The sequence below is a fragment of the Micromonospora sp. DSM 43699 genome (assembly GCF_055517075.1).
Genome location: NZ_JBTMMT010000015.1, coordinates 57,672 through 115,342, shown reverse-complemented (window position 1 = coordinate 115,342; position 57,671 = coordinate 57,672). Strand labels below are relative to the sequence as shown.

At 70.4% G+C, this 57,671-nt stretch carries 46 protein-coding genes and 1 pseudogene (2 of these 47 cut by a window edge); 23 read left to right on the top strand and 24 right to left on the bottom strand.

From position 1 onward, the window contains the following. From AC0AIB_RS11015 to AC0AIB_RS10975, 9 genes are all read right to left on the bottom strand, one after another. Positions 1-140: the beginning of a dipeptidase gene (locus tag AC0AIB_RS11015; protein ID WP_328345384.1), read on the bottom strand. Its footprint begins 1,063 nt before the window's first position; the window shows 140 of its 1,203 coding nt (coding positions 1-140); it begins with the start codon at positions 138-140; its stop codon lies off the left edge, out of view. 40 nt (positions 141-180) lie between these two features. Beyond that, entirely contained in the window at positions 181-1,221 is a 1,041-nt protein-coding gene (locus AC0AIB_RS11010; protein ID WP_328345382.1) for an ABC transporter ATP-binding protein, read from the bottom strand. Continuing rightward, a complete protein-coding gene (locus tag AC0AIB_RS11005; protein ID WP_328345380.1) occupies positions 1,205-2,191 on the bottom strand; it encodes an ABC transporter ATP-binding protein in 987 nt (328 codons plus the stop codon). The genes AC0AIB_RS11010 and AC0AIB_RS11005 overlap by 17 nt, the downstream gene beginning before the upstream one ends. Further along, entirely contained in the window at positions 2,191-3,024 is an 834-nt protein-coding gene (locus tag AC0AIB_RS11000) for an alpha/beta fold hydrolase (RefSeq protein ID WP_328345378.1), read from the bottom strand. Before AC0AIB_RS11000 ends, AC0AIB_RS11005 begins: the two co-directional genes overlap by 1 nt. Continuing rightward, positions 3,021-4,196 (bottom strand): M24 family metallopeptidase, encoded by a 1,176-nt coding sequence (locus tag AC0AIB_RS10995; RefSeq protein WP_328345376.1) that lies wholly within the window; start codon positions 4,194-4,196, stop codon positions 3,021-3,023. The genes AC0AIB_RS11000 and AC0AIB_RS10995 overlap by 4 nt, the downstream gene beginning before the upstream one ends. Before the next feature lie 5 nt (positions 4,197-4,201). After that, positions 4,202-5,080 carry an ABC transporter permease gene (locus AC0AIB_RS10990; protein ID WP_328345374.1) on the bottom strand — a complete coding sequence of 293 codons (879 nt, stop codon included), beginning with the start codon at positions 5,078-5,080 and terminating at the stop codon, positions 4,202-4,204. Between the two features lie 174 nt (positions 5,081-5,254). Then, the gene (locus tag AC0AIB_RS10985; RefSeq protein ID WP_328345372.1) at positions 5,255-6,208 is read right to left on the bottom strand and encodes an ABC transporter permease; all 954 of its coding nucleotides are present in this window, start codon (positions 6,206-6,208) and stop codon (positions 5,255-5,257) included. 32 nt (positions 6,209-6,240) lie between these two features. Further along, positions 6,241-7,878 (bottom strand): ABC transporter substrate-binding protein, encoded by a 1,638-nt coding sequence (locus tag AC0AIB_RS10980; protein WP_328345370.1) that lies wholly within the window; start codon positions 7,876-7,878, stop codon positions 6,241-6,243. After that, positions 7,875-9,089: a dipeptidase gene (locus AC0AIB_RS10975; RefSeq protein ID WP_465096529.1), complete on the bottom strand. Its 1,215-nt coding sequence runs from the start codon at positions 9,087-9,089 to the stop codon at positions 7,875-7,877. The genes AC0AIB_RS10980 and AC0AIB_RS10975 overlap by 4 nt, the downstream gene beginning before the upstream one ends. Before the next feature lie 1,527 nt (positions 9,090-10,616). Here AC0AIB_RS10975 and AC0AIB_RS10970 point away from each other — a divergent pair. The 13 genes and pseudogenes from AC0AIB_RS10970 (at position 10,617) to AC0AIB_RS10910 (ending at position 22,861) form a co-directional block, all read left to right on the top strand. Beyond that, positions 10,617-11,822 (top strand): MFS transporter, encoded by a 1,206-nt coding sequence (locus AC0AIB_RS10970; RefSeq protein ID WP_328345366.1) that lies wholly within the window; start codon positions 10,617-10,619, stop codon positions 11,820-11,822. A gap of 26 nt (positions 11,823-11,848) precedes the next feature. Beyond that, positions 11,849-13,018 carry a sedoheptulose 7-phosphate cyclase gene (locus AC0AIB_RS10965; RefSeq protein ID WP_328345364.1) on the top strand — a complete coding sequence of 390 codons (1,170 nt, stop codon included), beginning with the start codon at positions 11,849-11,851 and terminating at the stop codon, positions 13,016-13,018. Beyond that, the gene (locus AC0AIB_RS10960) at positions 13,015-13,791 is read left to right on the top strand and encodes an SDR family NAD(P)-dependent oxidoreductase (protein WP_328345362.1); all 777 of its coding nucleotides are present in this window, start codon (positions 13,015-13,017) and stop codon (positions 13,789-13,791) included. Before AC0AIB_RS10965 ends, AC0AIB_RS10960 begins: the two co-directional genes overlap by 4 nt. An 11-nt stretch (positions 13,792-13,802) precedes the next feature. Next, positions 13,803-15,293, top strand: a complete 1,491-nt coding sequence (locus tag AC0AIB_RS10955; protein WP_465096528.1) for a GMC family oxidoreductase — start codon at positions 13,803-13,805, stop codon at positions 15,291-15,293. Further along, positions 15,290-15,859 carry an HAD family hydrolase gene (locus AC0AIB_RS10950; RefSeq protein ID WP_328345358.1) on the top strand — a complete coding sequence of 190 codons (570 nt, stop codon included), beginning with the start codon at positions 15,290-15,292 and terminating at the stop codon, positions 15,857-15,859. The genes AC0AIB_RS10955 and AC0AIB_RS10950 overlap by 4 nt, the downstream gene beginning before the upstream one ends. Before the next feature lie 12 nt (positions 15,860-15,871). Continuing rightward, on the top strand, positions 15,872-17,101 hold the full coding sequence (locus AC0AIB_RS10945) for a DegT/DnrJ/EryC1/StrS family aminotransferase (RefSeq protein WP_465096527.1): 1,230 nt from the start codon (positions 15,872-15,874) through the stop codon (positions 17,099-17,101). 91 nt (positions 17,102-17,192) lie between these two features. Beyond that, a complete protein-coding gene (locus tag AC0AIB_RS10940) occupies positions 17,193-18,356 on the top strand; it encodes a GNAT family N-acetyltransferase (RefSeq protein WP_465096526.1) in 1,164 nt (387 codons plus the stop codon). 273 nt (positions 18,357-18,629) lie between these two features. Continuing rightward, positions 18,630-18,980 (top strand): hypothetical protein, encoded by a 351-nt coding sequence (locus AC0AIB_RS10935; protein WP_465096525.1) that lies wholly within the window; start codon positions 18,630-18,632, stop codon positions 18,978-18,980. Positions 18,981-19,354: 374 nt separating this feature from the next. Next, positions 19,355-19,705, top strand: a pseudogene (locus AC0AIB_RS10930) (RNA polymerase sigma factor); the annotation flags it as partial. A gap of 2 nt (positions 19,706-19,707) precedes the next feature. Next, entirely contained in the window at positions 19,708-20,049 is a 342-nt protein-coding gene (locus tag AC0AIB_RS10925; RefSeq protein ID WP_328345350.1) for a hypothetical protein, read from the top strand. Positions 20,050-20,115: 66 nt separating this feature from the next. Continuing rightward, a complete protein-coding gene (locus tag AC0AIB_RS10920) occupies positions 20,116-20,922 on the top strand; it encodes an ABC transporter ATP-binding protein (RefSeq protein WP_465096534.1) in 807 nt (268 codons plus the stop codon). Beyond that, entirely contained in the window at positions 20,919-22,250 is a 1,332-nt protein-coding gene (locus AC0AIB_RS10915) for an ABC transporter permease (RefSeq protein ID WP_465096524.1), read from the top strand. The genes AC0AIB_RS10920 and AC0AIB_RS10915 overlap by 4 nt, the downstream gene beginning before the upstream one ends. 44 nt (positions 22,251-22,294) lie before the next feature. Beyond that, positions 22,295-22,861, top strand: a complete 567-nt coding sequence (locus AC0AIB_RS10910) for a hypothetical protein (protein ID WP_328345346.1) — start codon at positions 22,295-22,297, stop codon at positions 22,859-22,861. Here AC0AIB_RS10910 and AC0AIB_RS10905 read toward each other — a convergent pair. Continuing rightward, complete coding sequence (locus AC0AIB_RS10905) at positions 22,858-23,019, bottom strand: transposase (protein ID WP_442930681.1); 162 nt, start codon at positions 23,017-23,019, stop codon at positions 22,858-22,860. The genes AC0AIB_RS10910 and AC0AIB_RS10905 overlap by 4 nt on opposite strands. 422 nt (positions 23,020-23,441) lie before the next feature. Between AC0AIB_RS10905 and AC0AIB_RS10900 the strand changes: the two genes are divergently transcribed. Beyond that, positions 23,442-23,882, top strand: a complete 441-nt coding sequence (locus AC0AIB_RS10900; protein WP_465096523.1) for a VanZ family protein — start codon at positions 23,442-23,444, stop codon at positions 23,880-23,882. Here AC0AIB_RS10900 and AC0AIB_RS10895 read toward each other — a convergent pair. Then, a complete protein-coding gene (locus AC0AIB_RS10895) occupies positions 23,770-24,066 on the bottom strand; it encodes a hypothetical protein (RefSeq protein ID WP_465096533.1) in 297 nt (98 codons plus the stop codon). The genes AC0AIB_RS10900 and AC0AIB_RS10895 overlap by 113 nt on opposite strands. Here AC0AIB_RS10895 and AC0AIB_RS10890 point away from each other — a divergent pair. From AC0AIB_RS10890 to AC0AIB_RS10875, 4 genes are all read left to right on the top strand, one after another. Continuing rightward, positions 23,993-24,226, top strand: coding sequence for a hypothetical protein (locus AC0AIB_RS10890; protein ID WP_328349127.1), 234 nt, complete (start codon positions 23,993-23,995; stop codon positions 24,224-24,226). The two genes, AC0AIB_RS10895 and AC0AIB_RS10890, sit on opposite strands and share 74 nt — an antisense overlap. A 482-nt stretch (positions 24,227-24,708) precedes the next feature. Continuing rightward, complete coding sequence (locus tag AC0AIB_RS10885) at positions 24,709-26,952, top strand: rhamnogalacturonan lyase family protein (protein WP_465096522.1); 2,244 nt, start codon at positions 24,709-24,711, stop codon at positions 26,950-26,952. Between the two features lie 87 nt (positions 26,953-27,039). Beyond that, positions 27,040-28,446, top strand: a complete 1,407-nt coding sequence (locus AC0AIB_RS10880; protein ID WP_328345340.1) for a GDSL-type esterase/lipase family protein — start codon at positions 27,040-27,042, stop codon at positions 28,444-28,446. Between the two features lie 17 nt (positions 28,447-28,463). Then, positions 28,464-29,711, top strand: a complete 1,248-nt coding sequence (locus tag AC0AIB_RS10875; RefSeq protein ID WP_465096521.1) for a carbohydrate-binding protein — start codon at positions 28,464-28,466, stop codon at positions 29,709-29,711. Positions 29,712-30,157: 446 nt separating this feature from the next. On the opposite strand, the gene AC0AIB_RS10870 is transcribed toward AC0AIB_RS10875, so the two are convergent. The 12 genes from AC0AIB_RS10870 to AC0AIB_RS10815 all read right to left on the bottom strand — a co-directional run bounded on the left by AC0AIB_RS10870 (position 30,158) and on the right by AC0AIB_RS10815 (position 48,641). After that, positions 30,158-30,994, bottom strand: coding sequence for a Rossmann-fold NAD(P)-binding domain-containing protein (locus AC0AIB_RS10870; RefSeq protein ID WP_328345336.1), 837 nt, complete (start codon positions 30,992-30,994; stop codon positions 30,158-30,160). 128 nt (positions 30,995-31,122) lie between these two features. Beyond that, on the bottom strand, positions 31,123-34,260 hold the full coding sequence (locus tag AC0AIB_RS10865; protein WP_465096520.1) for an amino acid adenylation domain-containing protein: 3,138 nt from the start codon (positions 34,258-34,260) through the stop codon (positions 31,123-31,125). 3 nt (positions 34,261-34,263) lie between these two features. Further along, positions 34,264-41,634 carry an amino acid adenylation domain-containing protein gene (locus AC0AIB_RS10860; protein ID WP_465096532.1) on the bottom strand — a complete coding sequence of 2,457 codons (7,371 nt, stop codon included), beginning with the start codon at positions 41,632-41,634 and terminating at the stop codon, positions 34,264-34,266. A 48-nt stretch (positions 41,635-41,682) separates the two neighbouring features. Next, complete coding sequence (locus AC0AIB_RS10855; RefSeq protein WP_363675101.1) at positions 41,683-41,877, bottom strand: MbtH family protein; 195 nt, start codon at positions 41,875-41,877, stop codon at positions 41,683-41,685. 2 nt (positions 41,878-41,879) lie between these two features. Next, on the bottom strand, positions 41,880-42,743 hold the full coding sequence (locus AC0AIB_RS10850) for a [LysW]-aminoadipate kinase (protein ID WP_328345330.1): 864 nt from the start codon (positions 42,741-42,743) through the stop codon (positions 41,880-41,882). A 7-nt stretch (positions 42,744-42,750) separates the two neighbouring features. Then, entirely contained in the window at positions 42,751-43,770 is a 1,020-nt protein-coding gene (gene argC / locus AC0AIB_RS10845; protein ID WP_465096519.1) for an N-acetyl-gamma-glutamyl-phosphate reductase, read from the bottom strand. Further along, positions 43,767-43,940: a lysine biosynthesis protein LysW gene (locus AC0AIB_RS10840; RefSeq protein WP_328345326.1), complete on the bottom strand. Its 174-nt coding sequence runs from the start codon at positions 43,938-43,940 to the stop codon at positions 43,767-43,769. Before AC0AIB_RS10840 ends, argC begins: the two co-directional genes overlap by 4 nt. A 13-nt stretch (positions 43,941-43,953) precedes the next feature. After that, positions 43,954-44,904, bottom strand: coding sequence for a transketolase family protein (locus AC0AIB_RS10835; protein WP_328345325.1), 951 nt, complete (start codon positions 44,902-44,904; stop codon positions 43,954-43,956). Then, entirely contained in the window at positions 44,901-45,731 is an 831-nt protein-coding gene (locus tag AC0AIB_RS10830) for a transketolase (protein WP_328345323.1), read from the bottom strand. The genes AC0AIB_RS10835 and AC0AIB_RS10830 overlap by 4 nt, the downstream gene beginning before the upstream one ends. Then, a complete protein-coding gene (locus tag AC0AIB_RS10825) occupies positions 45,728-47,020 on the bottom strand; it encodes a DegT/DnrJ/EryC1/StrS family aminotransferase (RefSeq protein WP_328345322.1) in 1,293 nt (430 codons plus the stop codon). The genes AC0AIB_RS10830 and AC0AIB_RS10825 overlap by 4 nt, the downstream gene beginning before the upstream one ends. A gap of 18 nt (positions 47,021-47,038) precedes the next feature. Beyond that, positions 47,039-48,061 carry a BtrH N-terminal domain-containing protein gene (locus AC0AIB_RS10820; protein ID WP_328345320.1) on the bottom strand — a complete coding sequence of 341 codons (1,023 nt, stop codon included), beginning with the start codon at positions 48,059-48,061 and terminating at the stop codon, positions 47,039-47,041. Next, positions 48,051-48,641, bottom strand: a complete 591-nt coding sequence (locus AC0AIB_RS10815) for a hypothetical protein (RefSeq protein ID WP_328345318.1) — start codon at positions 48,639-48,641, stop codon at positions 48,051-48,053. The genes AC0AIB_RS10820 and AC0AIB_RS10815 overlap by 11 nt, the downstream gene beginning before the upstream one ends. A 187-nt stretch (positions 48,642-48,828) precedes the next feature. On the opposite strand from AC0AIB_RS10815, the gene AC0AIB_RS10810 reads away from it, so the two are divergent. After that, positions 48,829-49,317: a transposase gene (locus AC0AIB_RS10810; protein ID WP_465096518.1), complete on the top strand. Its 489-nt coding sequence runs from the start codon at positions 48,829-48,831 to the stop codon at positions 49,315-49,317. Here the strand turns inward: AC0AIB_RS10810 and AC0AIB_RS10805 are convergent. After that, on the bottom strand, positions 49,281-50,012 hold the full coding sequence (locus tag AC0AIB_RS10805) for a sulfotransferase-like domain-containing protein (protein WP_465096517.1): 732 nt from the start codon (positions 50,010-50,012) through the stop codon (positions 49,281-49,283). The two genes, AC0AIB_RS10810 and AC0AIB_RS10805, sit on opposite strands and share 37 nt — an antisense overlap. Before the next feature lie 206 nt (positions 50,013-50,218). On the opposite strand from AC0AIB_RS10805, the gene AC0AIB_RS10800 reads away from it, so the two are divergent. The 4 genes in view from AC0AIB_RS10800 to AC0AIB_RS10785 are tightly spaced (at most 6 nt apart) and all read left to right on the top strand, a layout consistent with a single transcriptional unit that may run on beyond the window. Next, on the top strand, positions 50,219-51,097 hold the full coding sequence (locus AC0AIB_RS10800) for a RimK family alpha-L-glutamate ligase (protein ID WP_465096516.1): 879 nt from the start codon (positions 50,219-50,221) through the stop codon (positions 51,095-51,097). Next, positions 51,094-52,248, top strand: a complete 1,155-nt coding sequence (locus AC0AIB_RS10795; RefSeq protein WP_363675118.1) for a M20/M25/M40 family metallo-hydrolase — start codon at positions 51,094-51,096, stop codon at positions 52,246-52,248. Before AC0AIB_RS10800 ends, AC0AIB_RS10795 begins: the two co-directional genes overlap by 4 nt. Beyond that, the gene (locus AC0AIB_RS10790; protein ID WP_363675120.1) at positions 52,245-55,523 is read left to right on the top strand and encodes a non-ribosomal peptide synthetase; all 3,279 of its coding nucleotides are present in this window, start codon (positions 52,245-52,247) and stop codon (positions 55,521-55,523) included. Before AC0AIB_RS10795 ends, AC0AIB_RS10790 begins: the two co-directional genes overlap by 4 nt. 6 nt (positions 55,524-55,529) lie before the next feature. Then, positions 55,530-57,671 carry the 5' portion of an acyl-CoA dehydrogenase family protein gene (locus AC0AIB_RS10785; RefSeq protein ID WP_465096515.1) on the top strand. It continues 462 nt past the right edge of the window, so only the first 2,142 of its 2,604 coding nucleotides appear in the window; its start codon is at positions 55,530-55,532; its stop codon lies beyond the right edge, outside the window.

The following is a 57,671-nucleotide window of genomic DNA, read 5'->3' as shown; positions in this document are numbered from 1 at the left end:
TGCGCTTCGGTGAGGCCCAGGTCGTGCTCGGGCACTCGGCCGACCTCAGCCGCCAGGTCGAACACCCGGTAGTCCGAGTGCGGCTCCAGGTACCCGTAGGACTTGTGGCCCCGGTACCTCGGCGCGGATTCTTGCAGCACGGCTCTCTCCTTCAGGGACGGGTACGACGCCACCGGCGCACTAGGCGGCCAGCGGGTAGTGGCAGGCGACCGGATGCCCGGCGGCCGACGTCGACGGGGTGTGCGGGTCGGCGTCGGCCGGGCGGGAGCCGATCGCCAGCAGGGGCGGCTCGGTGGTCGCGCAGGTCTCGGTCGCCTGCCAGCAACGGGTGCGGAACCGGCAGCCCGACGGCGGGTTCACCGGGCTGGGCGGGTCACCGGCGAGCAGGATCCGCTGCCGGGCGACCCGGCGGGCCGGCTCCGGCACCGGCACCGCCGACAGCAACGCCTTGGTGTAGGGGTGGCGGGGCTGCTCGTAGAGGGGCGTGCCGGGGCCGGTCTCGACCAGCTTGCCGAGGTACATCACCGCCACCCGGTCGGAGATGTGCCGCACCACCGACAGATCGTGGGCAATGAAGACGTACGCCACGCCCAGCTCCTCCTGGAGCCGCTCCAGCAGGTTGACCACCTGGGCCTGGACCGACACGTCGAGCGCGGAGACCGGCTCGTCGCAGACGATCACGTCGGGTTGCAGGGCGAGCGCGCGGGCGATGCCGATCCGTTGCCGCTGGCCGCCGGAGAACTGGTGCGGGTAGCGGTCCAGGTGCAGGCTCGCGTCCAGCCCGACCAGGTCGAGCAGGTCACGGATGCGGTCCAGCCGGCGGGCCTTCGGCAGCACGTCGGGGTGGATCTCGAAGGGCTGCAACAGGATGTCGCGCACGGTGCGGCGCGGGTTCAGTGAGGTGTACGGGTCCTGGAGCACGATCTGGATCCGCCGGCGCAGCGCCCGCAGCTCCCGGCCCCGGGCCCGGTGCACCACCGCGTCGCCGAAGCGCACCTCACCGGCGGTGGGGCGCTCCAGCCCGACCAGCATCCGGGCCAGCGTGCTCTTGCCGCAGCCGGACTCGCCGACCACCCCCAGGGTCTCCCCCCTACGCAGGTCGAACGAGACTCCGTCGACGGCCTTCACCACCCCGCCGGGGCGCAGTGGCACCCGCCCCTTGAGCGGGAAGTGCTTGACCAGGCCGTCGACCCGCAGCACGACGTCATCGCCGGGTGGCATGCAGCACCTCCGTACGGTGGTGACAGGCACTGGCCCGGCCCAGGGGCAGCGGCTCCAGCGGGGGCAGCACGATGCGGCACTCCTCGGTCAGCCGGAGGCAGCGCAGGTGGAACGGGCAGCCGCCGGGCAGCCGGGCCGGGTTGGGCGGGGCTCCCGGGATGGCGTACAACTGTTCGTCACGGCGGTCGATCCGGGGCATCGAGGCGAGCAGCCCCTCGGTGTACGGGTGGGCCGGTCCGTCGAAGATCTGCTCGACGGTGCCCCGCTCGACGATCCGCCCGGCGTACATGACCGCCACGTCGTCGGCGACCTCGGCGACCACCCCCAGGTCGTGGGTGATCAGCAGCAGGGCCATTCCGCTGTCCCGCTGGATCTCCGCGATCAGCTCCATCACCTGGGCCTGCACGGTGACGTCGAGGGCGGTGGTGGGCTCGTCGGCGATCAGCGCCGCCGGCTCCAGCGCGATCGCCAGGGCGATCATGATGCGCTGCCGCATCCCGCCGGAGAACTGGTGCGGATAGTCGCGCAGCCGGTCCTTCGCCGCCGGGATGCGGACCCGGTCGACCAGTTCGACCGCGCGGCGGCGGGCGTCTGCGCGGGACATCCCGCGGCGGACCCGGAGCAGCTCGGTGAGCTGGTCGCCGACGGTGAAGACCGGGTTGAGCGCGGCCATCGAGTCCTGGAAGACCATGCCGATCTCCTCGCCGCTGACCCGGTCGCGTTGCTTCGGCGTCAGGGTGAGCAGTTCCCGTCCGCGCAGGGTGACCGAGCCGGTGATCCGGGCCGGCGGCGAGTCCAGGATGCCCATCACCGCCTGGGCGGTGACGCTCTTGCCCGAGCCGGACTCGCCGAGGATGGCCAGCGTCCGGCCGGCCTGGAGGGTCAGCGACACCCCGTTGACGGCGCGCACCGGTCCGCTCGCCCCGGGAAACGAGACCCACAGATCGGTGACCTGTAGCAGCGGGTCCATCAGCCGACCCCCGCCTCGTGGAGGAAGTCGCGGACCACCCGCTGGAACAGCTCCGCCTCCTCCAACTGCGGCGAGTGCCCGGAGTGCTCGAAGACCACCAGCCGGGCGTCCGGGATCAGGTCGGCGATCACCTGCGAGGCCGCCACCGGCGTACGCCAGTCGTGCCGGCCGACGGTTACCAGGGTGGGACAGGTGATCTGCGGCAGCTTCGGCTTCAGGTCGTAGCGCGGCATGTTCTGCCCGAAGGCCGCGTTGTGGGTGCGGTAGTGGAACCGGGTGGCGGCCAGCCGGGCGGCGTCCTTCGCCGGGTCGTGCTGGTGGTCGTAGAGCGGCAGGATCGCCTGCCAGTAGTCGCGGAGCTGCTCGTTGCTCTCGAAACGGCCGGTGCCGATCCGGTCGATCGCCCACTGCGGGATCACCGTCCGGTCGGTGCTGCGGGCCCGCTCCACGGCCAGGTGGTCGTGCGCCGTATCGGCGGCGGTGTCCCGCAGGACCAGCGCGGAGACCCGGTCGGGGTGGGCGACCGCGTACTCCAGCGCGATGAAACCGCCGTACGAGCCACCGGCCATCACGATCTTCTCGTAGCCGAAGTGCTCCCGGATGGCGTCGACGTCGGCCACCCACTGCTCGTGGGTGAACGGCTCGTCGTCGCTGGACTCCCCCGAGCCACGCGCGTCGAAGACGATCACCCGGAACCGGTCGGCGAACGGCCCGAAGGAGCGCTTCGGCTCCGACCGCGAGCCGAGCCCGGGTGCGCCGTGGTGCACGATCATCGCCGGAGCGTCCGTCGGGCCGAACGCCTCGACCACCAGCTCCGCACCATTGATCTTCATCGGACCCCCTCGATGACGTTGGCTTCCAGGTCGCGCGGATAGCTGGTCAGCCGGCGCGGGCCGGTCTCGGTGACCAGGACGGTGTCGGAGATCCGGTAGCCGGCGTGGCCGGGCACGTAGACGCCCGGCTCGCTGGACAGCAGCATCCCGGGGGCGAGCACGGTGTGGTCGCCGTCGGCCACCCAGGGCGGCTCGTGGTTCTGTAGGCCGATGCCGTGCCCCTGCCGGTGCCTGATGAACTCGCCGAGCCCGTGCCCGCGCAGCACGTCCAGGCAGGTCCGGTTGACCTCGGCGCAGGTCCGGCCGGCGAGCATCGCCTCGGTGCCCACCTGCTGGGCTTCCCGGTCGGCCTCGTAGTAGCGGCGCTGCGCGGCGGTGGGCTCGCCGACGACGAAGGTCCGCTCGCTCTCCACGAACCGGCTCGCCACCGCCGCGCCCAGCGACAGGATCAAGGTGTCCCCGGGCTGGATCCGCCGCCGGGTCGGCAACCCGTGCGGCAGCGCCGAGTTGGGGCCGGCGTAGACCAGCCCGCCGGCCACCTTGGTGGTGTAGACGACCCGCTCGTAGTCGGCGTACATCCGGTCGGTGCCGTACCCGATCACATGCCTGGCCAACTCGTCCTCGCGGGGCAACTCCGTGCCCCGCGCCAGCGCGTCGGCGATCAGCTCCCGACCGGCGGCGAGCATGTCGTCGCAGATCCGGGCCGCCGCCTCGTGCAGCGGGATCTCCTCGGCGAACTTGGTCAGCCGCAGGCTCGCCACCGCGTCGGTGGGCACCAGGCTGGCCCCGCCGATGGCCCGGCCCAGCTTCTCCACCGCGCCGACGGAGAGGCCGGAGCTGATCCCGATCCGCCGGGCCCGCCGGCCGGACAGGGCGGTGGCGAGGGTCTCCTCGGCGCTGACCACCCCCGGATACTCGGCGTAGCTGACGGTGGCGACGGCCACCTCCTGCTGGGCCGCGTACTCCTCGTCGAGGCGCGGGATGACCAGCAGCGGATCGCCCTCGCGTGGCATCCAGAGGTAGACCGGCCGTTCGGTGGCGATGTAGAAGAAACCGACCAGGAAGGCGACGTCGGCGGGTGCAGTGGCCAGGAAGCCGTCCAGGTCGCGCTCGGCGAGCGCGGCGCTGAGCCGGGTCCGGACCGTGGCGTAGAAACTGTCGGGCAGCCGCATCGCGGTCAGCCTCCGTTCCGGCGGGGATCACGGTTGTCGTTGAAGCGCATGCCGGCGACCGTGGCGGCGAGGACGAGGGCGAGGATCGCCAGCGACGGGAAGAGCGTCTGCCACCAGGCGATCGCCACCACCCCGCTGCGCTGGGCGTTGAGCAGGATCCGCCCCCACGACCAGGCGTCCGGGTCGCCGAGGCCGAGGAAGCTCAGCCCGGCCTCGGAGATGACCGCCCGGGAGGCGGTGAGCAGCACGCTGACCACCATCAGCGGGACGACCGCCGGCATGATCTCCCGGGTGACGATCCGCCAACCGGTGGCGCCGAGCACCCGGGCGCCGTCGATGTAGGGCATCGCCGTCACCACCAGCCCCTGCGAGCGGATCAGGCGGGCAACCTCGGGCCAGGCGAAGACGCCGATGATGACGGTCAGCGTCCAGACACTCGGGCTGACCACCGCCGCCAGCATGATCATCAGCGGCAGGGTGGGCAGCGCCAACATCACGTCGGTGATCACCGTGCCGACCGCGTCGACCGGCCGGAAGTACGCCGAGACCAGTCCGATCGCGGTGCCGAGCACCAGCGCGATCAACGAGGCCGCCACCCCGATCATCAGGCTGGTCCGGGTGCCCCAGACCACCTGGGCGAAGATGTCCTGCCCCAGGTCGTCGGTGCCGAACCAGTGCCGTCCCGACGGGGACTGGAGCACGTCGGCGCTGGTGCCGCCGGGCTCGTCGGCGATCAGCGGCGCGGCGACCGCGAGCACCACCATCACCACCAGGACGGCTACCGCGACCAGGGCGGAGGGTTGGCGCAGGTAGCTGCGCCAGGCCGGCCGGACGCCGACCTCCTGGACCGCCACGGTCTGCTCGGTCAACACCGGCGCGCTCACGGGGCTTCCCTTTCGCTCGCGACTGCGGGGCTCCGCTGCGCTGCACTCCTCGCGCTCACAGGGCTTCCCTTTCGCTCGCGACTGCGGGGCTCCGCTGCGCTGCACTCCTCGCGCTCACAGGGCTTCCCTTTCGCCTCGCGACTGCGGGGCTCCGCTGCGCTGCACTCCTCGCGCTCACAGCCGGATCCTGGGGTTGAGGACGGCGTAGAGCAGGTCGGTCAGCGAGTTGGCGATCACGACGGTGACGGCGAGCATGATGAACGCTCCTTGCAGCACGGGATAGTCGCGTTGCCCGACCGCCTCGAAGATCAGGCGGCCGACGCCGGGGTAGGCGAAGACGGTCTCGGTGAGCACGGCGCCGCCGACCAGGGTGCCGAGTTGCAGCCCCATCAGGGTCAGCGCCGGCAGGATCGCATTGCGCAGACCGTGCTTCCACACGCGGCGACGGGTGGCGAGGCCCCGGGCCCGGGCGGCCCGGATGTAGTCCTCACCGAGCACCTCGATCATGTTGGTACGCAGGGTCAACGCGTACGGACCGAGCTGCACCAGCACCAGCGAGAGCACCGGGAGCACCAGATGGTGGGCGAGGCTGGCGTAGGCCGCCGCGCCCCTGGTGTCCGGGTCGATCGCCCCGCCGATCGGGAACCAGCCGAGCCGGGCACCCAGGTAGACCAGCAGCAGCATCGCCACGCTGGGCACGAAGAGCGCGTGCCCGCCGATGCCGAGCACCTGGAGCACCTTGTCCGGCCAGCGGCCCCGGTGCACCGCCGCGTAGACCCCGATCGGGATGCCGACGGCGATGGTGACCACGAACGCCGTACCGGCCAGCAGCAGCGTCCAGGGCAGTCGCTCGACCAGGATGTCGGTGACCGGCTGGATCTGCCGGAACGAGATGCCGAAGTTGCCCTGCGTCAGTTCGCGCAGGTACGACACGTACTGCTCCCAGAGTGGCCGGTCCAGGCCATACGTCTTGAGCAGGGCGGCCTGCATCTCCGGGGTCATGTCCCCCTCGACCATGAGGGTCGTGGGGTCCCCCGGCAGCAGCCGGAGCAGGAAGAACGTCGCGGTGATCGCGATCCAGATGGTCAGGACGGCCTTCACCGCCCGGCTGAGCACGAAGCGTGCCACGGGGGACCCCTCCCTTCTGCGTCGTCAGCCGGTCAGCTGGCCGGCTTGACCTGGGCCAGCGAGTAGGCGGTGACCATGCCGAGCAGGTCCGACGGCGAGGCGACGAAACCGGTGAACTTGCTGGCGTTGTAGGCGAACTGGAAGTTCTCCACGTAGAGCGGAGTCAGGTACGCCTGCTCGTGCACCACCTTGTCGATGTTCTTGATCTTCTCGGCGAAGGCGTCCTTGTCGGTGGTGGCCGCCGCGTCGTTGATCAGCCCGTCCATCTCCGGGGACTTGAGCAGGTTGTAGTTGATCCCGCCCGGGTTGCTGGAGAGGTAGGTGCTGCGCAGCTGGTCCATCGGGTTGTCGAAGACACCCCACTGCGAGGCGTCGATGTCGTACTCGCCGTTCTTCGTGCGGGACAGGAACGTGTTCCGCTCCACGCACTGGTTCTCCAGCTTGATCCCGGCCTTGGCCGCGCTCTCCCGGAACAGCTGCACCACCCGGGTCAGGTTGGCGTTGGACTGGTCGCAGGCCACGCCGAGGGTGAGGTTGTCGAAGAGACCGTCACCGTCACCGTCGCGGTAGCCGGCCGAGGACAGCTTCGCCTTCGCTCCGGCCGGATCGAACGGGTACGGCTGGACCTCGGGGTTGTCGTAGTCGGCGAAGATCGGCGAGATCGGGCCGGCCATCTGCTGGGCGTCGCCCTGCAGCACCGAGGCGATGATCGCCTTGGTGTCGACCGCCATCGACAGCGCCTGCCGGACCTCCTGCTTCGCCAGGTCCTTGTTGTTCATGTTGTACGTCAGGTGGGCGAAGCCGAGCGCGCCGACCTTCTGCAACTTGATCTTGTCGTCGTTCTCGAAGGTCTTCGCCGCCGAGGCCGGCACGGGGGTACCCATCAGGTCGATGTCGCCGTTGCGCAGCGCCAGCATCATCGTGTTGACGTCCGGGTAGATCCGGTACTCGACCTGGCTCAGGGCGGCCTTGCCCCCCGGTGCCAACGGGTACTTCTCGTTGCGCTTCATCACGTAGCGCTGGCCCTTGGTGGCGCTGTCGAGCACGAACGGTCCGGCACCGACCCAGTCGGCGTCGTTGGCGAACTTCGACAGGTCGCCGGCGGACTCGAAGACGTGCTTGGGCACGATCGACATCCAGAAGCCGACGCCCTCGGCGAACGGCGCGTACGGCTGGGAGAGCTTGAACTTCACCGTCGTGGCGTCCGGCGCCTCGACGGAGGTGACCCAGGTCAGCTTGGCGGCGACGTTGCCCAGCTTGTACTTCATGATCTGCTCGGCGCTGAACTTGACGTCCTCGGCCACGACCGGCTTGCCGTCGCTCCAGGTGAAGTCGTCGCGCAGGTGGAACACGGCGGTCTTGCCGCCGTCCTCGTAGCTGTAGTCCTTCGCCAACTCCGGCGCCTTCTTGGCGTTCTCGTCGATCCGCAGCAGGTGCGGGTACATCGCGTTGAGGATCCAGGAGTCGGTCTTGCTCAACGACTGGAGCGGGTTGAAGTTGGAGACGTCGGTGGTGGTGCCGATCCGCAGCACCGTGCCGCCGCCGGCCTTGTCACCGGAGGAGTCGTCGGACTCGTTGAGGCCACAGCCGGAGAGCACCAGCGCGGCGGCCGTGCCGATCGCGGCGGCGAACCGCCACCGACCGGGACGGCGGTTGTTGGACGTGGTCACCAGACCTCCCGAAGAACGCGGATGATGTTGCCGCCGATGACCTTGGAAATCTCGTCATCGGAGTAGTCGTGCGAGACCAGCCAGCCGACGATGTTGCTGAAACACTCGGCCGGGTTCTCCATGCCGGAGACGTACGGCACCCGGGGGTGGTCCACCGCGCCGTGGGCCTGTCCGATCGCCAGGTGCTGGGTGAAGCTGTCGTGCAGCCCGACGTGGTCACCGAAGTTGGTGTCCGGGCCGAACGCGACGTGGTCGATGCCCACCAGGTCGACGCAGTAGGTGAAGTGGTCCATCACCGACTCGATCGAATGGTGCGGATGCGCCGCCGACAGGGTGGTGTGCGGCGCGGCCTCGATGCCGATCACCCCACCCCGCTCGGCACAGGCCCGGATCACCTCGTCCGGCTTCATCCGCGGGGTGTCCCAGACGGTGCGGGCGCCGGCGTGGGTGATGAAGACCGGCACCCTGCTGCCCTCGATGACCTCCAGCGAGGTCCGGTCACCGGAGTGCGACACGTCGATGGCGATGCCCAGCTTGTTCATCCGGGTCACCGCCCGCCGCCCGAAGTGGGTCAGCCCCCCGTCGGTGCGCTCGGAGAGACCGGAACCGAGCATGTTCGCCTGGCTGTAGGCGATGCCCATCTGCCGGACGCCGAAGCCGTAGAGGATGTCGATGCGGTCCAGCTCGTTCTCGATCATGGTGGCCGCCTCCAGGCCGGCCACCAGGGCGAGCTTGCCGTTGCGCTTGGCGGCGAGGATCTGTTCCAGCGTGGTCGCCAGCACCACGTGGTCCTGCTTGGCGACGTCAGCGAAGCGCAGCCCGATGTCGTAGATGACGTCGTCCCACTTCCAGGCGTGCTCGCTGGTCACGCAGCCGGTGCCGTTCATGAAGTTGTCGAAGACCGCGGTCATGCCGGAGCGGGCCAGGCCCTCGAAGCCGAAGGCGTTGCGGCCGGTGCGGTTGTAGTCGCGCAGCTGAGTGACGTCCGCCGGCAGGATCTTCGGGTGTTCGTGCAACGAGATGGCTATCTGCTCACGAAGCAGCCGGGCGACACGGTCGTGCTGGTCGTCGGTCAGGCCGAGATCGTGGGCGGGCACCCGACCGAGCTGGGGCGCCAGGTCGAACACCTTGTAGTCGACCACTGGCTCCAGATAGTCGAAAGACCGGTACCCGTCGTAGCGGGGGGCAATTTCCTGCACCTGCGTACTCACCTCGCCGAGGCTAGAGGCATGAGGATGGAGGTCTGACCTCCTGCCTTCCGGCACGCTATGTGAGCAACGAACTCCTTGGGAAGGGCTCGTTACCCGACCGTTATCCGTTCGCCCCGGCTCAACCTGCCGACAACAAGAGCCCTGGTCAGCGCGATGGGTGCCCGGCCGAGGCCTGCGGCGGTGGCCTCGGCCGGGCGCGGCGAGGCCGACCGGGCGCTTCCGCCGACAGGGCGCTTCCGCCGACAGGGCGCTTCCGCCGACAGGGCGATGATCGGAAAGAACCCGCGGCAGACGCCGGGGCCGCCCGGCAGCCGAGCTTCCTCACCAACGTCTCGAGCGCCAGATCGGTGCGGCGGGACCGGCCGAACCGCTCGTCGCCGTAGGGGAACGGGGTCAGCTCGCCCGGCGGACCCAGCCGCGCCGCTCGTACCCAGGCGACCAGCCGGGCCTCCTCCGCGACGACAAGAACCGCGCCGTCGGGGTCCGCTGACGTGTTGGTCGGTCGCAGTGGGCGGAAGTTCCAGGAAGGTGGGTGGTCGACATTCTTTAGCGCGGTCGATCCGCGGTCCCCTCAGGACGCGCGTCGCTGTGTCGTCGCGGCTCGACGATCGCGGCGACGGCGCACCACTACCGAAACGGAGAGGATGGCAATGCCGTTGTGGCGTTCGCCGTAGCGGGCTGGCGCAGTGGATGCGAATCCCACCTGGCATCCGTGGCCCGCACGGACATGGCATGGAATTCCAGTGCGGCGAATCCCGCGCACTCCACACTGCGTCGCCGGGTCGTACCATGGCGCCGGCTTCCTGACGGGAGTCAACTAAAGACGCGAATCTCGAATGAGGGACGCGGCCCCGTTCCGGTAGGGGCCAGCCGACGGGCGGAACCACCTGGGCAAATGCATCCGATGCATTGTCGAAACAATCGACATATTCTCGAAAGGCAGTGGTAAGGGCGCTCGAGCTCGCGCCATCCACTCTCTCCGCGTCGTGTGACGCCAAACACAGTTCACGCCGACCTCCGCGTTACTACGGGCAGCCATCGATCGGCGGGCCGTCCCCTATCGGCAGCTAGACGGCGCTTCGGGCACGCCAAAGACGGGTCCGTAGTCGCGTAATCACGCAGGGTTGACATAGCGGCGCGCATCTTGAAGTATCGAGATACGGCAACCGCACAACGGCTACGGAGTCGCTCTCGACGAACCCGCTATCGGATGATCCGATGGCAGCAGGGTCACGTCAGGGGACCAGTTCCAGCCATGTGCTCAGCGTCGACAGGAATAACGCTACGCGAGAGCAGTGTGAGTGGTATCGGACAACCAGCCAAAAGGCTGCCGGAGGAGAAGTGCGTCCGGCAAGGGCTTTCGCAGAAACCACATGAGTCGAGTGTTTTTGTGATCTTTTCTGCGACCGACACGACAGTAGCGTTGCTCTATTCAGCTCGGTAGGACTGCAGGGTCGGGCGGAGCTCTCGGATGAATCGGTGATGCCACAGGAGATTGTCCGTGGGATCGCCTGAGTGGAGGGGTGAATGGACGGGCGCGACCAGTTTGCTGCCACGACGACGAGCCAACTCGACCATCGTTCCCGCGACAGGACAACGTGGTGCCTGTACCTCAATCTATCGATCTTCGGTTATGTCCTATACGGCTTCGGTCCGTCGATATCCCTGTTGGCACGCGACCTGTCGCTCAGCGACACCGCAGTATCCCTGCATGCGGTGGCGTTGGCTGCCGGCGCCGTGGTCGCCGGTCTGACGGCGGCAACGCTCGTCGGCCGCCTGGGGCGCTCCATCGTTCAGACGTCGTCGCTGGTCGGGTTGGGTTTCGGCGTCGTCGGTTACTGCGCAGGTGGCACTTTCCCGGTGACCCTGGCATCTGCGGTGCTCATCGGATACACCGGGAATCTCATCGTCAACACCACCTCGGCTGGCCTGTCGGTACACCATGGTCGGGCGGCGGCGGCAAGGATCAGTGAGGCCAACGGGGTCAGCGCCGGAGTAGGAATGCTGGCGCCGGTCGCCCTGGGCTCGGCGGCGAGTTTGGGGTGGGGGTGGCGAGCCGGTCTGCTGCTCGTCATGCCGATGCTGATCGCGGCGATCGTGGTCTCGCGGCGGCTGCGGCTTCCCGCCGCGCCGAGTGCCTTGACCACGTCCGGACCACAGCGGCTGAGCGGGCCGTTCTGGATCGCGTGGCTGATCTTCCTCGCCTGCGCCCTGGTCGAGATGTGCATGGTCTTCTGGGCTTCGGAGCAGCTACGCCGGCACGCCGGAATGGAGCAGAGTATCGCCACCATGGCCATCTCGCTGATGTTGGGGGGAATCGTCGTCGGACGAATCTTCGGGGCCACGCTCGTGCGTGACCGGAAGCTGGAGGACGTCCTCATGGCCTCGATCGGAGTGCATCTTGCAGGCTTTGCACTGTTCTGGCTGTCCACCACGCCGGTCGTCTCCGCTTCCGGCCTCGTCGTCTGCGGCCTCGGAATGGCGCTGCAAATTCCACTGGCCATGACCAGGGCCATGAATCTCTCCGGAGGAAGATCTGACGTCGCCATGGCGAGACTGGGCGTCGGCACCGGCGTCGCCACTGCTGTCGGCCCATTTGTGCTGAGTGTTCTGGGCGACGTCGTGGGAATCCACCTGGCCTTCCTTCTGGTGCCGATTCTGTTGGTCTGGGCAATCTTTTTGACCGCTACCCGAAGGAGCGAATCGAACCTAGGCGCACTGGCAGGAAACTAGCCGCTTCCCTCAAGGATTGGATACTCATGTCGAAGGCGCTCGACGAGAAATGGGAAGTAAGATCAACCCTTGACGTCAGCTACGAGATTCGGATCGCCGCCGACCTGCTGAACCCGGAGAACCCGACACTGCTTGAGCTTCCTGACGGAGGAATCGGCTCGGGCGAACGTGTCGTGGTGCTGGACCACAACCTGGTGGGCTCCTACGGTTCCCGGATCGATGCCTACTTCCGGGCCCGCGCAGTTCCCCACCGTACCGTCGTGGTGTCGGGTGGCGAACAGAACAAGACCATGGGCCAGGTGTTCCAGATCGTCAGCGCGCTCAATAACGCCGGAACGCTGCGGGTGGGCAATCCGCCGATAGCGATCGGTGGCGGTGTGGCTCTCGACATCGTCGGCCTCGCGGCCAGTCTCTACCGCCGGGGGATCCCACACACCAGGGTTCCTACCACTCTGCTGTCGCTGGTCGACGTGAGCGTCGCCGCGAAGACGGGGGTGAACTTCCAGGGCTATCGGAACCGGATCGGCTCCTACAGCCCTCCCCCGTTGACGCTCGTGGACCTGTCCTTCCTGGGTACCGTGCCGCAACGCCAGATCTCCAACGGCGCGGGGGAAATGCTCAAGCTGGGCCTCATCAAGGACGCGACCCTCTTCGAGTTGTTGGAGGCCGGCGGCCCAGACCTGGTCAACAGCCGGTTCCAACACTCGCAAACGGCTCGGCACGCCATCGGCCTCGCCATCGCCGACATGATCGAAGAGTTGCGTGACAATCTCTGGGAGAAAGACCTGCGGCGGGTCGTCGACTACGGTCACTCTTTCAGCCCGCTGGTCGAGATGCGACACGTCCACGACCTGCTGCACGGCGAGGCCGTGACACTCGACTGCATCTTCTCGGCGGTCATAGCCCTGCGTCGCGGCCACCTAGGGCACGCTGACCTGCAACGGATTCTCGACACCGCCCGCGGTCTGCGCCTGCCCGTGTGGCATTCCGCCTTCGGCGATGCCGCACTGCTGTGGCAGGCACTGTCGGACACCGTGCGGCATCGCAACGGTAGCCAGAACCTGCCGCTCATGGCCGGAATCGGCAGGTCGCTCTTCATCAACGACCTCACGTTCGACGAGGTGGCGACCACCGTGGAGCACATGCGCCACCTGGCGACCGAGAGCCTTCGGCTCGATGCGGTGGTCGCTCCGTGACGGGGGCGGTGGACCTCGGCCAGTGGCTGCGCGGTCGGGTGCTGTTCGTCACCGGTGCCAGCGCCGGCATCGGCCGGACCACGGCGACGGTGGCCGCCCGTAGCGGCATGAAAGTCGTGGTCGCGGCGCGGCGGGCGGACGAATGCCAACGGTTGGTCAAGGAGATCGTCTCGACGGGTGGCGACGCCGTCCACGCCGTCGTCGATGTCACCGACGAGGAGCAGGTCGCGGCAGCGATCAGGTTGGCGGTCTCGACCTACGGCAGACTCGACTGCGCGTTCAACAATGCCGGCGTCTCGGGCGACGGCCGGATCGTCGATCTCGACGCGAGCATGTTCGACCGGGTGATGAACGTCAATGCCCGTGGACTATTGCTGTGCATGCAGCACGAGCTCCGGCAGATGCGCGCGCAGGGCACGGGGACGATCGTCAACAACATCTCCGTTCATGGCTTCCGCAACGCCTTCCCGGGGGTCGGAGCGTATGCCGCCTCCAAGCATGCGGCGGTCGCGCTCACCCGCGCCGCGGCGATCGAGAACGCGGAGATCGGGCTGCGCGTCAACGCGGTGGCGCCCGGCCCGATCGACACCGAGATGTTTCGGTCGTCGACGGCGACCAACCCCGTCGCGGCGAGGTGGCCCCGACTGATCCCGGCAGGCCGGGTCGGCACACCCGACGAGGTCACCGTGACGGTCATGTATCTGTTGTCCGATCTGTCGAGCTATGTCAACGGCCAGATCATCGGCGTGGACGGCGGATTCCTTGCGCTGTGAGGAGAGAAACAATGCGAGATAGGCGTTACGACTTCGTCGTCATCGGCGCGGGCATTGCGGGCAGTGTCCTGGCCAACCGGCTCTCGGCCGACCCGTCGGTCTCCGTGCTGCTGCTGGAGGCCGGACCCGATGCTGCCTCGGATCCCAGGATCACCTCGCCGTCGTCCTGGCCGCAGTTGCTCGACAGCGAGTACGACTGGTGCTACCGGACGGCGCCCCAACGACACCTGCACAGGCGCGAGCTGGCGTGGCCGCGAGGGCGGGTCGTCGGTGGGTCCAGCTCGCTGCACGCCATGGTCTATATCCGCGGCCACGCCAGCGACTTCGACAGGTGGGCGCTGTTCGGCGGCCCGGACTGGGGCCGCGAGGGCGTCCTGCCCTGGTTCGAGCGCCTGGAGAACGACGCCCTCACCGTCAGCTCGCTGCAGCAGCCGCACCTGTTGGCGCAGGCGTTCGTCGACGCCGGGCAGGAGCACGGGATCGAGGCCAACGCCGACTTCAACGGCTCGCGCCAGCAGGGGATCGGCTTCTACCACGTCATGCAGCGTGCCGGGCGACGGTGCAGTGCGGCCGACGCCTACCTGCGGCCAGTGGCGACGCGACCGAATCTGACCATTCACAGCGGCAGTCGGGTACTGAAGATCGTCGTCCGCAACGGGGTCGCCACCGGCGTACGGCTACACCTCGCCGGCGAACCGATCACCGTTCACGCCGACCGTGAGGTGATCCTATCGGCAGGGGCCGTCGCGTCACCGCAGCTACTGATGCTGTCCGGCATCGGAGCCGCCTCACAGCTACGTGAGCACGGCATCCCGGTGCACGCCGACCTGCCCGGAGTCGGCAGCAACCTCCACGACCACGTCCAGGTCTCGGTCTGCCACCGGTGCCCGACGCGGCACCCGGTGGCGCCGACGTCGAATCTCGGTGAAGCCGGCGGATTCGTCAATCTGCTCGGCACATCCGACGCACCGGACGTGCAGCTCTCCTTCGCACCGATGGTCGACCTCAACGCCGCTTCGGAGTTCGGTGGCGGCTTCACCATCGGCGCTGCGGTAACCCGTCCCACCAGCAGAGGACGGGTTTCGCTCGCCTCGGCCGACCCGTGGCAGCCACCCGTCATCGACCCCGACTACCTGGCGACCGACCACGACAGCCGGACGCTGGCTGCCGGCGTCGCACTGGCGGTCGAGCTGGGAAAGACCGCGGCTCTTCGCCGGTACGGACAGCGCACGTCGGTGGTCGATGACGTCCTCGACTTCTGCCGGCGCAACGCCCAGACGCAGTTCCATCCGGTCGGCACCTGCAGATTCGGCACCGACGACCACGCGGTCGTCGACCCGGACCTCCGCGTACACGGCATCGGAGCGCTGCGGGTCGTGGACGCGTCGGTGATACCTACGGTGACCACCGGCAACATCTCGGCGCCGGTGTTCGCCGTCGCGGAGAAGGCCGCACACCTGATCATCGAACCTGTCCCGGCGGCGAGTGGAGCCCGACGGTGAACGACCACGACGCGATCCTGTTCGACTGGGACGGGACGCTGGTCGACAGCCACGCCGCCCACTACCAGTCACTGAAGGAGGTGATGGACGAACAGGGCATCGTCGTCGACCGGAACTGGTTCATGTCGGAGACGGGGATGTCGACAGCAGAATCGATCACGCTGCTGGCCCGCCAGCAGCAGGTCACGCTGACCCTGCCGCTCGCCGAACTCGTCCGGCGGTGTGAGTCGGTCTACCTCGACAGCGTGGATCGCGTCAGGGAGATCACCGCGATAGTCGACATCGCGCGGAGCAACCACGGCGTGCTCCCGATGGCCGTTGCGTCCGGTGGGCTACGAGCCAGCATCACCGCGACCATGACGGCGCTGGACCTCGACGAACTCTTCGACGTCGTGGTGACTCGGGAGGACGTCACGGCCGGCAAGCCAGCGCCGGACATCTTCCTGGTGGCGGCGGAGCGGCTCGGAGTCCGCGCCAGCAGGTGTCTGGTGTACGAGGACAGCGACGCCGGCATCGCCGCCGCCCGTGCCGCGGGCGCCACGGTAGTGGACATCCGTCAAATCTGAGAGAAGGAAGCCATGCCTGGACCCGGATACGCATTCCTCGGTGCCGAGGAGAAGCACAACATCGCTCAGGTGCTGGACAACTGGGACCTCAATCGCTATGCCTACGACAAGCCGGATTTCACCTCGTTCGTCCGGGAGTTCGAACTGAGCAGCCAGCAACTGTTCCACTCGCCGTACTCCGTCGCGGTGAACAGCGGCACCTCGGCCCTCCTGACCGGCCTCGCCGCCCTGGGCATCGGTCCCGGCGACGAGGTGATCGTTCCCGGCTACACCTTCGTCGCCTCCATCGGCAGCATCATCTACAGCGGTGCCACGCCGGTGCTGGCCGAGATCGACGAGTCCCTGACGTTGGATCCGGCCGACGTCGAGTCCCGGATCACCGCACAGACCCGCGCCATCATGCCGGTCCACATGCTCGGTGCGCCCTGTGATCTGGCCCCGCTGCGCGACATCGCCCGACGGCACGACCTCGCCATCATCGAGGACGTCGCGCAGGCATGCGGCGCCTCCTACCAGGGCCAGAGGCTGGGCACCTGGGGCGACGTCGGCGCCTTCTCACTCAACCCCTTCAAGGTCATCTGCTGTGGGGAGGGCGGTTTCCTGCTCGCCTCGAACGAGCGGCTCTACCAGCGGGCCTATTCCTTCCAGGACCAGGGCTGGTTCCCGCTGCGCACGGACACCGGGCAGGGCGACGTCCTGTTCGGACTCAACCTTCGAATGTCCGAGCTCGCCGGGGCGATCGCGTGCGCCCAACTGGGAAAACTCGACGCGGTCATCACCTCGGTACGCGAGCACAAGGCGCAACTGGCCTCACTGATCGCCCAGCGCGACGGGGTCCGCCGTCGTGTCCTGCACGATCCGCACGGTGAGTGCGGAACGCTACTGGTCTACGTGTTCGACCGTGTCGAGGACGCCGCTGCAGTGGCCGCCGCGTTGGGCACCAAGACCCTTGTCGACTCGGGTCGGCACTACTACGGCAACATGCCACAACTGGGTGCGTTGACCGGTGACGGTCCCAACGTCGCCCCGTTCCGCGCGCCGGGTACGGAGACCAAGCACGACTACCGGCGTGGCAGCCTGCCGCGCACCGACGAGGTTCTGGCCCGGTCGGTCGCCTTCTCCATCGGTGTGTCGGACCAGTACCTGGGTGCCGGATTCGGTATCACCGTCCGTTCGACCGAGGCTGAGGTGGCCCACGTCGCCCAGCAGATCAACGCGACGATGGACGGCGTGCTCGGCTAGCGGAACCGGTGCCGGCCCCCGCCTGCAAGGGCGGCGGGCCGGCACCGCCCGTAGATCTTAAAACCTGAGGGGCGACATGAAAATACGATCGGTGGCCGCGGAAGAACTCACCGACACAACTTTTGCCTTACAGGCGTACGCCTTCATGTCATCGCCATGGGAAGAAGCGCAGCGGGAGGCGTTTCACAAGAGCAGCATCTACCGGCGGACGGCCACCTGCCTGGTCGTCGAAGAGGCGGGCAGGATCGTCGCCTGCGCCGAGGCGCTGCCCATGCGGCAGAACCTGCGCGGCACCGTGCACCCCATGGCCGGTGTCGCCTCCGTCGCCTCCCATCCGGGGTCACGGCGCAAGGGCCACGTCCGGGCGCTGCTCAATCGGCTGCTGCGACAGATGCGCGACCAAGGATGCCTGCTGAGCACGCTGTATCCATTCCGGCCGAGCTTCTACCAGCGATTCGGCTATGTGGGCCTGCCCCGCAAGCGCACCGCCTGCCTCCAGACACCGGGGTTGCGCCTGGCCGGCGAGGTGCCCGGGACGGTCAGCCAACTCGACCTACGTGACGGCTTCCCCGAATACACGGCCCTCACCCACGAACTGCTGAGACGCTGGCACGGTTTCGCGGTGTTCGACGAAGTGCAGTGGGCCGCACGCCGGGAGAATCCCCCACAGTGGCTCGCGCTCGCCTGCGTCGACGGTGCAGTTGTGGGAGCCCTGACATATCGGATCACGGGCTTCGGCGGAGACCTCGTCGGCGACGACCTGCTCACCACCGGACCCCTGGGGCGGGCGCTGCTGTTGCAGTTCCTGGCACGGCATGTCGACCAGGTGAAGACGGTCAGCGTGACGGTGGCGGCAGGTGAGCTGGCCGAACTGTGGGACACCGACCTGGAGGTGACCGAGACGGGTCGCGTCGCCCTGCCCGGGGAGCCCGCCCCGATGGGCAGGCTGCTACGCATGGACGCCCTCGACGGTATGCCCTGCGGGACGGGCGACGTCACCGTGCAGATCGTCGACGACGAGCTGATCGGCGGAACCCATCGGCTGGTCGGCGAACGTGGCACGATGCTCGTGGAGCAGACGACGCGGCGACCCACCGCGGTCCTGACCGTCGCCGGCCTCAGCGGCCTGGCCTACGGTGTGCTCGACCCGGTGGACATCAACGCCCGCCAACTGGGAACGGTGGATCCGGAATCCCTGCAGCCGCTACGGCGACTCTTCCCGCGCGCCTCTCCCTACCTCTTCTCGACCTTCTGACGACGCCTGGGTGACCCAGCGCGCCCGTGATCTCGCTGCGGCGAAAGTTCGCAGCGTCCGATAGTTGCCCGCCGGCCGGTCGGTGGCCGACCTGCGGGCTCCAGTATCCAGGAACCGGTCGGACGACCCGGCCTCTGCGGGCCGGGTTCCGGTTCCCGCCCGAGGCGATCGTGCTGGCGGTCAGCCCCGGTCGAGGTCCGGAAATTCGTTACCGGCAAGGACGAACTCGTCGCCGAGTACCTGCGCCGGTTCGACCCCTCCGTTCTGTCTGGCGTGTTCGACCGCACCGACCTCACGCCCCGCGAACGGCTCCTCGCCGCGTTCGACGTCCCTCCCACCACCCCCCTGTGCCCCTACATCGGCGCCGCCGTCGAACTTCACGACCCCCAGCACCCGGCATCCCAGTACGCGCGCGACTACAAGGAAGCCGTCGCCGCGCGGCTCGCCGACACCGCCCGGGAAGCCGGTGCCGCCGAACCCGAACAACTCGGCGAGCAACTCGCGCTACTCATCGACGGTGCCGCGACCCGGACCCGGGTTCTCAACGCCGACGCCTTCCCCACCGCCGCCGTCCTCATCGACAAACGCCATCCCCGCGTCATCTCCTCCGCAGGCAGGCGATGACCGTGGAACTACCGGGTCTACTCCCGTTCCGGCGAGAGGCCAATGACGGCCCGATCACGCCTTGCCGCCCGGAAGACGACGTCGAATTCGGCGTGACCGGAACGATAGATCACGCCCCACAACGGCAAGAACAAACCGGATTCGCAGAAGGAGATCAACCGGGCTCGGGGCCGCGTAGATATCCGTGTTCAGCCGGGGGTGCTCCGTGGGGCAGGACCTCGATCCCGTGTGTTGTGGTTCCAGGGTTCTCGTAGACCGCTCGGCGCCTCGTGATCCGTTGGACAGCCGATGCACGGGCATTCATGGCTTGCACATGTGTCTCGGGTCACACTGCTTTGGCTATCCGCCGGGCGGTCGGCGCCGTCCTACTGAGCTTGGGTGATCAGGAAGCGGTGACCGAGGTGCAGCTGGTTCGCCGCTGCGCACGCGGTGAGCATGCCGCTTTCGACGAGTTGTACCGGCGTACGGCGCCGTGGCTGGCGACCCGGTTACGGCGCCGGTGTTCCGACGACGAGATCGTGGCCGAGGTTCTGCAGGAGACCTTCATGGCGGTGTGGCGGTCGGCGGGGTCGTTCACCGGCTCGGCGCAGAGTGGTGCGACGGGCTGGATCTGGACGATTGCGGCACGCCGGCTGGTGGACGCCTTCCGGCACCGTGCCCGCGCGGCGGAACTTCCGCTTGCGATAGCCGCAGCGCCGGCGCCCGCCGCCGAGGACGAGGTGCTCTGATGGTGCTGCGCCGCACCGTCACGGTGCTTACGGCGCTTCTGCCGGTTCTCGCGGCGGTCGGCTGGGCCGTCGGGACGTCGGTGGCGTTGTGGCTGCTGCCCTGCCTGACCGTTACCTCGGCCACGATCGCGCTGGGCAGTCTGCTCGGCGTACGAAGGGCTGCCGGTGTCGTCGCCGCTGCCTGGGTCGCCGTGGTGACGGCACCGGCGATGCTGACCCATCAGCTGCCCGGCGTGCTGGACGCCGACAAGGCCCCGGTCTGGGCAATGACCGGGCTGGTACTGGCCGCCCTGGCCTGGACCCGCGCTGACGCCTTCCAACGGCTCGCCACTCGTAACTGATCAACGGCCCGCCCACTGTTTCCCGCTGCCTGCCAGCGGCTGGTGATTCCTGTCCAAGGAGCGATGATGGTACGGAGTCTGTCCGAGGCCGAGTTGAGGCCGACCACGTGGGAACACGCGGTGCAGGCGCACGGCTTGCAGGTCCGGGCGGGCCGGCATCTGGCGGTGACCGGCCTCGACCTGCGCATCGGTGTAGGCGTCCACGGCCTGCTGGGTCCCAACGGCGCCGGGAAGACCACGCTGATGCGCGCGCTGGCGACCGTGCTCAGGCCAGCCGCCGGCAGCCTGAACCTTCTGGGTCGGCCGGTGCACGAGCGTCGAGCCGATCTGCGGCCGATCCGGCGCATGATGGGCTACCTGCCGCAGGAGTTCGGCTACTACCCGAAGTTCACCGTCTACGAGTTCGTCGAGTACACGGCCTGGCTCAAAGAAGTGCCCACGGCCGGCATCACCGTGGCCGCCGAACGGGCGATCACCCGGGTCGGGCTCACCGAGCGGGCCGGCAGCAAGTTGAAACAGCTGTCCGGTGGGATGCTGCGTCGTGCCGGTGTGGCCCAGGCCATCGTCAACGACCCGGCGTTGCTACTGCTTGACGAGCCCACCGTGGGTCTCGACCCGGAGCAGCGGTTGACCTTCCGCGAGCTGCTCCGTGACCTCGGCGCCGACACCTGCGTGCTGGTCTCTACCCACCTGGTAGAGGACGTGGTGGCCTCGTGCACCGATGTGGTCATCATGCATGCCGGCCGGGTGGTGTGGCAGGGCACGCCCGCGGAACTGGCCGAACGCGGCGGCACCGGTGACCCCGGTGACAGTGCCGCTGAACGCGGCTACGCCGCGGTGATCCGCCAGGCCCGGCGGGAGGCCGGCGCATGATAAGCGCGCTTGCCATCGACCTGCGCCGTAGCGCTGCGGTCGGCGCCGGCCTGATCGTGCTCCTACTCGGCCTCGCCGCGATGTATCTCCTCTTCGGGCCCGATGCGTGGAGCAGCCGATGGTCCCCGCTGGCAACTACGCTACGCACAGCGCTTGCCTTCACCTGGCCGCTCACCCTGGCCGCCGGGGCGTGGCTGACCGACCGCGACCGCCGCGGACGCGTCGGCGAGTTGTTCACCAGCACTGCCCGGCCCGCCTGGCAACGCGCCGCGTCACCGGCCCTCGCGCTGAGTCTGACCGTCACCGTCGCCTACCTGCTGACCGTGGCCGCATGCCTGCCGCTGGTAGCCGGCTCGGCGACCTACTTCAACCCCGCCGCGATCGCCGTCATCACCACCGGGCTGCCGCTGCTACTCGCCGCCGGGCTGCTCGGCATGGGCCTGGGCACCGTCGTACCGTCGCGGTTCACCGCGCCAACTCTGGCCATGGCCGGACTGATCCTGTCCAGCGCCCCCGGCCTGCTGTCCGCCTACTACGTCGCTGGCCGTGTCCAGCAGAGCGTTGCTCTGCTGTCGCCGGTGCTCGGCCAGAGCGGCGACTTCCTCATCGTGCCGGCCCGGCTGAGTCTGGCCCAGTCCATCTGGGCGCTCGCCCTGGCCACCACCGGATTCCTGCTGCTGTCGGCCACCAACGTCCGCGCCCGCACGGCTGCCGCCCTACCAGCCGTCTTCGGTGCCGTGACCGCGCTGCTTCTGCTGGCGTCGGCCGGCCCGGCCAACAGCATGGACGCCGTCGACGCCGGTGCCCGCGAGCTGGTCTGCGCCGACGGAACACCCCGCGTCTGCGTCCGCCGGGTACACGCCGCCATCCTCCCCGACACCGTCGCACCCGCCCGCGACGCCCTGCACCGCCTCAGCCGCCTACCGAATCCCCCGACCGCCGTCGACGAAGGGATCCGAGACATCAGCGGTAACCCCGCCGAACAGGACACCCCGTCAGGGCAGACCATCACCTTCTACATCGACAGCGGACGGGCCGCGGACATCGACGCCGAACAGGTCACGCTGCAAATACTGACCGGTGCCGGGGTCATCAGCTGCGGAGACACCAGCAACTGGGAGACATACGGCGCCGCCCGGCTCGCCGCCGCGTACTGGCTGCTCGAAACCCCGCCACCGGACACTGAACAGAAAGCAGTCGAGGTATGGCAACGGCTGGCCTCACTGCCCGCAGCCGAACAACTGGCACGCATCGCCGCGCTCCGCGACGCTGGCCTTGCCTGCAACGCCGACACCCAGTGGGACATCCTGATGGGTAGCCCTCGATGAAAGGGCTTGCTCACCACTTCCGAGCGCGCCGGATACCCGCCGCCATGATCGGCGCCGCGGCGGTGGTCTGGGGCCTCTGGGCGATCTGGACCGCAATCTCGCCACCCGACATCCTGTCGGCTCCCCTGTCCATGGCCGCCACCGGCTTCGCCGCCGTCGCCGCCGGCATCACTCTCACCGGTCCCGACCCCGACCTGGACCGCACCGCCGCACTGCCCTGGCCGACTCGGCGGGCACTGCACCTGACCCTCGCCGCTCTGGTCGTCCTCGGTCTGCTGCTGTCGGTAGCCGGCACGATGCACGGATACGGCGAGCCGGCCGCCCTCGCGCGCAACTGCGCCGGCGCGCTCGGTCTGATCAGTCTCGGCGCTGCCACCCTTGGTAGCGCACGCTCATGGTTCTATCTGGTCCCCTTCATCACCATTCCGCCGTTCCTGCCGATCAGCCGCACCACCGGCGACAGCGTCCTCGGCCAAATTCTCAGCTGGCCCCTGCAGCCAGCCGAATCCACAACAGCCGGCACTACCGCAGCCGGACTGCTCGTCCTCGGCGCAGCCCACTACATCCTGCGAGGATCACGACTGAACACATCAGCAGGGACTGCCGCCTAATGCGATGTTCCCCCGTCCAGGCTGATCCCGACCACCACGTAGAAGGGCCGGTTCGTGACCTGCCCCTGCCGGATCTTCATCACCAGCGCGTCGATGAACACCACGGGATACACTCGATCCAGAGGCCGCTGCCGCCAGGATTCCGGCGGAAGGTCCACATCCGGGGCCGTGGAACCGGAAGGCCAAAGACCGAGCGTTTCACGCTGCCCGTCTGATTTCTCTCCGTGAGAACGGGCGCCAGATGTTCGCCACTTTCAGCGCCAACTCGCCGCCCCGTTCTCCGCGGATGTTCGTCAGAACGAGCGCCGCTTGTTGACAGTTACAAGTCGGCGCGAAGGTCGACAGAGGATCAGCACGTCACTCTACGTAGACGTCGGCTGCGATGTTGGACCAAAGGTCTACGCGCGGTTCCGCCGATCTGTGTGATGAGCGGCCACTTCAACAGACGGGCCCCGAACTGCTGGTGCCGGCGTTGACCCGGATGCCGCGCGGGGCCGCACTGCCCCTGGCCGCACTGGCGGTGTTGGCCCTGGCCCGCCGGCGCAGGGCCACCGGTGCCACGCCGGCGTGGGCGTAGCGGATGTCGCTGGCCGAGGTCGGCATCGGGTACGGGACGGTGCCGTGGGTGTGGATGACCCTGCTGCCGGGCTCCCGGGCCGGGGTGAGCCTGGTACCGCTGCGGGATCTGCTCACGATCCTCGCCGACCGCGGGTCGGTGACGCTGACGGGGCAGGTCGCCGGCAACCTGCTGGTGTTCGCGGCGCTGGGGTTCTTCGCCCCGCTGCGGTTCGCGGCGCTGGCGTCGGTGCCGCGGATCCTGGCGCTCGCGGCGGGCTGCTCGGTCCTGGTGGAGGCCGGGCAGTACGTCCTGCGGCTGGATCGGGTGTCGTCCGTGGACGACGTGCTGCTCAACGCCGCTGGCGCCGGGCTGGCCGCGCTGGCCTCGCGCCGCTGCGCGTCAGGAGGTAGCCGGCACAGGCGGTCAGCGCCATGGTTGCCAACGCCGCGGACGGACGGATGAGTGCGCGGCCACCCTCGCGGGAGCCCAGCGCGGCTCCGAAGGAGCGGTCAGCCATCAACGACCAGCGAGACCGCCACGACAGGGCCGACCCGATCGAGAGCGCGGACCCGATGGACAGGACCGATCCGGCGGAGCCGACGCTGCCGACGGAGGCGATCGAGCCGACGCTGCCGATGGACAGCACCGAGCCGCGCGATCCGATGGACAGCAACGAGTCGGTGGACCACAACGACAGCCGTGACGAGCGGGTGGAGGTCATGAACGGATTATGCGGGACTGCTGTTGCTCCCGCGGCCATCCGGATCTGGCCGGGAGCAGCCGCCGCGACCTCGGGTGGCGTCTGACCTCAATCTGACGGAGAGGGAGGGGGTGGGCACGGTCTGTGCGGATATCGACCAGCGCGGCACCGGGGGCAAGGAAATGAGCGGCGTCGATTGACGGATGGCCGCCCGGTCGGGAGACTGACTGACGCAGGTAAATGTCATGGGAGTGTTCACAGGGTGTTACAAATCCAAGACCGCAGGTTGGCGGGCTGAGACTCCGGGCCGGAAGGCCGGTCGAAGGCGCATTGCGTGAACGCTCCCCGTCCGACGTCCGCTGCTACTGCTCCGACCAGACCGGGACATCCCGACGGTGATCGGCATCCTCACGGCCGTGTCGCTGCCACGGCCGTGCCTCGGCGCGGTCCGAGGGTCGCCACCGTGCCAGCCCACAGGAGGTACCTGAACTGTGTCGACACCTTCGGCGGCACCGGCGGCACGTCGCGCCTCCCGACACTGACCCGCACGAGCCCTCAACCGGTCGTCCTCAAGCCCTGGAGATCGTCATGTTGTCACGCAGACAGCGCGTCGCGCTGCTCTCCGCCTGCACGGCGGTCACCGTCAGCGCCGGCGTCGCCGTCGTGACGGTGGCGTCCGCCGCCGCGATCCGTCAGGAGGTCGAGACCGCGCCTGCCACCTGCGACGGCGCGATCGAGTCCAACCACACCGGCTACTCGGGCAGCGGGTTCTGCAACGGCAGGAACGCCGTCGGTGCGGCGGCGCAGTTCACCGTGAACGTGTCGGCCGCCGGCACGGCGACCATCGCCGTCCGGTACGCCAACGGTACGACCGACAACCGCCCGGCCGACGTGCTCGTCAACGGCTCGGTGGCGCAGGCCGCTAGCACGTTCGACCCCGCCGGGGCGTGGACGACCTGGGCCACGAAGACCCTCACCGCCTCGCTCACCGCCGGCAGCAACACGATCCGGTTGAGCCCCACCACCGCCGCGGGACTCGCCAACATCGACTACGTCGAGGTCGAGACGACCGGCACCCCGCCGCCGTCCGAGACGGGCCGACAGCTGGAGGACCTGAACCGGGGCGTGGTCAGCGTCCGCTCCGGGTCGGGCAACCTGGTGTCCTGGCGGTTGCTCGGCACCGAGGCGGCCAACACGGGCTTCAACGTCTACCGCGGCGCCACGAAGCTGACCGCGTCGCCGATCACCACCTCCACCAACTACCTCGACGCCGGGGCGCCCGCCGACGCCTCGTACACGATCCGTGCGGTGGTCGACGGGGCGGAGCAGGCGGCCTCGGAGGCGTCGCTGCGCTTCGCCGGTGGCGACCACATGGACGTGCCGATCTCCCGGCCGGGCAGCAACTACACCGCCGGTGACGCCAGCGTCGGCGATGCCGACGGCGACGGGCAGTACGAGATCTTCCTCAAGTGGGACCCCAGCGACCAGAAGGACAACTCCCAGTCGGGCGTGACCAGCAACGTCTACCTCGACGCCTACCGGCTCGACGGCACCCGGTTGTGGCGCGTCGACCTGGGGCGCAACATCCGTGCCGGAGCCCACTACACGCAGTTCCAGGTGTACGACTACGACGGTGACGGCCGGGCGGAAGTCGCGGTCAAAACCGGCGACGGCAGCCGCTCCGGCACCGGGCAGGTCATCGGTGACGCGAATGCCCTGCACCGTAACGCCGGCGGGTACATCCTCACCGGGCCCGAGTACCTGACCATGTTCAGCGGGCTGAGCGGCGCGGTGCTGGCCACGGTGCCGTTCCAGCCGGCCCGCGGCAACGTCAGTGACTGGGGCGACGACTACGGCAACCGCGTCGACCGGTTCCTGGCCGGCACCGCGTACCTCGACGGGCGCCGACCCAGCCTGATCGTGGGCCGTGGCTACTACGCCAAGACCGCGATCGCCGCGTACGACTTCCGCAACGGACAGCTCACCCTGCGGTGGAAGTTCGATTCGAGCAGCGCGGGCAGCCAGTGGACCGGCAAGGGCACCCACTCGCTGTCCATCGCCGACGTCGACGGCAACGGCACCGACGAGATCATCTACGGCGGCATGACGATCAACGCCAACGGGACCGGCCGCTACACCACCAACTTCTACGCCCACGGCGACGCGCTGCACGTCAGCGACTTCGTGCCCAGCCGCCCCGGCAAGGAGATCTGGCAGATCCACGAGCAGAACTCCGGCGCGGCGGCGACGCTGCGCGACGCCAACACCGGCGCGATAATCATGCAGAAGAACAACAGCTGCGGTTGCGAGGGGCCGGGGCGTGGTGTGGCCGGTGACGTCTTCGCCGGCAACCCCGGCGCCGAGTTCTGGGGGAGCGGCACCGGCCTGACCAGCCTGTTCAACTCCGCTGGCGGCAGCGTCGGGCGTACCCCGGGCAGCTCCAACTTCCTCGCCTGGTGGGACGGCGACCCGGTGCGGGAACTGCTCGACGGCAACCACGTCGACAAGTACGGCACGGGCGGCGACACGCGCCTGCTCACCGCCACCGGCGCGCACTCGATCAACGGCACCAAGGCGACGCCCTCGCTCTCCGGTGACCTGTTCGGCGACTGGCGGGAAGAGGTCATCCTGCCCCGGGACGACAACGCCGCGCTGAGTATCTACGCCAGCCCGACGCAGACCGACCGGCGGCTCTACACCCTCCTGCACGACCCGCAGTACCGGGTGGCGATCGCCTGGCAGAACACCGCCTACAACCAGCCGCCACACCCGAGCTTCTTCCTGGGCGACGGCATGACCACCCCGCCCCGCCCCGACATCTACCTCCGGTAGCTGCCACTTCCGGAGTACGGCGTCCGACCTCGTCGTGCCGGGCCTGCGGGAACACCACCGACCTTCGATCAGCCAAGGAGCTCAGTCATGAGACCCCTGCCCTTCCTCGTCATCGGCACGCTCGTCGCCGGCACGGTCGCGGCGCTGAGCGGCAGTCCCGCGACGGCGGCCGTGAACCGGTACGAAGCCGAGACAGCGCCGGCGGTGTGCACCGGCACGATCGACGCGAACCACGCCGGCTTCTCCGGGACCGGGTTCTGCAACGGCGACAACGTCGTCGGCGCCTCGGTCCAGTTCACCGTGACCATGCCGGCGGCGGGACGGGCGACCCTGGGCGTACGCTTCGCCAACGGCACCACCACCGGCCGCCCGGCGGACGTCCTCGTCAACGGCACCCGGGTCTCGACCGCCGCCTTCGGCGGCACCGGTGCCTGGACCACCTGGTCGGCCAGCACGCTCACCGTGTCGCTGGGTGCCGGAAGCAACACCATCCGGCTCAGCCCGACCACGGCGGCCGGCCTGCCCAACGTCGACAATCTCGATGTCGACACCTCCGGCAGCTCCTCGGCCGGCACGGGTCGGCCGGACGACTCGAACATCCAGTACTACGGCCGGTGGAACAGGTCCGACCCGGCGTTCCCCGCGATGGGCTGGGCCGGCGGCTACCTCGAGACCCGCTTCACCGGCAGCGTCATCGGGGTGCGCCAGCGCAACGCCATCGACCTGTACTACTCCGTCGACCAGGCCGCACCGCAGTGGCGGCGCAACGTGTCCGGCAACGTCACCCTCGCCTCCGGGCTGACCGGCGGCTCGCACAGCATCCGGATCGGCTACCGCGAGCGGGCCGGCTCGTACACCGGCGACCCGGTGTTCGGTGGGCTCATCCTGGCCAGCGGGGCGCAGACCGCGCCGCTGGCCAGGCCGGCGAACCTCGTGGAGTTCATCGGTGACTCCATCACGGTGGGCCAGCCCAACGCCAACCGCCCCTTCACCGCCTACCCGTGGCTCACGGCCGAGGCCCTCGGGGCCGGTCACACCCAGGTCGCCCAGGGCGGCGCCTGCCTGGTCAACCAGGACTGTTACGGCATGGTCGACTGGTTCCGCCGCTCCTCGGCGTGGGTGAGCACCGACGACTGGAACTTCGGGACGTACCAGGCGACCGCCGTGGTCATCAACCTCGGCACCAACGACGTCGGCCACGGCGTCAGCACCGCGCAGTTCCAGCAGAACTACGTCGTCATGCTCGAACGCGTGCGCGTGGCGTACCCCAACGCGGAGATCTTCGCGATGGGCGTCTTCCGCAACCGGTACGTGCCCGAGACCCGCAGCGCCGTCGCCACCCGCACCGCGGCCGGCGACGCGAAGGTCCACTTCGTCGACACCACGGGCTGGATCGACCCGGCCACCGACACCACGGACAACGTCCACCCGACGGACGCCGGCCACGTCAAGATCACGCAACGGCTCCGGCCGATTCTCGACCAGTACATCTGAGCGACCCGAGGAGCGACATGAATCGACGAGCGGTCATCGGCGTCGTGACGATGACGACAGTCCTCATCGGGCTGGGCGCCACCATCGCCACGGCAGCGCCCAGCCGGTACGAGGCCGAGACGGCGCCGGTGGTGTGCACCGGCACGATCGACGCGAACCACGCCGGGTACTCCGGGACCGGGTTCTGCAACGGCGACAACGCCGTCGGCGCGGCGGTCCGGCTCACCGTGACCACCTCGGCGGCCGGGACGGCGACGCTGGACGTACGGTTCGCCAACGGCTCCACCACCGCGCGACCCGCCGCCGTCCTGGTGAACGGCACATCGACGCAGACGGTGCCCTTCGCGCCCACCGGGGCGTGGACGACGTGGGTCACCACGACGGTGACCGTGCCGGTGAACCCGGGCACCACCACCATCGGGTTCAGCCCGACCACGGCCGGCGGGCTGCCCAACCTCGACTACTTCGACCTGACGGGCGGCGGCCCGTCGCCGAGCCCGTCGCCGTGCGCGCCGCCGTCGTCCAGCTCTCCTCCCCCGCAGGGGCAGGTCACCGTCTGGTTGGCCGGCGACTCCACGGTGGCCGACCCCTCCGGCGGCACCGTGTGCCCGGCCGGCTGGGGCAACCAGTTCGCCCAGTACTTCACCAGCGACGTCACCGTACGCAACAGTGCCGTGGGCGGGCGGAGCATCCAGACGTGGCTCTACGACCCCAACGTGACGAGCACGAAGAACCCGGCCGGGGAGTGCGTCGTCAGCCCGGAGACGTACTCCTCGCGCTGGCAGGCCATGCTCGACCCGACGACCGGCATGAAGCGCGGCGACTACCTGCTCATCCAGTTCGGGATCAACGACGGGACCAGTGCCTGCCCCCGCCACGTCGGTTCGGCGCGGTACCAGCAGTTGCTCGGGATGATGGCAACCGCGGCCAAGGCGCGCGGCGCCCACCCCGTCTTCCTGACCCCGCCGGCCGCGCTCACCTGCTCCGGGAGCACGGCGGTCGGCAACCGCGGCTTCGTCACCGAGACGAACTCGGCCGGCAGCGCGAACGCCGTCCCCGTCATCGACCTGCACCGGCTCAGCTACACGCTCTACAACAGCCTGCGTTTCTGTCCCTTCAACGGCGACTACGGCTCGGGCCCGGTGGGTGCCTTCTTCTGCGACGACCACACCCACTTCGAGCCGTCCGGCGCCAGGCAGATCGCCGGCGTCGTCACCCGAGCACTCCGTGACCAGCAGATCCCCCTGGCCACCTACCTGAGATAGGACGGGGACGCCGGTGACCGACCGGCGATCCAACCATCGCGGCCCACCCGGGGCGGCGACGCTGTACCGGCCACCGGCGTCCCGGGCTGGCCGGTCGCACCGTCGTCGCCCTCGGGCGTGCCTGGATGGGTGCGGCGGCTGAGCGGTCCCGACATGCTGCCTCCTCAGACGCAACTTCTGGTGGCAAGATAGGCGAGATCCATCAACCGAAATAGATGGCCGGATGAACAGCGGATTCCCCGCATAGATTACCCACAGTAAGCGGGTCACTTACCGGCAGGAACGGTGGGCTGCCCCACGGAGGGTGTCAGCTACAGGACAGTTGATTGTGTAGTCCGATCACGGGCAAAAGTGGGCAGATCAGGGGCGCTGACCCGGGTCGGTCCAGCGGTACCGAAGCGGACCAGCTCCGCCTCCCGTCGGCGGCGGAGCCGGACGCGCGGTCGTTAGCGGAACATGTCGATGTTGCGGTGAACCCAGGTGTGGAAGCTGGTCGCGGGTCGGCCCGCGATATCCGAAACGGCGGTGCTGATCGATGCCGGGTGCAGTTCGAGGGCCTGCCAGTAGTTCAGCAGCGCTTCCGCGTAGTCGCCGGTCACGTACTGGTTGGCAGGCTGTTTCCACTGCTCGCGGGTGATCCGGTTGACGGTGATCGTCTCGCCGAGGGCGGCCGACAGGGCGTGTGCCTGTTCGGCGAGGCTGATCGCGTCCGGTCCGGTGAGGTTGAGTGTGGCGCCGCGTAGCCCGGAATCGGTGAGGGTGTGGTACGCCACCTCGGCGACGTCGCCCTCGTCGACGGCGTCGACGCGGGCGGCTGGGTAGGGCAGGTCCACGGCCCGTTTAGCGCGGATGCCGTGCATCCATTGCCGGGCGTTGCTTGAGAAGGAGCCCGGGCGGTAGCCGAACCGACCACCGACGATCAGCAGCGACCCCATCGTGAGCGTGTGACTGGCACCCAGCCATGGCGCCAGCGAGTCGGTGGCACCGAGGTCCCGCAAGATCGCCGGTGCCGCGACATTGGTGACGGTGGTGCTGAGGAGATCCAGAACGTCGGCCGCGACGATGACGGCGAGAACCGCCCACGTGCGCCTGGACATAAAGGAGGACACGGCAGAGGAACTCTCTTCTGAGAGACCAGACTGCGAGCCCAGTGGCACCTGCTGGTGCAGAACGACAAGCTGTTCGGACCGCAGTACGCGCTCATCGGCACCACGGCTCAGCTCGCGCTCGTCGAGTACGCGTGGCGGTGACTGCGCGTGCCGACAGAGTGATCGCGCGTCCATGACCTCGTCGAGACAGCGCGCGCAGGGCCGCCGCCGGCCGCATGCCTGCGGTGACCCTGTCAGCAGGCTGAGTCGTCGTCGAGCCACCTGTTGCCGCCAAGTTGAAGATCAGCGACCGATCGATCGGGTCAGCCGGGCCGGCCGGCAGCCATCGTGGCGGCCAGACCGGCGACCGTGGGATCGGAGAACAGCGTCCGGATCGGTAGGTCGATGCCGTAGTCGGCGCGGATCCGGGCCATCAACCGGGCCGCCGTCAGCGAGTGCCCGCCGAGGGCGAAGAAGTTGTCCCGTACGCCCACCGGCGCCGGCAGCAGCAACAGCTCGGCCACGATTGCGGCCAGGCGGGCCTCGACCGGGGTGCGCGCGGCGACCGACTCCTGACTCGACGACGCGCTCCAGTCGGGCTCGGGCAGGTTGCGGTAGTCGACCTTGCCGCTGCGGGTGAGCGGCAGCTCGGGCAGCACCACGTACGCGGCCGGGACCATGTAGTCGGGAAGCGTTTGCCGCAGGTGTTCGCTCAGCCCGGCGGGCGGCCGGTCGGCGCCGTTCCCGGTGACGACGTAGCCGATGAGGCGCACGTCGTCACCGCCACCCCGCACCGACACCACGGCCTCGGCAACGTCGGGATGGCTTCGTAGGGCCACCTCCACCTCGCCGCTCTCGATCCGGTACCCACGGATCTTGATCTGCCGGTCGGCCCGGCCGGCCAGCTCGATCCGGCCGGTCCGGCGCCACCGGCCGACGTCACCGGTCCGGTACAGGCGGGCACCCGGCCGCGGGGCGAACGGGTCGGGCCGGAAACGGGCCGCGGTCATCCCGGGTGCACCGTGGTAGCCGTGGGCCACCCCGGCTCCCCCGATGTAGACCTCCCCGAAGACGCCGGGCGGGACCGGCCGCTGCCGGGCGTCGAGCACGTACAGCCGGGTGCCGGCGATGATCGACCCGATCTCGATCGGGGCCGGCGATCCGGCGACGACGTCACCGCCGGAGTAGATCGTCGTCTCGGTCGGGCCGTACAGGTTCCACACGCGCGCTCCCGGGCCGGTGCCCATCACGTCGGCCAGGTCCCTGGGCAGCGGCTCCCCGGCGGTCATCCGCAGCGTCACGGCGTCCGGGATGCCGCCGGCGTCGACGAGCATCCGCCAACCGGCCGGCGTGGCCTGCATGGCAGTCGCGCCGCTGTCGATCAGCAGTTCGCGCAGCCGGGTCGGGTCCTTGACCTGGTCGGTATCGGCGACCGCGACGCGTCCGCCGGCCAGTACCGGCGCGAGCAGCTCGACCAGGGCGATGTCGAACGCGAACGTCGACACGGCGACGAACCGGTCCTGCGGGCCGAGGGCCAGCATCGGCACGACCGCGTCGAGCAGCGCCGCGATGCCGCCCTGGGTCACGGTGACCGCCTTGGGCCGGCCGGTCGACCCCGAGGTGAAGATGGTCACGGCCGGGGCCGACGGCGGCCGGTCGGGTACCGGCTCGGGCCGCTCGAGGTCCGCCGGGAGCGCGGCCAGGTCCACGACCGGTATCGGCGCCGCCGTCGGTGGGAGGGCCGGCGCGCCCGCGACGCCGCTGTCGACCACGATCGCGGCCGCCCCGGCATCGGCCAGCATCATGGCGATGCGCTGTTGCGGATAGATCGGGTCCAGCGGTATGTAGGCCGCGCCGGTCGACCAGACGCCGAGGACCGTGGGCAGGAGTCGGGCGCCGCGGGGCAGCAGGATCGCCACCCGGTCGGCCGGGCCGACACCCCGGTCGGCGAGCGCGGCGGCGATCCGCCCGGCCCGGTCGCGCACCTGCGCGCCGGTCAGCTCGTCGTCGCTGCCGGTGACGACGACCGAGTCGCCGGCACACGCCGCGGACAACCGGGCCACGGCGGTGGCCTCCGGGTCGAGGTGCGGGCCGCCGTCCGGCCAGCGGTCGGTGACCAGGGCCGACAGATCGGGGGACATGATCTCCGCGTCGGCGACGACGCCGTCCGGGTCGTCGGCGAGGCAGCGCAGGACCGCCTGGAAGCCGTCGGTCACCAGTTGGCCGGTCGCGTCGTGGAAGAGGTCGCTGTTGTAGTTGACCCGCAGCTGGGGTGCGTCCGCCGCCTCGGTGACGGTCAGCTCGATCTCGAACTTCGCGGTGCCGTTCTCCACCAGCTCGGGCCGCCAGTGGAGCCCGCCGCGGTCCGGGACGGCCCAGGACTCCTCCATCGCGAACATCACCTGGGTCAGCGTGAACCGGGCCGGGTCGCGGTCGGGGCGCAGCAGTTCCACCATCCGCTCGAACGGCAGCTCCTGGTGGGCCAGCGCCCGCGCGGTCGCGAGGTGGACGGATCGCACCAGGTCGCCGAGCGTGGCGTCCCGGTCGATCCGGACCCGGATCGGCACGGTGTTCATCAGCAGGCCGACCATCGTCTCCGTCTCCGGCCGGGTCCGGGCGGCCATCGGTACGGCGATCACCAGGTCGTCGCTGTCGGTCAGCCGGGACAACACGACCGCGTAGGCGGCCAGCAGGACGGCGAACACCGTGGTGCCCTGCCGGGCCGCGAGCTGCCGGAGCGCATCGGCCAGGCCGGTGTCCAGTGTGGTGTGGATGGACCGGCCGGCGAAGGTCTGGCGGTCCGGATACGGCTCGTCGGTCGGCAGTGACAGCGCCGACGGCGCGTCGGCCAGCTCGTCCTGCCAGAACCGGCCGGCCGACGCGTACCCGCCGTCCTCGGCGTGCCCGAGCTGCCAGACGGCGTAGTCGGCGTACTGGATCGCCGGCTCCGCGACGATCGGGGCACCGTCGCCGACGAGCGCCTCGTAGTCGGTGGACAACTCGTCGAACAGGACCCGGAACGACCAGCCGTCGGCCACGATGTGGTGGGCCACGACCGCGAGAACATGGGCCTGCGGCGACATCCGGACCAGGGTGGCCACGGCGAGCGGCCCGGTGGCCACGTCGAAGGTGATGCCGGCCATGTCGCGGATCAGCGCCTGGGCGGCCGGTACCCGCTCGCCGTCGGGCCGATCCTCGACCGAGGTGATCAGCAGCGGCCGCGGCTCGGGCTCGTCGTCGACGATCTGCACCGGCACGCCGGCCTCGTGGCGGAACGTGGTGCGCAGGGACTCGTGCCGGGCCAGGGCCGCGTCCCACGCTCCCTGCAGCGCGTCGACGTCGAGCGGACCGTCCAGCCACACCGCCCAGGAGATGTTGTACGTGGGCAGGTCGGGGTCCATCTCGACCAGCAGCCACATCCGCCGCTGGGCGAACGACGTCGGGAGCTCGTAGATAGCCACGCCTCAGCCTTCCTGACTCTGCTCAGCGGTCTTCTGATCGACTGCGACCAGGCGCAGTTCGCTGGTGTAGCGCTGGCCGTCGGCGTCGACGAGCCAGGCCTGATCCGGTTCCGGCAGCATCTCCACGACGGTCACCGTCGCCTCGGCCCGGCCGTGGCGGCGACAGCGTCGCACCGACCGGGAGATCAGGTCGATCGACGCGAGGCTGGTCAGGTCCGCGTAGATCGGCTTGCGCTCGCCGGTGAACCGGAGGAACACGTGCCGGGGCAGTCCGTGGCCGGTCGCCCACGCCCGGGCCTGCAGGTACCGGGCGCTCTCGTCGGCCGTACCGGCGAACGGGAGGTCGGCGGCGGCGAACGTCCACCGTTCCCGACCGATCACGAGATCGTCGACGGTGACGCGGGGCGTGTGGGCGGCGGGCGGCACCGGGTCGAAGCTGTTGATGATCACGGCGATGATCAGGTCGCCGAGGACCGGGAGCAGGTCGCGCTCGAATGTGCCGTCGCGGTGCCGGACCCGCAGCCCGGTGGCCGAGTCGATCACGTCGCAGTCCCCCACGACCAGGGTCGTGGCCGGGTCGTAGCCGTTGGCGTCGTGCGACCAGACGAGCCACCGGTCGCCCGGGGACACCAACGCACCGGCCTGGCGGGTGGCGCTGCCGCCGACCTCGGCCGTCTCGGCCTGCCAGACGACCGGTCCGGCGAGGTCGTGCCGCATGGCCGCGTGGTAGCCGTCCGGGTCGTCGTGCAGCTCCAGCCACGTGCCGTAGCGGGCGGTGACCTTGCTGGGGTGGACCTCGCCGAGCACCCAGGTGAGCCGGCCGCCGGCGGCGGCGTCCGCTCCGGCGATCATCAGGTCCGGGCTGTGGAACACAGCCGTCGGCCACGGCCGCGGCGGGGCCGGGAACCGGTCGGCCGCCCGACGCCGCAGGTCGGCCGAGCGCAGCTGCACCCGCCGGGAGCCTTCGGGCAGATCGAGGATCGCCGACCAGCGTTCCTGCAGCGCCGTCACCGCGGGCTGGATGAGGGTCGACGCCCCGTGGAACAGGGCGTCGTTGACGAGCAGCCAGAAGTCGGCGAACGGCACGACGTCGGTGCCGAGCGCGGCGGCCCGCTTCCGGTAGGCCGCCTCGAAATGGGCGGTGTACGCCTCGGCGCAGTCGCCGAGGAACCACCGGGCGCTGTCGAGCACCAGCGCCAACGCCTCCCGGAGACCGTCCAGCGTGTCGGCGCCGAGCCGTACGGTGTCGGCGCGCCGGCACTCCTCGTAGGCGACCGTGCGACCGGCGTACAGCTCGCCGGCCCGTCGGGTGGGCGGGACGCCGGCCAGGCGGGTGAACGTCGCCTCCAGGCCGGCCATGGCCGCGACCACCCCCTCCGGGTCGCCGGCCGCCCCGGCCAGCTCGTCCCGGGCGGCGGTCAGCTCGTCGAGCGCCCGGGTGGCCGCCGCCCGGACGTCGCCGTCGGTGACCCGGGCCAGCAGCGTCCGCATGGTCCGCTCCGGATGGATGTCGGGCGGGGAGATCTCGACCTGCCAGGCCAGCCGGCGCTGGTCGGCCAGCCGGGCCAGCACGGCGAAGACCTCCTCGACGTCACGCAGCCCGGCGGACTCGTCAGCGAGCGCCAGGGCGGCGACCGCGCGGGCGTCACGCGCGCCGTCGACGGCCCGCAGGACCGCCGCCTCGGCCGGGGTCAGCGGCACCGGCGGTGCCAGCGGCACCCGCAGCTGGCTGCCGTCGAGGCCGACGAACGGCATCCACCGCGGTACGAGCCAGGGCCGGAGGGCCGTGGTGTGGCCGGCCAGGACCGCGGCCACCGCCCAGCCCTCCAGGTAGGTGATGCGCTCGGCCAGGAACCGCCCCGCCGGATCGTGCGTGATCCGGATGCCGGCGCCGTCGTCGATCCGCGACCAATCCACCGGGCCGAAGAAGCCGATGGTGTCGTTCTTCGCGCAGTACCGCTGCAGGTAACTCGCGATGAGCGCCTCGTGCTGCCGGGCCTTGGTGTCCCGCTTGGCCGGCTCCGGCCCACGCCGGACGACCGGATCGAGGCCGGTCGTCAGCGCGTGCCGGTTCTGCCAGGCGACCGCTTCCCGCAGCGCCGGCCGGCTGGCCGCCTCGTGCAGGACCGCGGACTGGCGTCGCACCGCCGCGGTGAACTCGGCGGAGTAGGTGGCCCTGGCCGGCTCGCCCACGGCGACGACGGCGTCCGCCGCCTCGGCCAGATCCGCGGCGCCGAGGCCGGCCAGCAGGTGGGCCGGGAAACCGGCCGCCCGCAGGCAGACCGTCCGCCACAGCGCCCAGTCGCCACCCAGGTGGACCAGGTGCGGCGCGAGTTTCCGGCCCGGCGGCGGCTTCGGGGCGCGGGCGCGGTAGGCACGGCGGTCCTGGCGGCCGATGGTGGCCGGTCGCGCCGCGACGGTCGCGGTCCGGTCACGGGCGGCGTCGATCGCGGCGGCACAGTCGACGAGCGTGGGCTTCTCGTAGAAGGTGGCCATGCGCAGCTCGACGTCGAACACCTCGCGGATCCGGAACATCAGGCGGGACGCCAGGAGCGAGTTGCCGCCGAGGGCGAAGAAGCTGTCGTCGCGGCCGATGGCGCCGCCGTACGGGCCGTGGGCGGGCAGCAGCCGCCGCCAGGTGTCGGCCAACCGCTCCTCGGTGTCACCCAGTGGCGGGGTGACCTGCCCGCGGGTCTGGACCTCCGGCGCGGGCAGCGCGCCCCGGTCGATCTTGCCGTTGGCGTTGAGCGGGAACCGGTCGAGGGCCCTGAACCCGGTGGGTACCAGGTATTCCGGCAGGCGACCGACCAGGAAGTCGCGCAGCGACGGCGGCCGTAGGAGGCCCGGGTCGACACCGTCGGCCGGTGTCACGTACGCGATCAGGTGCCGCTGCGCGCCCTGACCGGCCACCAGGACGACCGCGTCGCCCACGTCCGGATGCGTGCGCAGGACCGACGCGACCTCGCCGGGCTCGACCCGGAAACCACGGATCTTGATCTGGTCGTCGGCGCGGCCGACGAACTCGAGCGTCCCGTCGGTGCGCCAACGGGCCAGGTCCCCGGTCCGGTACAGGCGCGTGCCGCACCCGTGGGGATCGGGCACGAAGGCCCGCGCGGTGGCCGAGGCGTTGCCGACGTAGCCGCGGGCGAGACCGTCCCCACCGGTGAACAGCTCGCCGGTCACACCGATCGGCACCGGCTGACCGCTCTCGTCGAACAGGTGCACGGAGGTGCCCTGGATCGGACGGCCGATGGGCACCGTCGACGCCACCTGGTCCGGGTCGGTCAGCACGTGGCAGGTGGTGAACGTGGTGTTCTCGGTCGGGCCGTACCCGTTGACCAGCGGTCGGCCGCCGCGGGCCGACAGCACGGCGCGCACCGTGGCGGGGCTGAGCGCGTCGCCGCCGGCCAGGACGACGGGTACCCCGGCGACGGCCTCGACATCCGCCTCGGCCAGCTGGTGGAACAGGCCGGCGGTGAGCCACGCGACCGTCACGTCGGCGGTGCGCAGCAGGGCGGCGATCTCCGGCAGCCCGAGCGGGCCGGGCGGCGCGATCACCGTCGTCGCGCCGGTCAGCAGCGCGCCCCACAGTTCCCACGTGGACGCGTCGAACGCGACCGGGGCGAGGTGCAGGAGCCGCTGGCCCGGGCCGAGCGGGGCGAACGACGGGTCGTGGACGAGCCGTGCCACGCCGCGGTGCGGCACGGCGACACCCTTCGGCACGCCGGTCGAGCCCGAGGTGAAGCTGAGGTAGGCCAGGCTGTCCGGGTGGGACAGGTCCGGTGGTGCCGTCCACTCGTCGGCGGCGTCGGTGGGCTCGGCGTCGACGTACACCGTGTCCACCCCGGGCATCTCGACCCGGTCGGTGGCCCGCTTCGCCAGCAGGAGCCGGGCGCCCGCGGCGGCGATCATGGCCGCCACCCTGGGCGCCGGGCTGCCCGCGTCGATCGGCAGGTACGCGCCGCCGGCCTTCGACACGGCCAGCAGGGCCACCCCGAGGTCGGGGCCGCGCTCCATCGCCACCGCGACCGGCACGTCGGTGACCACTCCGCGGCGGCGCAGCCGCCAGGCCAGGGCGTTGCTGCGCCGGTCCAGCTCCGCGTAGGTCATGGATCCGGTGCCGCAGACCAGCGCCGTCGCGTCCGGCCGGATCGCGACCTGGGCCGCGAACAGGGCGGGGATCGTCCGACCCGGCTCGGTGTCGGCCACCGCGGGCCCGCGGCTCCACTGCTCGAGCCGCCGCGACTCGTCGTCCGGCATGAGCCGCAGCCCGTCGATCGCGGAGTCCGGTCGGGCCAGGGCACCGGCGAGCAGGTTCAGGTAGTGCTCGGCCATCCGGGACATGGTCGACGCGTCGAACAGGTCGGTCGAGTACTCCCAGATCAGGTTCAGGTCGTCGTCCTCGGGCCGGGACTCCCGGCCCACCCGCTGCGCCCCGCGCGGCACGACGATGATGTTGAGGTCGGCCTTGGCCGAGCCGTTCGCCCGCTCGGTGACCGCACCGGTGAGCCCGCCGAAGTCGAGGTCGGGCACGGCCGAGTCGTGGAAGCTGAACATGACCTGGAACAGCGGGAGCCGCGAGGAGTCGCGTTCCGGCCCGATCGCGTTGATCACCGTGTCCAGCGGGGTGTCGGACCAGGCCAGCGCGTCGAGCACGGTCTCCTGGACCTGGTCGAGCAGGTCGGTGAACGACATCCGGCCGTGCGGCCGGGTCCGCAGCACCACCGTGTTGACGATCATGCCGAGCAGCGGCTGGATCTCGGGCAGGCTCCGGTTGGCCATGCCGGTGCCGACCAGCAGGTCCTGCTGCCCGGTGTACCGGTGCAGCAGGGCGGCGAAGGCGGTGTACATGGTCGAGAAGAGCGACACCCGGTGCTGCCGGCTGAACGCGCGCAGCGCGCGGGCCAGCTCGGCCGGGACCCTGATCCGCGGCGCCGCGCCACGCAGGCTCATGACCGGCGGCCGCGGGTGGTCGGTCGGCAGCTCCAACAGGGCGGACGCGCCGGCGAGCCGGGTGGTCCAGTGGTTGACGTGGGCCTTCAGCACGTCACCGCTCATCCACTCCCGCTGCCAGATCGCGTAGTCCGCGTACTGGACGGCCAGTTCCGGCAAGGGCGACGGCTGACCGGCGGCGAACGCCGGATAGAGCGCCGACAGTTCGGACAGGAACACCGCGAGCGACCAGCCGTCGTGGATGAAGTGGTGTTCGACGTGGACGAACGTGTTCTCGCCGTCCCCGTGGCGCAGCAGCAGCCAGCGGGCCAGCGGCGCGCTCGCCAGGTCGAACGGCTGGGCCAGCTCGGCGGCGACCACGTCGTCGGCCTGCTCGCGCGGCACGTCCAACACGCGCAGCGGCGTGCCCACGCGTGCGACCGGCTGCTGCACCGCGACGCCGTCTACGCTGACGAAGGCGGTCCGCAGCATCTCGTGCCGGCGCACGATCTCGTCGAGCGCGGCGCGCAGGGCACCGGTGTCCACGTCGCCGTGCAACGACACCGTGGCCTGGAAGTTGTAGGCGATGTTGTCCGGGGCCAGCTGCGCGAAGAACCACACCCGTTCCTGCTGGAACGACAGGGGGATGAGCCGACCGCGGCCGGCCGGGGCGATCGACGGCGGGGTCGGTGGGACCGGGGAGTTCAGGTCCAGGCCGGTGTCCACCTCTGGTCGGCCGGTCCGCTCGTCGACCAGGTCGGCGAACGCGGCGATCGTGCGGGCGCAGGCCAGCTCGGCCAGGCTGAGCTTCGCGTCGAGCTCGACGGCGATCCGGGTCGCCAGCCGGCCGACCAGCAGCGAGGTGCCGCCGAGGGCGAAGAAGTCGTCGTCGGCGCCGACCGCCACGCCACCGAGCAGGTCGGACACGATCCTGGCCACCGCGCCCTGGGTCGGCGTGCGATGCGGCGCGGTCATCCCGGCCAGGCCGGCGGCCACCCGGTCGGGCGCGGGCAGCGCGGCCCGATCCACCTTGTCGTTGGCCGTCATCGGCAGCGCGGGCAGCACGACGACGGCGGCGGGCACCATGTAGTCGGGCAGCCGGGCCGCCACGAACGCGATCAGCTCGGCCGGTGTGGCGTCCGCGGCGACGTAGGCGTGCAGCACCGGGTCGGCGGAGCCGGTGCGCTGGGCGGCCACGTAGGACTCCCGGACGGCCGGGTGCTGCCGCAGGACGGCCGCGATCTCGCCGGGCTCGATCCGGAATCCACGGATCTTGACCTGGTCGTCGAGCCGGCCGAGGTACTCGAAGGTCCCGTCGGGCCGGCGGCGGACCAGATCGCCGGTGCGGTACATCCGCTGGCCCGGCACTGTGACGTCGGGCACGAACGACCGCGCGGTGAAGGCCGGAGCGTTCAGGTAGCCGCGGGCCACGCACGCGCCGGCCAGGCACATCTCGCCGGGCTCGCCGTCGGGCACCACGTCGAAGCCGTCGAGCACGTGACAGCGCACGCCGTCGACGGGCACGCCGATCGGTGGCGGCACCGGCCCGTCCGACGACACCACGGCGGTCGTCGCGGCCACCGTGCACTCGGCGGGGCCGTACACGTTGACCAGGGTGAACGGCAGGCCGGGCGACGCGCCGCGCTGCAGCGCGGACCCGCCGGTGTGCATCCACCGCAGCGCGCTGTGCGCCGGCCACGGCACGTCGAGTACCGCCTCGGCCAGCGGCGTGGGCAGGAAGGTCGCGGTGATCCGCTCGTCGGCCAGCCAGGCGGCCAGGTCCGGCGGCGAGGCGCGCACGGCCGCGGGCGGCACCACCAGCGTGCCGCCGGCCGCCAGCGTGGGCCAGGTGTCCCACACCGAGACGTCGAATCCGGGGGCGCACAGCAGCGTCGTGCGGTCCTGCGGGCCCAGGCCGAAGGCGTCCTCGTGCCAGCGCATGAGGTTCGCGAGGCCGCCGTGGCGAACCGCGGCCGCCTTGGGCCGGCCCGTCGAGCCGGACGTGAAGATGACATAGGCCAGCGCGTCGTCGTCCGGTCGCGGGACCGGCTCGTAGCGTTCGGTGGGCGCCTGCGCCAGGTCGACGACCTCGGGATCGTCGAGCTTTACGCCGGCCGACAGCAACGGCCGGGTGGTGATCACGGCGGCGGCCCGGGCCAGGCCCAGCAGCTCTGTGGTCCGCGTGGTCGGATGGGCCGGATCGAGCGGTACGTAGGCCGCGCCGGCCAGCAGCACGGCCAGCTCGGCGACGACGATCTCGGCGGACCGGTCGACGTAGACGGCGACCACGTCACCCGGTCGCACTCCACGCCGGGTGAGCCGGACCGCCAGCCCGCAGGCGTGTCCGGCCAACTCCCGGTAGGTGAGCCGCCGGTCGCCGTCCTGCACGGCGATCGCATCCGGCGCCTGGGTGACGCGGGAATGGAACTGATCGAGGATCATCACGCACGCTTCCTCTGGTGGTGGCGGCTTGATTCGTGGCGTCGCGGTTCAGGCGCCCGACGCCATGGCACGGCGCAGGCTCAGCGGACGCATGTCGGTCCAGATCTCCTCGATGTGGGCCAGGCAGTCGGCCTCGGGGCCGCGGAAGCCCTCGCCGCGCCACCCGGCCGGCAGCTCACGGTCGGCGTCCCAGATCGAGTACTGCTCCTCGTCGTTGACGACCACGAGGTAGGTGCGGTCCATCGTCAGTTCCCCTTTCGCGCGGACCGGCCGGCCACCGACAAGGCACCGGCCATGGTCACCGTTGTTCCGGACCCGGCCAGGGCCCGGCTGATGGGATCGGGCACCCGTCCGTCGGCGATCCGCACCGAGGCCACCCCGCCCGCCAGCGCCTCCCGGGCGGCGACGAGTTTGAGCGCCATGCCGCCGCCGGCGACGGGTCCGGGAGCGCCCGTCGGGGGCACCTCGTAGGTGCTCTGCACGCTGGTGTCGTCCCCGGGGTCGGCGAGTACGCCCGGCGCGCCGGTCAGCAGCACCAGCCGGTCGGCGCCGAGCGCCACCGTGAGCGCCGCCGCCACGCGGTCGGCGTTGACGTTCACCGGGTGGTCGTGCTCGTCGATGGCGGGCGGCGACACCACGGGCACCAGACCGGACCGCAGCAGGCCTTCCAGCAGTTCGGTGCGGACGGTGCCGATCTGGCCGCTGTGGTTGTCCCGCACCAGCACGGTCCGGCCGTCCACCACCGCCCGGACCGCCGGTTTGCGGCGGGCCCGCAGCATGCCGCCGTCGAGGCCGGTGAGGCCGACGGCGGGCACCCCGAGGCCGGACAGCGCGGCGACGATCGCCGGCTTGACCGCCCCGGCCAGCGCGAGCACGACGACCTCCAGCATCGCCGGATCGGTGTACCGGGCCGACACCCCGTCCGGGGCGACCAGGGTGCGCTGCGGCACGCCCAGCTTCCCGGCCAGCCGGGCGATCTCGCCGGAGCCGCCGTGCACCAGGACGACAGCCTCGCCCCGGTGGACGAGCCGGGCGACGTCGGCACAGATGCTCGTCGAGTCCACGGCCGGATTCCCGCCGCACTTGACGACCGTCAGCAGTCTGGTCACGGCTCTCCTAGGCGGGGTGCAGGCCGGGGAAGGACAGGCCGAGGGTCTCCGGCCAGCCCATGCGGATGTTCAGGCACTGGACCGCGTTGCCGGCGCCGCCCTTCATGAGGTTGTCCAGCGCCGCGATGGTGGTCAGCCGGCCGGTGTCCTCGTCGAAGGCGAACCCGACGTCGCAGAAGTTCGAACCCGACAGGATCTTCGGTTCCGGGTACCGGTACAGGCCGCGTTGCTGCGCGACCAGCCGGACGAACGGCTCGTCGCGGTACCGCTCCCGGAACGCCCGGCGTATCGCCTTCGCGTCGACGCCGGGTTTCGGGGTGACGTGACAGATCGTCTGCACGCCCCGCACCGCCTCCACCCCGGTCGCGGTCATGGTGACCCGCACGCCGACGTGCCGGGCGATCTCCGCCTCGTGCCGGTGTCCGGTCGGCGCGAACACCCGCATCGCCCCGCTGCGGAACGCGTGGAGGTTGCCGTCGCCGGCGGTGGCCCCGGATCCGCTGGACCCGGTACGCGCGTCCAGCCGGGCGTCCGGTCCGATCATGTCCCGGATCGGGTACAGCGAGAGCACGCCGGCCACCGCCATGCATCCGGGCACGCTGACCAGGTCGGCGCCGCGTAGGCGCTCCCGGTGCAGCTCCGGAATTCCCGGCACGAACTCGCCGAGCAGGTGTGGCGCGGCGTGCGGAGTCCCGTAGTAGCGCTGGAAGACCTCGGTGTCGTCCAGCCGGAAGTCGCCGGTGAGGTCGATGACCTGTTTGGTGTGTCTTACCCAGCGGTCGATCTGGGTCATCGCGGCGCCGTGCGGCGTGGCCAGGAAGACGGTCTCGTACTCGTCCACGTCGTCCGCCGAGCAGAACAGCAGTTCGGTGGCGGATCGCAGGTTCGGGTGGACCCCGTCGACCCGTTTTCCGGCGAACCGGGAGGAGACCGCAGCCGTCACCTCGACCTCGGGGTGCCCGACGAGCAGTCGCAGCAACTCCCCGCCGATGAATCCGGCCGCGCCGACGACAGCGACGCGGATCACTCGCCCCAGTCCTCTTCGATCTCGGGGGCCAGCGCGAGCACCGCCGGAGTCAGGGCGACGATCTCCAGTTCGTTGCGGCAGCCGGCACACTCGACGATCTCGTTGAGCCGTACCGCATCGCTGATCGGCACCTCGTCCGCGCATTCTGGGCAGGCCGACATGGTGGTCATGGGTGACGTCCTTTCACTGGTGGGTCCCGAGGCGAGCCGTCGCGTCGAGTGCGGTGCGGACCATGGTCACGATCCGTTCCGCGGTGATGTCGTAGTGCGTGAGGAGGTGTTCCTGGTTGCCGACCGTGTCGACGAACTGGTCCGGCATCCCCAGCCGCAGGACCTTCGTCGGCGCGGCCTCGGCCAGGGCTTCGGTCACCGCGCCGCCGAGGCCGCCGCTGCGCCAGTGCTCCTCGACCGTGACCACGAGCGCGGCCGGTCGCGCCGCCTCGATCAGCGTCCCGGTGTCGAGGGGCCGCACCGTGTGCAGGTTCAGCACGGTGGTCTCGATGCCGTGCCCGGCGAGGATGTCCGCCGCAGCGAGGCAGGCGAGCGTCGGGTAGGGGCCGCAGCACGCGAGGACGGCGTCCCCGCCCGTTCGCAGCGTCTGGGCGCGACCGATGACCGGCGCAGGGGCCGGCGGCAGCGGCGGCGACGGTTTACGGTCGAGCCGGACATAGAGCGGTCCCGGCAAGCTCAGGCTCTGCGCGACGAACGCCTCCACGGCCGCCGCGTCGGCCGGCACCACCACGGTCATCCCGGGTAGCACCCGCAGCACGGCGAGGTCCTCCAGGGCCTGGTGGGTCGGGCCGAGGTGGCCGGCGGCGAGACCGCCGTGGGTGGCCATGATGCGGACCGGCAGCCGGTTGTACGCGATGTCGATCTTGATGGCCTCCAGGGCGCGTGAGGCGGCGAACGCGGCCATCGTGTTCACGAACGGCATGCGCCCGCACGCGGCCATCCCGGCGGCGATCCCCATCAGGTTGTGCTCGGCGATGCCGAGGTTGAGGTACTGGTCCCCGGCCGCCGAGACGTGCTCCGGGCGGAACAGACCGGTGTCGGTGTCCAGGCAGATCGCCTCCGGATGCCGCTCCAGCAGGGAGAGCAGGCAGTCCCGGTACGCCTCCCGGACCGCGCGGCTCATCGGGCGGCGTCCGGGACGGCCAGCGCGGCGAGCGCCCGGGCGTGGTTGCGCGGCGACAGCGTCACGTAGTGGCTGTCGGGCCGCCCGGCGAGGAACGAGAGCCCGTGCCCCTTGACCGTGCGGGCGATCAGCACACTCGGCCGGCCCGGCTCCCACGGTGCGGTGGCGAGGTGGTCGGCCAGCGCGTTCGCGTCGTGGCCGTCCACGTCGCGGACCGCCCAGCCGAAGCTGCGCCAGCGTTCGGCCAGCGGTTCCATCGGCGCGATCCGCTCGGCCGGGCCGGTCAGCTGCAGCCCGTTGCGGTCCACGACGGCGACCAGTCGGTCCAGCCGCAGCGACGCGGCCGCGATGGCCGCCTCCCACACCGAACCCTCCTGGAGTTCGCCGTCGCCGAGCAGCACGAAGCTGCGTGAGTCACGGCCGGCGTACCGGTTGGCCAGCGCGAACCCGCAGGCCAGCGCGAGACCGTGGCCGAGCGACCCGGTCGGCAGCTCGACCCCGGGCACCGCCCGCACCGGATGACCCATCAACCGGCTACCTGGCCGTCCGTATCCGGCGAGCTCCCCGACCGGAAAGTAACCCCGTTCGGCGAGCGTCGCGTAGAGGGCCAGCGCGGCGTGGCCCTTGCTGAGCAGGAAGCGGTCGCGGTCCGGGTGGTTCGGCCGCCGCGGGTCCACGTTGAGCACCGAGAAGTACAGCGCGCTGAGCACCTCGACGCAGGAGAAGGCGCCGCCGAGGTGGCCGCCTTCCGGCCCCGCGCACATGTCGACGACGTGGGTGCGGATGCGGGCGGCGACCGCCTCCAGCGTGTCCTGGGCCGTGGTCATGACGCCGCCGCCGCGAGCGTCGCCACCGCGTCCCGGTTCGCCCAGACCTTCTCGAACGCGTCCGCGTAGTGGCCGAGCAGCTCGCCCGATCCCGGATTGAGGTGACGCTTCTGCAGGGCGAGGGAGTCGGCGATGATGGCCCGGGCCACCGGGTAGTCCGCGCCCGGGGCCGATCCGCCGGTCACGGTCCACGGATAGCCGGCGCCGAACCCGACGCGGTCGACGAACACCTTCTGGTCGGGCAGCGGCATCAGCTGGTACTGCGACATAGGCACACCTTCGGCGCGCAGCAGCCGCCGCAGCGCCGAGCGCAGCGCCACCGGCCGTACGTCGTCGGAGAGACCGAACCCGGCCCGCTCGAACCGGAACCGCAGGATGTGCCAGACATGTGTGGTGTCCGGGAGCGCGGTCGGTACGCGCAGGCCGGGCAGCGCCGTGAGCCGCGCGAGGAATTCGGCGACGTTGCGTTGCCGCTGGCGTTCGTACCCGTCGAACCGGGCGAGCTGCGCGGTGGTGAACGCGGCCTGGATCGCGTTCATCTTGTGGTTCCAGCCCAGGCCGTGGGACACGTAGTCGCGGTCGCGGCCACTCTCGATCACCTCGCCGAACTGCCGGGCCCGGCGGACCGCCTCGGCCAGCTCGGCACGGCCGGTCACCAGCAGGCCGCCCTCGCCGCAGGTCGGGATGTTCTTCGTGACCTGCAGGCTGAACGCTCCCGCGTCACCGATCCCGCCGACCGGCCGACCCCGGTAGGTCGCACCGGGGGCCTGGGCCGCGTCCTCGATCACCGCGAGGCCGTGCCGGCGTGCGATGTCGAGGAGCCGGTCCATGTCGGCCGGCGCGCCGTGCAGGTGCACCGGGATGATCGCCGCGGTCCTCGGCGTGATCCGACGCTCGACATCGTCCGGGTCGAGGTTGAACGTGACCGGGTCGACGTCGGCGAACACGGGAACGGCCATCTGGTGTACCGGGGCGAGCCCGGTGGCGATGAAGCTGAGCGCGGGCACGATCACCTCGTCGCCCGGTCCGATCCCCAGCGCGGCCAGCGCCAGGGACAGCGCCGCCGTACCGGTGGACACCGCGACGCAGTGGTCGAAGCCGAACCGCTGCGCCCAGTTCGCCTCGAGGGTGGCGACCGGGTTGACGCCTTCGGTGTTGGACACCAGCCGGCCGCCGTCGAGCGCGTCGAGGACGGCCTTGCGGTCCTCGTCCTCGATCAGCGGCCAGTCCACGCCGCGCCGGTCCTTCGGTACGGCGGCCGTGCCGCCGAACGCTGCCAGCTTGCTCATCGCTGCCTCTCCGGGTGGTCAGATCGCCGCGGTGACGGCGTCGACGGCGTACGCGTACTTGCCACGCAGGACGGTGGCGTGGTGAGCGATGTCGGCGGAGACCGCCCGGGCATCGGCGATCCCGTGCGCGCCGGTGATGCGCAGCCCGGTCCAGGCGTGGGCGACCGCCTCGACGGCCCGTCCGGCCCCGGCGAGGGCCGGGTCGCCCCACTCCCGGCCGCAGCGGCGCAGCAGTTCCCCGTGCAGCGACGCCTGCGCCTGCATGCCCCAACCGAACGGGTACAGCTCGCGCAGCGCGGCGGCGTCCCCCGCCCGGCACCGGTCGACGAGTTCTCCGGCGAACGCGTCGAACCCGGCGAGACCGTTACGGGCCGCGGTGGCGGTGGTGAAGTCGTCGACGTCGACGCGCAGGTACCCGTGGAGCAGCTCGGGGGTCAGCGGCGCGGGTGGGGCGTCGAGCCGGACGTCGAGACAGCGCCTGCCGATCCGCGAGTCGCTGAAGAACGCGTCCTGCACGTCGGCCGGGTTGGCCGAACCCCAGCTGTTCAGGAACTCCCCGAGCGGGACCGGCCCGCGGTAGGCCGGCGGCATCGCGTCCGAGACGTACACGAGCCCGCGGTCCTCGTCCAAGCCGTAGATCACCACGAGGTGAGCGGCGTGCACGTCGCCGTAGGCGGGCCGGAACGGCAGGTAGAAGTTGTCCACCGCGGCGATGACCGGCTGGTCGCGGGCCAGCGACTCGCGCACCTCCCGCCAGACGTCGTCCTCGTCGGCCGGCTGCCACCAGCGGGCCCGCAGCTCGTGGTGCGGGGCCAGGGCCGCGCCCAGGTCGCCGTCCGGGCAGGGGTAGTAGAACTCGTCGAACCGGACGTCGCCCGGCAGGTGCAGGAACCGCCAACCCGCCCCGAGCACGGCCAACGGGTCGGCACCCCACCGGGCCACCAGCGTGCCGAACGTGGCCTGCAGGCAGCTGATCAGGTCGCGGCACCACAGCTCAGGCTCGGCGATCAGATAGGTCCGGGCCGTCACGTCACTGGTCATGATCGCCCTCCGCGTGTTGGACGGTGACCGCGAAGAGGTGCATCGCGGCGTTACGCGGCAGGCGGATGCCGACGAGGTCGGCACGCCGGGTGACCGGCACCCGTTGGGCCCACATGACGGCCGGCACGCCCTGCTGCACGTGGTGCGGGTAGTGCATGACCGGGCTCTGGAACGCCAGGAGCTCGCCGAACCAGGCCGGTGCCGCCCAGAAGTCGGAGACCCGCAGCCACTCGGCGTCGACCGGGCCGGCAGTGAAGTTCAGCTCCACGGTGTCCTCGCAGCGCCGCTCGGCCGCCGCCAGAACGTGCACCCAGTCGTAACGGCCCTGCGCCACGGCGATGAACTGTCCTTCGCAGCGGACGTTGTCAGGGCCGGCACACACCGGCGGGAAGTGGAAGGGCACGCCCGCCACGTGGACGAGGCTTTCGCCGGCCGGCAGGTGCTCGGCGGCGAACGAGTTGCCCCACACGTTGAAGTGGCCGGCCTTGGTCGCCGTCGCCGACGAGATGGCGACGTTGTTGCGGTGCTCGGATATGTCGACCGGATCGCACCGGCGGGAAACGGCACTGGAGACGAGCATGTCTCTCCCTCACTGGAACACCCTTCGGTGACACCAATCTAGGCGGCCGAATCCCTCATTTCGTCTCCATAATGATTACCGCGAATGTCCCGATTGACCTTTCGATGCACTCTCCGGGTAATCAAGCTGACTATCGGACCCTTTTCGTCGTGGTCAAGGGCGGCCGATCGGGCAGGTAGGGGGTCGCGTGTCGATCCTCCCGCTGTCCACGCGTAACCGGACCCGCCTGACCGAGCTGATCCGCGACCGGTGGCGCGCGACCGGTGGCGCCGGCGCGCGGGCCGCACCCGCAGCAACAGGCGCATGGCCCCTGACCCGCCTGCGCAACGGCGGCAGCCTCCCCCACCTCGGGGGTGGCGAGGTGTCGGTGGCCACTGCGTCGCGGTACCGACGCGAGGCTGTGGACCTCCTCGCGGTTCTGCTGGCCTGGCCCCGCCCCGGCCGCGTCCGCTCCGATGCCGCGTGCGCCGCCCCGGGCGGCGCGTCACCGTTGCCGGCCTCGTCAGGCGACACCACCCGCTACCGGCTCCACCGCGGTGGCGACCGACGCCTCCACCGAGCACTCCACACCGTCGCGCCGGGCCGCGTGGGGCACGACCCTCACACCCGCGACCACGTCACCGGCCGCACCGCCGGCGGTCAGGGCCGGAGCGCCGCCACGCGCAACCGCTCGTAGTACGGCAGGTGGTAATCGCGGTAGTCCCGCAGCACCGGATTCCCGTCGACCACCCCGGCACCGGCGCCGTCCTTCCGCCCGAAACCCGTGGTCCGGCTGGTCGACTGGTGCCACCGGCCGGTCGCCTGCCACTCCGGCCGCATGCCCGGCCGCCAGCTCAACGCCTCCGGCACGAACGGGATGCCGACCGCCGCGCAGTACGCCCGCACGGTGTCCTCCGGCCGGTCCAGCAGGTCGTCCGAGTCGATCACGGTCGGCGTCGTACCGGTGGCCGACCGCACCGCCTCGAAGACCTCACACAGCCAGGCGAAGCCGATCTCGTCGCGCCCGAGCTTCGGGTTCAGGGCGAAGTGCGAGGCGATGGCCTCGGTCGGGTGGCGAATGATGAACGTGTGGGTGGCGGCCTTCAGGAAGGCCACATCGGCGAGCAGCGCCGGGTAGCGAAAGTCCATGGTGTCCTTGAAGAACACCGGCCGCTCGGCGGCGACCGCGCGCAGGGCGTCGAGCACCTCCTGTTCGGTGCGCGCGACCCGGTCACCCACCTTCGCCTCACCGAAGTCGACCACCTGGGAGAACGGTTCGTGCACCACGAGATGGTCGTTCCGCTCCGCCATCATCCGGGCGAAGGCGGTGGAGCGACTGCGCGGGGCGCTCCACAGCGCGAGCACCGACATCCGTTCCGGGGTGCTTTCCATGTGATTCCTTCCGTTATGACGCATTGAACGTGGTCCATTGTCGTACAGGCCGGGCGCGGATCAGGTAAGCGAAACCCGCACCCCGCGGGCACGAATGTCAATGTAACGCGTCGTCCCGGATGAACCTCGCGCGGACGCGTTCGAGATCGAGTCGCCCGTAGCGTCACGGAGCAGCCGAATTGTGCCGTCCCATTACGGAGGTCATGGTGCCATCGATACCAGAGCATCCCGACGACGGCCGGATCGCCGTGTTGGCCAGCCGGGTCGGCGCGGACGAGAAGCGACTGTTCGAGGCGCTCGATCGGCGTGGTGTCGCCTTCGACCAGGTCGACACACGGCGGCGTTGGTTCGCGGCCGGGCAGCGCGACCTGCCCTGGCAACTCGTGCTGAACCGGGAGATCGGCCAGGTTCGGGCCGAGTACGCGGCCCGCTGCCTCACCTCGGCCGACATCGACGTGGTCAACAGCGCCGACGCGACCGCGCTCTGCGGGGACAAGTGGCGTACCACCATGGCGTTGCAGGCGGCCGGGCTGCCGGTGCCCCGCACCGCGCTCGGCCTCACCCCCGAGGCCGCACTCGACGCGCTGGACGCCATCGGCTATCCAGCGCTGATCAAACCGCTGGTCGGGTCGTGGGGCCGGCTCGTGGTCCGGCTACCCGACCGCGCCGCCGCCGAAGGCGTACTGGAGTACGTCGCCGCGCTGCCCGGCCCCCAGTCGCACCTCGGGTACGTACAGGAACTGGTCGACAAACCCGGCCGGGACATCCGGGCGATCATGGTCGGCGGTGAACTGCTGGGCGCCGTCTACCGGGTCGGCGAGATGTGGCGGACCAATGTTGCGCTCGGCGGACGGACCCGGCCGTGCGAACCCACACCCGAGATCATCAAGCTGTCGACCGACGCCGCCGCCGCGGTCGGCGCCGACATCGCCGGCGTCGACCTGATCGAGGACAGCGACGGCCGGCTGCTGGTCTTGGAGGTCAACCACCGGGTCGAGTTCTCCGGCTTCCAGTCCGCACTCGGCGACCGCGTCGACGTCGCGGACCGCATCGTGGAACATCTACTGGAGCGAGGATCTCGATGAACTTCGCATTCACCTCGTCCGGCGCGGTCACCGAGACGTACGCCGTGGGCCTGCTGCGCGGGATGCTGGAGGTCCCCTCCCCCTCCTACCAGGAACGCGCGCTTGCCGACTTCCTGGCCGACGCCATGGCGGTCCTGGGCTTCCGGTCCCACATCGACGCGGTCGGCAACGTCATCGGCGTGATCGAACGCGGCGAGGGACCGACACTGATGCTGCTGGGACACCTCGACACCATCCCCGGCGAGATCCCGGTCCACTCCGAGGACGGCAAGCTCTACGGCCGGGGCGCGGTCGACGCGAAGGGGCCCCTCGCGGCGATGATCTGCGCCGCGGCCAGCGCGGTCGACTTCCCCGGCCGGCTCGTCGTGGTCGGCGCCGTGGAGGAGGAGACCCCGTGCTCACGCGGGGCGATGGCGATCCGGGTCACCCACGAACAGCCGGACGCACTGATCGTCGGCGAACCGAGCGGCTGGTCGAGCGTGGTGCTCGGATACAAGGGCAAACTCGACCTGCGCTACACGGTCAGGCTTCCGTCCACACACCCGAGCAACCCGGCACCGAAGGCCTCCGACCTGGCTGTCGCCTGCTGGACCGCGCTGGTCGACCTGCTCGGGCCGGACGCCAGCCTCGGCGTGTTCGATCGGCCGGGCGCGACGCTCTGCCAGCTCAACGCGGACCTGACCACGGCGACCGTCGACGTCAGCATCCGCACCCCACCGGGCCACGACGCCGAAGCGTTGGTCCGCGACCTGCGTGACCGCCTGCCGGCCGGTGACATCGAGGTGCTGAACTCGGTCGCGGCCTGCCGTGCGAGCCGGTCCACGCCGGTGGCGCGCGCGCTGGTGTCCAGTATCCGGCGGCTGCACGGCCAGCCGCGGTTCCTGGTGAAGACCGCCACCTCGGACATGAACACCCTCGCCGAGGTCTGGGACGTCCCGATGGCCACCTACGGCCCCGGCGACAGCCGGCTCGACCACGCCGACACCGAGCACATCGTGTTGTCGGACTACCTGCGTGGCATCGACGTGCTGTCCATTGCCATCTCGGAACTGGCGCACCTGCCCGTCCGGTCGGACGGCGATCAGCACACCGGTTCCCGAGAAGACTCTCCGACGATCGATGCGACCAACTTGAACGGGAGCTTCGCGTGACTTCAGACGTGAGATCAGCGCCGGACAGTGTCGCCGGCGACAAGAAGCAGTCGCTCGCCACGATGTTGGCCAACGCGCGGGCGAGGGTCACCGGCGGGCCGCAGCCCCGACAGGATCGCGACAACGTGCCGCTGTCCTACTCGCAGAACACGTTGTGGTTCGTCGACCAGCTGCAACCCGGCGAAACGACCTACAACGTCGCGTTCGCGTTCCGGCTCGACGGCGAACTGAACGCCGACGCCCTCTCCGCGGCGCTCGCCGGCATCGTCGTGCGCCACGAGGCGCTGCGGACGTACGTCCTCGTCGAGAACGACCAGTACTTCCAGGGAATCGTCGAGAATCCCGAGGTCGCCGTCGAGCGGTCGTACGCGGACTCCGAGACCGAAGCGAACCGGATCCTCGTCGAACGCGCCGAGACCCGCTTCACGTTGACGACGTTTCCACTGTGGAAGTTCGATCTGATCACCGTGCGTGATGACCTTCACTTCCTCAGCGTGGTCTTCCACCACATCATCTTCGACGGTGTGTCGTCGGCGGTCTTCTTCGACGAACTCGTGCGGGAGTACAACGCCCGTCGGGTCGGTGTCGCGCCGGAGATCGAACCACCGGCCGTCCAGTTCGCCGACTTCAGCGCGTGGCAGCGCAAGCGCCTGCAGGCCGGGGCCTGGCAGGCCAGCGTCGACTACTGGACGGAGACCCTGCGCGACGTCGAGGTCATGGACATTCCCGGCGACCGTCCGCTGCCACCCGACGCGACCTACGCCGGCAGCTCGGAGACGAGCAGCTGGAAGGGGGTCGCGGCCGACGTCAAGCGCCTCGCCCTGGCCCTGTCCACCACGCCGGCGACGGTGTACGCGACGGCGATGGCCTGCGTGTACCACCGGTACTCAGGATCCGAGGACGTCATCTTCGGGATGCCCAACGCGAACCGCGGCGAGATCGAGACCGAACGGACCATCGGCTTCTTCATCAACATGATGCCGCTGCGTTGCCCGGTCGCACCGGACGAGACGTTCCAGGAGTGCCTGGCGCGGGTCCAGCAGCGGCTGCGCGGCGCCCAGGCGCACGGCTACCTTCCGCTCGAGGAGATCGTCGCGCACACGAACGTCCAGCGGGACTCCTCCCGGTCGACGCTGCTGCAGTACACGCTGACGATCAACGAGTGGACCGACCAGCTCCAGCTCCTCGACGGCGTCTCGCTGACCGGCATCCTGCCCGAGACGACGCGCGCGAAGTTCTTCCAGCAGTGGACGCTCAACCAGGCCGACGAGGACCTGGACGTCAACACCGTCTACAACACCGACATCTTCGACCTGGCGACGATCCAGGCCATGCAGCGGGCGTTCGTCGGGTTCCTCCGCCGGGCGCTGGCCGCGCCGGACGTCAGCATGCAGCGGCTCTGGGACTCCGACGAGGAGGCCCGGGCGCTACAGGGCCACCTCGGCGTCGGCACCCGGACGCCGGCGCCCACCGGCAGCGTGTTCGCGCACTTCCGCGACGTCGTCGACGAGCACGAGCACCGCGTGGCGGTCAGCACCCCCACCGCGCAGCTGACCTACGGACAGCTGCTGCGCCGGGTCGACCAACTGCGCGCCCACCTGAGCGCGGCCGGGGTCGGCGCCGGCAGCCGGGTGGGCGTCGCGCTCGAACCGTCGCCCGACTTCCCGGCGGCCGTGCTGGCCCTCATGTCACTGGGCGCGGTCTACGTCCCGATCGACGCGATGAACCCACGCGGCCGGATCGAGGCGATCATCAACGACGCCGACCTGTTGCAGGTGATCTGCGACGCGACCACGGCCGGGATCTCACCGGCACTGGAACGGCGGTTGCCGGCCGACGCCGAGCCCCCCGCCGGGCGACCGGAGGTGGCCCGCGGCGAGGACGCGACCGCCTACCTGATGTACACCTCGGGCAGCACGGGAACGCCCAAGGGCGTGCTCATCAGCCACGACAACATCCTCGGCTTCATCCGCAACGTGCGGACGCTGTTCGAGCTCTCCCCCGACGACCGGGTCCTCGGTTACGCGTCCTGCGGGTTCGACGTCTCGATCTTCGAGATGTTCGGTGCGTTGCTCAGCGGCGCGTCGCTCCACCTCGTACCGTCCGGTCAGCGGCTGAGCATGCCGGATGTCCAGCAGTTCCTGCAGGAGCGCCGGATCACCGTGACCGACCTGCCCCCGTCGGTGATGAAGCTGCTCGATCCGGCACCGCTGCAGGACCTGCGCATCGTGTTCGTCGGCGGCGAGGCGTTCTCCCACGAGCTCGTCCGGGCGTGGGGCAAGGGCCGCCGGATCTTCAACGGATACGGCGTGACCGAGTGCACCGTCACCAGCATCGTCAAGGAGTTGCGGGAGCCGCTGTCGCCGGGTGCCCTGCCCATGGGCGGGCCGATGGACAACCACACGGCGTACGTGCTGGACGACCACCACCGGCCGGTGCCCCAGGGGGTCATCGGACAGCTTGCGCTCGGCGGAGTCGGACTGACGTCGGGCTACTGGCGCCGGGACGAGGACAACCGGAAGAAGTTCATCCCGGACCCGATCGGTCCCGATCCGACGGCCCGGGTCTACCTGTCCGGCGATCTGGCTCGGCTCAACGGCAGCGGCGAACTCGTGTACGTCGGGCGGCTCGACCGACAGGTCAAGATCAATGGTGTACGGATCGAGATCGGCGAGATCGAGAGCGTGCTCCGCGCCGCCGACGGGATCAAGAACGTGTACGTACAGGTCCGGCCGGACGGGGATCAGAAGCGGGTCGTGGCGTACTGCGCGACCGGGGCGGGCGGCACCGTCTCCGAGGCGGTGCTGCGGGAACACTGCCGCAAGCGCCTCGTGTCCACGATGCGGCCCAGCAGCTTCGTGATCATGGACGAGCTGCCGATCAACGCGAGCGGGAAGATCGACGAGCGGGCGCTGCCCGCCGTCGGCGTCGACGCCGCCGCCGAGTCCACGCCCGTGGAGCAGCTCAACGACATCGAACGCACGATGCTCACCGAGGCGTTCGGGCCGATCCTGGGCCGCGTCGACTTCTCCAAGACGGCCAGCTTCTTCGACCTGGGCGGGACGAGCCTCCAGGCCGTCCAGCTGATGTCGAAGATCAAGAAACTGTTCTCCACGACGATCTCCCTGGTCGTGTTCTTCAACGACTCGAGCGTGCAGAGCATGGCTCTGGAGGTCGAGCGGGCCCGGCTGGCCAGCCTGTCGCCCGCGGAGCTCGAGCAGGCCATCGAGCAGATGAGCGAAGAAGACGTGGCCCGACTCCTGGCAAGCGAGTAGGCCGGCATGAATCACAGCAAGCGCCTCAGCACCTACCTCGGTACGAGGTCGACGGTGACCGGCGTACCCGGCCTCGTCGAGATGAGTCAACTCGAACACGCCGAGCGGGTCCTCCTGTTCGCACATCCGGTCGGCGGCAGCCTCCTCGCGCTCCAGCCGCTGGTGCGGAGACTGCGCGACTACCGGTGCGTCGGACTGGAGGCGTCGCTGGAGGTCCTCGTCGACGGGGAGCCGGCCCCGTCGATACAGGAACTCGCGCGGCGGTACGTCGCGGGCTTCGGCGACCGGTGTCCCGACGTCGACGTGGTGTGCGGCTGGTCCTTCGGTGGCGCTCTCGCCTGGGAGATCGCCTGCCTGCTGGCACGACAGGGCATCCGCCCGAAGGTGGTCCTGCTCGACTCGACGTGGCGGTTCAGAGAATACGAGGAGCCCACGCCGAGCAGGCGGCTGCGGGAGTTCGTCGGCGACGCGCTGAGGTCGGGCGGTCAGGCCGGCGAGTGGCGGTCCGACTCGCCGACCGCAGCCGCCGAGGCCCTGGGCATGGACATGGAGACGTTCTCGGAGCGCTTCGAGATCTTCGCGCACAACTCCCGTCTCATCGGCACCTGGTGGCCCACACCCGGCGATCTCGACATCGTCTCGATCCGCGCCACGGAGTCCTCCAAGTCGGACTGGCGGGAGACGACCTCGGGCGACGTCGACTTCCAGGACCTGGCCGGTGGACACTACGACCTGCTCAACGATCCCGAGAACCTGGCCGCCATCGAAAAGACCATCCGATACGGTCTTGCGACTACGGGCACCGTCGCGGACACGGGCACGGACCACGGGAACGTCGCGCCCGATCTGTTCGCGTCGCTGACCGAGCTGATCGACACGCCCCGGTGGCGCGACCTCGTGATCCGGTCCCGGCGGATGGACGGGCGAGCCATCGCCGAGGCGTACCGGGAACTCGGCCGACGTGGTCTGCTCACCCCGGACTGGCCGCGCGAGCTGGGCGGCTCGGGCACGTCGACGCGGGTGGCCGTCGAGCTGTTCGAGCGGTTCATCGCGACCGGTCTGCCCGACCTCGTGTACGCGCTCACCGTGCAGATCGTCGGCTACTTCGTGCTGAAATCCGGCTCCGACCGGCTGAAACGCGAGCTGCTCCCGCGGATCAGCCGGGGCGAGGAGTTCGCCACCGTGCTCTACAGCGAGCCGGGCGCGGGCAGCGACCTCGCCGCGCTCCGGACGCGGGCCGAGCGCCGCGGCGACCGGTACGTCATCAACGGCGTCAAGGTGTACAGCATCTACAGCGACATCTCGGGTTCCGCGTTGGTGGCCGCGCGCACCGGGGCGGACGGCAACAAGTACGACGGCATCACCCTCTTCGTCGTCGACCTGGCCGCACCCGGCGTGACCGTCGAGCTCGTCGACACGATCCAGCCCGAGCGCATGTGCCGGGTGACGTTCCGCGACGTCGAGGTCGACAGCTGGCGGCGGATCGGTGCGGACGGCCGCGGGTGGGGGCTGCTCGACGGTGCCCTGGCCATCGAACGCACCGGCATCGACCACGTCGTCCGGGCGGCCCGGTGGCTGACCGCGCTCCGTGCGGCGACCGGCCGACCCGACGACCTCCAACTGCTCGAGGGACAGGTCGAGTGCGCCACCACGGTGGCGCGCGCGGCGACCGAGGTGTTCCTGCGCCCCGATGTCGCGGCGACCGACACCGCCGTGGCCAAGCTGTACACGAGCGAGACCTGCCAGCAGGTCGGGCACGAGGTACTCCGTCGTTGGCGGACGCTCACAGACCGGACCGACCTAGACGACCTCGTCCGCGAGGAGCTGTACTCCGGACTCACCGAGTCGCCCGGGCTCACCCTCTCGGCCGGCTCGTCGGAGATCATGCTGTCCACCATCAAGGTGGACCTCGGCGAGGAGTACTCCCGCCGCTGTCGCGAGATCCCCCGACGCTTCGGGCCGGAGCTGGTCGACACCCTGGTGGAGGTCCTCGAACCGGTCGGCGCCGGCGTCCGGGCGCAGCCCTTGTTCGCCTACTCGCCGACCCGCCGCACGGCGCTGGCGGACACCCTGGCCGAGCTGGGATTCGACCGGATGGAACGCCCCGAGGACGAGGGCGGTCTCGGGCTCGGCCTCACCGCCGGGTGC

Bases quoted from the DNA above. Each gene is read 5' to 3' on its own strand.
- AC0AIB_RS11010 (WP_328345382.1), bottom strand. From the start codon at position 1,221: ATGCCACCCGGCGATGACGTCGTGCTGCGGGTCGACGGCCTGGTCAAG.
- AC0AIB_RS11005 (WP_328345380.1), bottom strand. From the start codon at position 2,191: ATGGACCCGCTGCTACAGGTCACCGATCTGTGGGTCTCGTTTCCCGGG.
- AC0AIB_RS11000 (WP_328345378.1), bottom strand. From the start codon at position 3,024: ATGAAGATCAATGGTGCGGAGCTGGTGGTCGAGGCGTTCGGCCCGACG.
- AC0AIB_RS10995 (WP_328345376.1), bottom strand. From the start codon at position 4,196: ATGCGGCTGCCCGACAGTTTCTACGCCACGGTCCGGACCCGGCTCAGC.
- AC0AIB_RS10970 (WP_328345366.1), top strand. From the start codon at position 10,617: ATGGACGGGCGCGACCAGTTTGCTGCCACGACGACGAGCCAACTCGAC.
- AC0AIB_RS10965 (WP_328345364.1), top strand. From the start codon at position 11,849: ATGTCGAAGGCGCTCGACGAGAAATGGGAAGTAAGATCAACCCTTGAC.
- AC0AIB_RS10955 (WP_465096528.1), top strand. From the start codon at position 13,803: ATGCGAGATAGGCGTTACGACTTCGTCGTCATCGGCGCGGGCATTGCG.
- AC0AIB_RS10945 (WP_465096527.1), top strand. From the start codon at position 15,872: ATGCCTGGACCCGGATACGCATTCCTCGGTGCCGAGGAGAAGCACAAC.
- AC0AIB_RS10925 (WP_328345350.1), top strand. From the start codon at position 19,708: ATGGTGCTGCGCCGCACCGTCACGGTGCTTACGGCGCTTCTGCCGGTT.
- AC0AIB_RS10920 (WP_465096534.1), top strand. From the start codon at position 20,116: ATGGTACGGAGTCTGTCCGAGGCCGAGTTGAGGCCGACCACGTGGGAA.
- AC0AIB_RS10915 (WP_465096524.1), top strand. From the start codon at position 20,919: ATGATAAGCGCGCTTGCCATCGACCTGCGCCGTAGCGCTGCGGTCGGC.
- AC0AIB_RS10910 (WP_328345346.1), top strand. From the start codon at position 22,295: ATGATCGGCGCCGCGGCGGTGGTCTGGGGCCTCTGGGCGATCTGGACC.
- AC0AIB_RS10900 (WP_465096523.1), top strand. From the start codon at position 23,442: ATGTCGCTGGCCGAGGTCGGCATCGGGTACGGGACGGTGCCGTGGGTG.
- AC0AIB_RS10890 (WP_328349127.1), top strand. From the start codon at position 23,993: ATGGACAGGACCGATCCGGCGGAGCCGACGCTGCCGACGGAGGCGATC.
- AC0AIB_RS10885 (WP_465096522.1), top strand. From the start codon at position 24,709: ATGTTGTCACGCAGACAGCGCGTCGCGCTGCTCTCCGCCTGCACGGCG.
- AC0AIB_RS10880 (WP_328345340.1), top strand. From the start codon at position 27,040: ATGAGACCCCTGCCCTTCCTCGTCATCGGCACGCTCGTCGCCGGCACG.
- AC0AIB_RS10875 (WP_465096521.1), top strand. From the start codon at position 28,464: ATGAATCGACGAGCGGTCATCGGCGTCGTGACGATGACGACAGTCCTC.
- AC0AIB_RS10870 (WP_328345336.1), bottom strand. From the start codon at position 30,994: ATGGACGCGCGATCACTCTGTCGGCACGCGCAGTCACCGCCACGCGTA.
- AC0AIB_RS10860 (WP_465096532.1), bottom strand. From the start codon at position 41,634: ATGATCCTCGATCAGTTCCATTCCCGCGTCACCCAGGCGCCGGATGCG.
- AC0AIB_RS10855 (WP_363675101.1), bottom strand. From the start codon at position 41,877: ATGGACCGCACCTACCTCGTGGTCGTCAACGACGAGGAGCAGTACTCG.
- AC0AIB_RS10840 (WP_328345326.1), bottom strand. From the start codon at position 43,940: ATGACCACCATGTCGGCCTGCCCAGAATGCGCGGACGAGGTGCCGATC.
- AC0AIB_RS10835 (WP_328345325.1), bottom strand. From the start codon at position 44,904: ATGAGCCGCGCGGTCCGGGAGGCGTACCGGGACTGCCTGCTCTCCCTG.
- AC0AIB_RS10830 (WP_328345323.1), bottom strand. From the start codon at position 45,731: ATGACCACGGCCCAGGACACGCTGGAGGCGGTCGCCGCCCGCATCCGC.
- AC0AIB_RS10825 (WP_328345322.1), bottom strand. From the start codon at position 47,020: ATGAGCAAGCTGGCAGCGTTCGGCGGCACGGCCGCCGTACCGAAGGAC.
- AC0AIB_RS10820 (WP_328345320.1), bottom strand. From the start codon at position 48,061: ATGACCAGTGACGTGACGGCCCGGACCTATCTGATCGCCGAGCCTGAG.
- AC0AIB_RS10815 (WP_328345318.1), bottom strand. From the start codon at position 48,641: ATGCTCGTCTCCAGTGCCGTTTCCCGCCGGTGCGATCCGGTCGACATA.
- AC0AIB_RS10805 (WP_465096517.1), bottom strand. From the start codon at position 50,012: ATGGAAAGCACCCCGGAACGGATGTCGGTGCTCGCGCTGTGGAGCGCC.
- AC0AIB_RS10795 (WP_363675118.1), top strand. From the start codon at position 51,094: ATGAACTTCGCATTCACCTCGTCCGGCGCGGTCACCGAGACGTACGCC.